This is a genomic window from Haemophilus sputorum HK 2154 (assembly GCF_000287615.1).
GTDB classification, from domain to species: Bacteria; Pseudomonadota; Gammaproteobacteria; order Enterobacterales; family Pasteurellaceae; genus Haemophilus_A; species Haemophilus_A sputorum.
Genome location: NZ_ALJP01000012.1, coordinates 1 through 54,943, shown reverse-complemented (window position 1 = coordinate 54,943; position 54,943 = coordinate 1). Strand labels below are relative to the sequence as shown.

Sequence of the window (54,943 nt, the reverse complement as noted above, 5' to 3'; positions counted from 1 at the left end):
TGCATTAGCAGAAGGCGAAGTGCAGCAGTTGATGAATGTGAACGATCCGAACACAACCGAAGAAAATTACATGAAGGTTATCTACAACAAAACAGCGCGTCTGTTTGAAGCAGCAACCCAATGTGTGGCGATTGTGGCAGAGCAGAGTGAAGAAGTTGAAGCTGCATTAAAAGCTTACGGTTGTTATTTAGGCACAGCGTTCCAATTAGTCGATGATATTTTAGATTATTCCGCGAATGCACAAACGATGGGTAAAAATGTCGGCGATGATTTTGTGGAAGGCAAACCAACCTTACCATTGTTACATGCCATGCAACATGGCACAGCAGAACAAGCAGAGATGATTCGCCATGCGATTGAAAACGGTGGTGATATTGCCAAGATTGATGATGTGCTTGCGATTATGGCAGAGCATAAGTCGCTTGATTTTGTTATGGCAAAAGCAAAAGCTGAAGCGCAAAAAGCGGTAGATGCACTTTCTGTATTACCTGAAAGTGAATATAAACAAGCATTGATTTCTTTAGCGTATTTGTCGGTAGATCGCGCTTATTAAATTTATCAAGAACAGAATAATGACTAATCAACACCAACCTCTTGAACATCAAGAGAAACTCAAACAGAAAAAGTTAACGCGTAAAGGCAAAGATCCCAATGCGCCTTTTGTGCGTGAAAAATTAAGTCTGCCGGGTGGGCACAATAAATTATTGCTGCATTCTTGCTGTGCGCCTTGCTCTGGCGAAGTCATGGAAGCGATTTTGGCTTCCGGCATTGAATTTACGATTTACTTCTATAATCCGAATATTCATCCGCTAAAAGAGTACATGATTCGAAAAGAAGAGAATATTCGTTTTGCAGAAAAACATGGCATTCCGTTTATTGATGTGGATGATGATTACGAAAACGATCGTAAAACGTGGTTTAAAAAAGCAGAAGGTATGGAATGGGAACCAGAGCGTGGCATTCGTTGCACCATGTGCTTTGATATGCGCTTTGAAAAAGCTGCACAATATGCGCATGAACATGGTTTCCCCGTATTTACCAGCTGTTTAGGGATTTCTCGTTGGAAGGATATGAATCAAATCAATGATTGTGGCCACCGCGCAGCAGCCCCATATGATGATGTGGTTTATTGGGATTACAACTGGCGAAAAGGTGGCGGTTCACAGCGAATGATTGAAATTAGTAAGCGTGAACGTTTCTATCAACAAGAATATTGTGGCTGTATATATTCGTTGCGTGATTCCAATAAATGGCGCCTAGAAACAGGTCGTCAACGTATTGAAATTGGTAAACTTTATTATTCACCAGATTAGAAAAACGGGAGTTGAACTCCCGTTTTTTTATTGTTTCACATAATTTTTCACAAATTCCGCAATTTGCTCAATGTTGTTAATATCAAGCAGGTTTTCCCGCTCAAGTGGATAATCAGTTGCAGTGGCGATTGTCCATTCATCAAGTTCTGGTAAAGGTTTTTCAATCGCTTGGCGGTGGAGTTGCAATTTTGCCATTGCTTCATGTTTAAAGCCTTCCACCAACACTAAATCAACATGCTCAAATTTTGCAATAAATTGTTGAAAATTGACCGCTTGCTCGGCAGGCGTTTCACACATCAGTGCCCAACGTTGATCGCAAACAACCATAGTTGGATTAGCGCCCGCTTGGCGTAAGCGGTAGCTGTCTTTTCCTGGTTTATCGGTTTCAATATTGTGATGAGAGTGTTTAATGAGCCCTACTTTTAGCCCACAAGCGGTCAATTTTGGTAATAATTTTTCCAATAGCGTGGTTTTTCCTGTGCCGCTATACCCCGTAATGCCTAAAATTTTGGGCGCTGATTTTGGTTGAGCTGCAAAGGCAAGATCGTCTAGCGTATTAAAATTTTGAAAGGCTTCAGGCTGCTCAGAAAAATCTACTGCAACACTGCGCTGTGTTTGGAAAAAATAAAATAAGCGCCGTTCCCCCGAATTTAAGTAGGCTTGTAGTGCTGGCGCAACATCACGATGCAATAACGCAAAAGTCGGGTGCGGGCGTTCGCCATCATGCGCATAGGCGATCTGTGCACTGTTAATACGTAATGCGGTGGAAAGTTTATGCAGTAAATTCTCTGGTAAATAAGGGCTATCGCACGGCACAAATAATAGATAGTCTGCTGAAATTTTTGTAAAAGCGCTTAACATTCCGCTTAATGAACCTTGGAAATCGGGCAATTCATCTTGAAAGCGAGGATAGGTTGGGAAAAGGCGCTGATATTCGCTTTCTGAGCGGTTGATATTAAGCCAAATATCGTTAATTTGTGGCGATAGGCGAGAAAGAATATGCGAAATAAGCGGTTTGCCATGCAAAAGTTGTAACCCTTTTTCGACTCCGTGCATGCGACGAGCTTTGCCGCCAGCTAAAATCACCGCGCTGATGTGATGCATCATTGTCTCCTCTGCTTAAAAACATAAGCGATTGTTTTGCAAAAATAGAGCTAAAAGTATATGATCCGCCCTGATTTTCAACAAGAATTTTTAAGGATTTTTCATGAAATGCAAACGTTTAGAAGAGTTGCTGGAATTATTAGGTGAACATTGGCGTAAACAGCCTGATTTACATTTAATTGATATTTTGCAACAGCTTTCAGAAGAAGTCGGTGAACCGAATAATTATCCGGCGTTGCGCGATGAAGTGTTAATTTATCAATTAAAAATGCGCAATTCAGATAAACACGAGCCGATTCCGGGCATTAAAAAAGATTACGAAGACGATTTTAAAAGTGCAATTTTACGTGCGCGGGGAATTTTAAAAGATTAACAGACTCTAATGGAAGTCTATTTTATTTTGATGCTAGTCTGAAGAACGCCTATAAAAATAAAACTGATCTGACCCCAAAAAGTTAGACTGTTATTTAAAGGACTGCTTTCGATATTGTATCGGACTCAGTCCTTTTAATTTTAATTGGATTCGTTCTTCATTATAGTACCGTACATAATCATTGATAGCCTTTTCAAGTTCATCAATGCTAGTAAACGATTTTCCGTGAAAACACTCCGTTTTACTTTGCCTTTATTGCTCGTGGCAAGTACAATTTTTTGCTTCATGATTCTGTCCCTCATATCAAAGATTTTCTTATTTTAGCCTTCACTAAAAATTTTCGAAATAATATTGACCTTAACCTTAGGTCAAGGTTTATGATTTACGCTCATTCAGTTATAACATAGGAGCAAAACATGAAAAAACTTATGACTTTTATCACACTTAGTGCTGCTGCAGTTTCAATTTGTGCCCAAGCTAATGAACAACCGCATCAAGCACACATGAATATGCCAATGTCAGCAGATTCTGCAATGCAACAAGAATTAATGCAAGGTATGAATCAAATGCATCAAGACATGATGGCAGCCATGCAATATAAAGATCCTGATGTTGCTTTTGCAGCAGGTATGTTGCCACATCATATTGGCGCAGTAAAAATGGCGGAAGTTGAATTAAAATACGGAAAAGATCCTGAGATGCGTAAGCTTGCTGAGAATATTATTAACGCACAACAAGCGGAAATTGAACAAATGCAAAAGTGGCTTAAAGTGCACAATAAAAAATAAGGGGCGGTACTAGATAACGACTAAAAATCCCATTTAGGTTAGAATAAACCAATGAGAAAAAGTCGCTTAAGTCAGCATAAATAAAATAAACTCATTGAACTGTTTGTTGCAGGTGTCACAGCAAGAACAGTCAGTGAATTGGTTAATGTAAATAAAATACAGCCGCTTATTACTTTCATCAATTACGCTTACTCATCTATCAAACAAGCCCACATTTGGAAATGTTTGAGGGCGAGATTGAAGCCGATGAAAGCTATTTCGACAGTACTCGAAAAGGCAAACGTGGTCGCGGTGTCGTGGGAAAAGTCGCGGTATTCGGGCTTCTCAAACGAAATGGCAAGGTTTATACTGTCGTTGTCCCTAATGCGCAATCAGCAACATTATTGTCAATTATCCGAGAGAAAGTTAAGCCTGATAGCACAGTGTACACGGATACCTTTCGTAGTTATGATGTGCTTGATGTCAGTGAATTTAGCCATTTTCGCATCAATCACAGCACGCATTTTGCTGAAAATCATAACCACATAAACGGAATTGAGAATTTTTGGAATCAAGGCAAAACGCTATTTACGCAAGTTTAATGGCATTCCAAAAGAGCATTTTGAGCTATATTTAAAGGAATGTGAATGGTGTTTTAACAACAGTGAAATAAAATCTCAAATTTCCATTTTAAAACAATTAGTTAAGGGGAGTTTGGTCTAGTTATCTAGTACAGCCCCCTTTATTTTTAAGGATCAACAATGAAAAAAATGATGTTAAAAACCACTTTTGTCGCACTTTCTGCTTTATTTGCATTCAGTGCTAATAGTCTTGCAGCTGAACCTGTTGAAGGTAAAGAGTATAAAGTGGTTAGCCAAGCGCCAAGTAGCCAAAAAGAAGTGGTTGAGCTTTTCTCTTTCTATTGCCCACACTGCTATGCTTTTGAGTTGCAATATAAAATTCCAAGCCAAATTAAAGAGAAATTACCGGCAGATGTGAAATTTACTCAATACCATGTGGATTTTTTAGGTCGCCAATCTGAAAACTTAACCCGTGCATGGGCGTTTGCGATGGCAAAAGGTGTGGAAGATAACGTAAAAACAGCATTATTTGAAGGCGCACAAAAAGATGCATTTAAATCTATGGATGACATCAAAGCAGTCTTCTTAGCAAATGGTGTGAGCGAAGCGGATTTTGACAGTGGTATCAATAGCTTTGCTGTTAATGGCTTAGTTAGCAAACAAACACAATATGCAGAGCGTTTTAAAGTGCGTGGTGTACCTGCATTCTTTATCAATGATAAATATGAAATTAATCTAGAAGGATTTAGCGATTCAACTTCTACCGGTGCATTTATTCAGCGTTATGTTGATGCCGTGACCTTCTTAACTAATAAATAATTGAAATCGTAATTTATGTTTAGCCCCTTAATGATGTCATTAAGGGGCTAATTTTTTTCAAGCGGTCGGATTTTTCTTAAGATTTGCAAATTCTTTTCTATATCCGCCCGCTTATCCTGCTATTTTTTGAAGTAGATCACAAAATCATAGATTCCTAATTGCATGATTAAACCTGGGGCTTATGATCTCTTTAAATAAAATAAGAGGAGTTTATTATGGTGAATTACGGTATTGTTGGCGTGGGCTATTTTGGCGCTGAGCTTGCCCGCTTTATGAATGAAGAGCCAGATGCGCATGTTTCTATGGTCTTTGATCCGGAAAATGGCCAAGCCATTGCTGAAGAATTACAATGTGATTGTGCGCAATCTTTGGAAGAATTAGTTAGCTCGCCGAAAGTGGATTGTGTCATTGTTGCAACACCTAATTATTTGCATAAAGAACCAGTGCTTTTGGCTGCAAAAAATAAGAAACATGTTTTCTGTGAAAAACCTATTGCACTGAGCTACCAAGACTGCGATGAAATGGTTCGCGCTTGTGATGAAAATGGCGTGATTTTTATGGCAGGACATGTGATGAATTTCTTTAATGGTGTGCGCCATGCTAAAGCGCTGATTAACGATGGCGTGATTGGGCGAGTGCTTTATTGTCATGCAGCTCGAACAGGATGGGAAGAGGTTCAACCGAGCATTTCATGGAAAAAAATTAGAGAAAAATCTGGCGGGCATTTATACCATCATATTCATGAGTTAGATTGCGTGCAGTTCTTAATGGGGGGGATGCCAAAAACGGTCACGATGACGGCGGCGAATGTTGCTCACCAAAGTAAAGAATTCGGTGATGAAGACGATATGCTCTTTGTTACGATGGAATATGAGGATAACCGATTTGCGCTATTAGAATGGGGATCTGCATTCCGTTGGGGCGAGCATTATGTGTTAATTCAGGGGGAGAAAGGTGCTATTAAATTGGATATGTACAACACCAAAGGAACATTGCGCGTAGATGGCAAAGAAAGTTATTTTTTTGTGCATGAAAATCAAGAAGAAGATGACGATCGCACGCGTATTTATCACAGTAAAATGATGGATGGCGCAATCCAATATGGTAAACCAGGAAATCGCACGCCAATGTGGCTGAATTCGATTATGAAGAAAGAAATGAAATATCTAAATGATATTTTACATGGTATGAAACCAGATGCTGAATTTGCCCCACTCTTAACAGGTGAAGCGGCACGCGCTGCCATTGCTACAGCAGATGCTTGTACCCGCTCTCGTTATGAAAACCGAAAAGTGGAACTCGCAGAGATTTTACAAGCGAAATAAACGAATAAAAAACCCGATACTACGTATCGGGCTTTTTTATCAAGATTCAATTATTTGAATTCGTAACGACGAATTGTTTTTAAATCTTCATCTTGTTGGTGATTTTCATCAGCTACAACAACACGCGCACCTACTGTTGCGTGAGCATCGTATTCGCGAGTTAGTTTCATTTTTTCGCCATTATCTTTTTGCACAGTCAATTCAACTTTGTTGTCGCCTAAGTCTTTGCTGTCTAAGATAGTTGCGTTGCCTTTATCTGCATAGAAATCCGCAGTACAAGCACTTAAAACGATTGCTGAGAATACAGCTGCTAAAGAGAGTTTTTTCATCATGCATCCTTACACATAACATAATTTAAAATGAATTTTAATCTGCAAAGCGATTAAAGTAGAGAAACGTTAAGATCCGCGTTTGAACCGACAATTCTTACTCGTTTACCAGCAACAAAACCGTCTTCTTTCTTCTGAACGACTACGATTTCTTTACCGTCATCTTTGCGAATCACCATCTCTAAAGATGATACTTGATTCGCTTTTTCTTCGATTGTGCTACCAGCCATTGCGCCCGCAATTGCGCCCACTGCGCTTGCAATCGCACGACCGGTACCACCACCAACTGTAGAACCAGCGATACCACCTAACACACCACCGCCAACGCTTCCAATGACGCCTGGGCTTTCTGCTTGGATTTTTACATCACGTACAGAAACGATGGTGCCGTAGCTAATAGAACGAGCTTCTTTTGCCTGTTGGCCTGAATAAACACTACCGCTATAAATGTCAGTTTGTGCACAACCTGCCATGACTAAGCTTGATAAAAGCGCTGTTGCTAATCCTAATTTTTTCATAATGTACTCCAAATAAAAGATTATGCTAGAAATGTGTCTCTGAAGAAATCACACTTTTTATATCATAAGGGTGGAGCTTCAGACAGACATTATAGCATAAAGTTTCTGCTTTCATACTAATCGCAACCGTAGGATTTGGCAAGATTTCGCCTGTAACTTCGGGTTGACTAATCTTTACATTCAATGACGGATGATTGTCTAGTTGATAGGTGGTCATCATCCTTGCTATCCAAGCCTCAACGGGTTCTTTTTCTAAAAATGGCACCACAACTTCAATATGTTCCCAACCTTCAACAGGATAAGTTTTACTTTTAGGAAAAGGTAACTCGACAATTTTTACAAATTGTCCGCCAAATTTAACCGCTTGTTGTAGCTCAAATAGCCCTATTGGGCGACCATTTACTTCGCTCTCTTTTAAAAGCGTGGCATTTTCTAATAACAAATCTCGCCACTCTAGCGCCGTTTCAACGGTGTTCATTCTCACGGCGAGATGATCAATTTGAAATTGTGATAAATCTAATCCTATGGTTTGGGTTATTTGCAAGATTTTCTGTTCGAATTGAGATAAATCGCCAAAACAAGCGGTCATTTTCTCGAAAAAATTTACATTTTGAGGTATAATTTTGTCCATTTTTTGAATGTAAAATTGAATAGGTTAAAAAGTGAATATACAACAAATTTTATCAGATAAAATCAAGCAAGCAATGATTGCAGCAGGTGCCGATGAAAATGCAGAAGCTTTAGTTCGTCAATCCGGTAAGCCTGAATTTGGCGATTATCAAGCAAATGGTGCAATGGGCGCAGCAAAAAAATTAGGCATCAACCCACGTGAGTTTGCGCAGAAAATCTTAGATAACTTAAATTTAGATGGGATTGCAGAAAAATTAGAAATTGCAGGCCCAGGCTTTATCAACATTTTCTTATCGAAAGATTGGTTAGCTAATGGTGCCAATAGCGCATTACAAGCGGTCAATTTTGGAATTAAAACTGAAAATCCGCAAACTATCGTGGTGGATTATTCTTCTCCAAATGTGGCAAAAGAGATGCACGTTGGCCACTTGCGTTCAACCATTATTGGTGATGCGGTCGTGCGTACTTTAGAATTCTTAGGCAATAACGTGATTCGTGCTAACCACGTTGGTGACTGGGGTACGCAGTTTGGTATGCTAATTGCTTACCTTGAAAAAATGGAAAATGAAAATGCCTCACAGCTTGAATTAAGCGATTTAGAAGCATTCTACCGTGCAGCCAAAGCGCATTACGATGAAGATGCGGCTTTTGCTGAAAAGGCGCGTGGTTATGTGGTGAAACTCCAAAGTGGTGATGAATATTGTCGTACCATGTGGAAAAAGTTGGTGGATATCACGATGCACCACAACCAAGAAAACTACGACCGTTTAAATGTAACCTTAACTGAAAAAGATGTGATGGGCGAAAGCCTTTACAATCCAATGTTGCCAGAAATTGTGGCGGATTTAAAAGCAAAAGGATTGGCAGTAGAAGATGATGGCGCTTTAGTCGTTTTCCTTTCTGAGTTCAAAAATAAAGATGGCGATCCAATGGGCGTTATTGTGCAGAAAAAAGATGGCGGTTTCTTATATACGACTACTGATGTGGCTGCAGCAAAATATCGTTATGAAACTTTAAAAGCAGATCGTGCTTTAGTATTTTCAGATAGCCGTCAAGCACAACACATGCAACAAGCTTGGTTAATTACCCGCAAAGCTGGTTATGTGCCCGATTCATTCAGTCTTGAACATCCATTTTTTGGCATGATGTTAGGCAAAGATGGTAAACCATTTAAAACACGTTCAGGTGATACCGTAAAACTAAAAGATTTGCTAGACGAAGCGATTGAGCGTGCAGATGCGTTAATTTCACAACGCAGCACTAACTTAACGGAAGAAGAGAAAGCGGCAGTAGTTGAAGCGGTTGCAATCGGGTCAGTGAAATATGCAGATTTGTCGAAAAACCGTACCACAGACTATGTGTTTGACTGGGATAATATGTTGAGCTTTGAGGGCAATACCGCGCCATATATGCAATATGCTTACACGCGTATTCGTTCTGTATTTGCAAAAGCGGGGATTGATCCAAGTACTTTAAGTGGTGAGATTATCTTAACAGAAGATAAAGAACGCGCATTAGCCATCAAATTATTACAATTTGAAGAAGCATTAAATAGCGTCGCAAAAGAAGGTATGCCACATATACTTTGCCAATATTTATATGAGTTAGCGGGTGCATTCTCAAGTTTCTATGAAGCTTGCCCAATGCTTAATGCAGAAGAAAAAGTGAAAAACAGCCGTTTACGTTTAAGTGATTTAACAGCAAGAACGCTCAAACAAGGTTTAGATCTACTGGGAATTAAAACCGTAGAAAAAATGTAACAAAAAGTTCCCCTCTTTTCTAAAGAGGGGGTAGGGGAGATTTCAGCGATCTCAATTTGCAAAAAATAGGTCAAAAAAGACCGCTTATCAAATCTCCCCCAGCCCCTCTTTTCTAAAGAGGGGAGCTAAAATAAGGAACAAAAATGAAATTTATTGATGAAGCCCTGATTCGTGTTGAAGCAGGTGATGGCGGTAATGGCTGTGTAAGCTTCCGCCGTGAAAAATATATCCCGAAAGGGGGCCCAGATGGTGGTGATGGTGGTGATGGTGGCGATGTTTATTTGATCGCAGATGAGAACCTAAATACCCTTATCGACTACCGTTTCGAAAAGCGCTATGCAGCAGGGCGTGGTGAGAATGGGCGTAGTGCAGGTTGTACGGGGCATCGTGGTAATGATATTACTTTACGCGTGCCAGTAGGAACTCGTGCGATTGATAACGACACCCAAGAGGTCATTGGCGATTTAACCAAGCATGGTATGAAAATGTTGGTGGCGAAAGGGGGATACCATGGTTTGGGGAATACCCGTTTTAAATCTTCTGTAAACCGTGCTCCTCGCCAAAAAACAAATGGCACACCAGGCGAAAAACGTGATTTATTACTTGAGTTAATGCTTTTGGCGGATGTTGGGATGCTAGGTTTACCGAATGCAGGGAAATCTACTTTTATTCGTAGCGTTTCTGCAGCTAAACCAAAAGTGGCAGATTATCCATTTACTACATTGGTGCCAAGTTTAGGTGTGGCACGTGTAGGCGCTGATCGCAGCTTTGTGGTGGCGGATATTCCGGGGTTAATTGAAGGGGCAGCAGAAGGTGCAGGTTTGGGGATTCGTTTCCTTAAACACTTAGAGCGTTGCCGTGTGTTAATTCACTTGGTTGATATTATGCCAATTGATGAAAGTGACCCAGCGCATAACATTAGCGTGATTGAGTCTGAGCTTTATCAATATAGCGAAAAACTTTCTGAAAAGCCGACTTGGTTAGTTTTCAATAAAATTGATACCATCGGCGAAGAAGAGGCTCAAGCTCGTGCAAAAGAGATTGCAGAGCAAATTGGTTGGGAAGACGATTACTATCTGATTTCTGCGGCCACTGGGCAAAATGTACAACAGCTCACCCGAGATATTATGGACTTTATCGAAGCTAACCCACGTGAAGTGGAAGAAGAAAATAAAGAATCTGATGAAGTTAAATTCAAATGGGATGATTATCATCAAGAAGCAATGCAAAATCCAATTGAAGAAGATGATTGGGACGATTTCGATGATGATTGGTCGGAAGAAGACGAAGAAGGCGTTGAGTTTGTTTATACTCGATAATTGCAAATCGTAAAAAGAATGAGACCGCTTGTTGTAAGAGACAAGCGGTCTTTTATATATAATATAATCACTCTGGATCATTATATGAAATTGACAAAAACACTATTTACTACCTTTTTAGGGGCTTCTATTTTTGCTTTTCCTTCGGCTACATGGGCAAATACGGTAGAGGAGCAATTTCAACAAGGTTTGGCTGCTGCTGAAAAAGGAAATCATCAAACCGCTTTCCAATTTTGGAAACCTTTAGCAGAGCAAGGATATGCCAGCGCCCAGTTTAATTTGGGCGTAATCTATGATCATGAGCAAGGTGTAGAACAGGATTATATTGAGGCGGCAAAATGGTACCGAAAAGCAGCAGAGCAAGGACATAGAGATGCTCAGTTTTATTTAGGTGTGATGTATTCAAGAGGAGAGGGCGTAAAACAGGACTATCTTGAGGAGATAAAATGGTATCGAAAAGCAGCAGAGCAAGGGCATATAGACGCCCAGTTTAATTTGGGTGTGATGTATTCAAAGGGAGAGGGGGTAAAACAGGATGATATTGAGGCGGTAAAATGGTACCGAAAAGCAGCAGAGCAGGGGCATAAGAATGCCCAGTATAATTTGGGTGTGATGTATTATGATGGACGAGGTGTAAAACAGGATTATCTTGAGGCGGCAAAATGGTATCGAAAAGCAGCTGATCAAGGGCATATAAATGCTCTGTTTAATTTGGGCGTGATATATTATGATGGACGAGGTGTAAAACAGGATTATCTTGAGACGGCAAAATGGTACCGAAAAGCAGCAGAGCAAGGACATAGAGATGCCCAATTTAATTTGGGTGTGATGTATTCAAAGGGAGAGGGTGTAAAACAGGATTATTTTGAGGCAGCAAAATGGTACCGAAAAGCAGCAGAGCAAGGATATGCAAGCGCCCAGTATAATTTGGGTGTGATGTATGCAAATGGATATGGTGTTCCTCAGGATAAAAATTTAGCTAAAGAATGGATTCTTAAGGCTTGCGTGAATCATTATCAAAAAGCCTGTGAAGTGATTACAATTAAATAAGAAAATTGTAAAAAATTGCATGAAAAAGACCGCTTGTATTTTTTGACAAGCGATCTTTTTTCATCTTTAAAATACTAATAACAAATATTTTTAGGCTTAAATAAAAACGGTTCAAACTAAGTAGTTTGAACCGTTTGTTTAGAGATTATTTTGCATCTTTGTTTTCAGCAGGTTTTTCATTTGCTTTTAACATATCCGCTGGAATAAAGCTTTGTTGTACTTTTTCCATGTGTGGAAGGTTATGCGCAATACCTTTGTGACAATCGATACAGGTTTTGTTTTGTTCCTGTGCAAGTGCGTGCATTTGTTGTGCCACAGTTTTTTGTTGGGTAAAGTCCATATCATTGAAGTTATGGCAGTTACGGCACTCTTGTGAGTTATTCGCTTTCATACGCGCCCATTCGCGTTCTGCCATTTCTAAACGATGTTTTTCAAATTTCTCTTTAGTATCTACTTTACCTGTAAAGTGAGCATAAACTTCAGTCGATGCCTGCATTTTACGAATCATTTTTGGTACGAATTCGTGTGGAACGTGGCAGTCTGAACAAATTGCTTTTACACCTGAACGGTTGCTAAAGTGGATTGAGGCTTGGTACTCAGGTACAACATCGTTAGTATGACAGTCTGAACAGAATTGCTCAGTATTAGTTGTGGCCATTCCTACATTAAATAGGTTGGTTCCAACGATAGTCCCAATGATAGTTAATAAAATAACCCCACCAATTGCCATTTTGCTCGGAGAGCGTAACCAACGGCAAACTTTTTGAATGCTTGATTTAATCATGGTTTTGCTCCTTATTTACCTTGCGTTTGACGAATTGTATCGAATTTATTTTGAATAATTGGGTTCACATCTGCTTGTTGAACGTGGCATTGTAAGCAGAAATAACGACGAGGTGAGGTACCATCAGTTTTTTGTCCATCACGAGTTAAGAAATGGCTCTCTGGAACACGTGGTGCACCCGTTGTTGGTGCAACATCCGGAGAGTGGCAACCTAAACATTGGTTCACATTTTTAGTCACTTGTAAACCACGAATACTGTGTGGAACTAGTGGGGGTTGGTTAGGGAAAGTCACAGGAATATTACCGACATCTTTATAAGGATTCGTAAATGCTGGTGCAACACTTTCCGCTGTTTTATCAATACTGTTCGCAACTTGCGGTGCATCGGCAAATGCCAATCCACTGCATAAAGCTAGCATGAAAATAAATGATTTTTTCATGAAATCCACTCCATTAAATAATTAAATATTTTTAATTTTAATCTGTTTCTCAAAACGAGAACCAAAGGTAAATACATTTTCAGCGCAGACGTCAATACAACGCCCACAGGTAATGCAATCTTTCGCTAGTACAATTTGGCTATCTTCCGGACCACCATGCAATGGAATACGCAACACTTGCGGTTCAGGGCAAACGTTATAGCAGTCCATACAGCGGTCACATCGGTTACGATCGACAACATTAATTTTAACTAGGCTTTTAGCACCAATAACGCCATACATTGCACCAATTGGGCAAAGATGACCACACCAGCCGTGTTCGGCAACAAGCAAGTCAAATAAGAAGATAACAGCAACCAACCAGAGTGTTGCGCCTAGGCCATAGACAAAAACACGTCCAAGTGCTGCAACAGGGTTTATCCACTCCCATAAGAGAGTGCCAGTCATTGCACTACCGACTAAAATCACCGCTAAAATCACATAGCGAAGTTGGCGTGAAATTTTTAATGATTGTCTAATACCTAATTTTCTACGTAACCAAGCTGCAGCATCCGTTACCATATTCATTGGACAAACCCAACTACAGAAGGCTTTACTTGCAACGACTGCGTAGAATATCGCAATAATTAAGGCACCAATAATCGTTGAGATTTCTGGTAAGTAACCTGTCGCTAAACTTTCTGCGGTAATCAATGGATCCGTTAATGGCACGACATCCAAAAGCATACTGGCGCTGTAATTGCCTTTTAGAATCCAAACTTGCCAAATCGGGCCACTTAAGAACATTAAAATAATACTTAATTGACTGATTCGACGTAGAATTAAAAAGCGATAAGCATGCCACCAACCGAGTTTTTGGCGAGCTTCTAAGCCTGCATCTTTTGGCTTATTCGGGGTATATTTTTCAGCCATTATTTAACCCCCTTAATATTTAAGTCCAGATTTGGGAATTGCTCTGCTTCCGGAACTGTTGTTGGATTTGGTACATAATCCATTGTTGCACGATTCGGTGTTGCCACTTTTTGGTTCGGTTGAACCTGCATTGGTTGATAAACCGGCTCATGTAAGCCTTCCGGCATACGGGCATCCATTGCTGGACGTAAGCCATCCGGATGTTGTTCCTCAATTAAGGATTTTCCGGCATTTTGTTTTTCTTTCCAACCTAAGCGGTAGTGACGACCGAGTAAGCCTTTGGCGATATCCATCGGTAAGACTTTAATTGCCGCTTCTTCTAATACGCAAGCTTGTTCGCATTTACCGCATCCGGTGCAAGCATCGGAGTGAACAGTTGGAATAAGCTTCGCATGAATACCTGTACGATCATTATGAATACGTTCAAGTGTAATCGCTTTATCTACTAATGGACAAACGCGGTAACACACATCACAACGCAACCCCTGCCAGTTAAGGCAAGTTTCATGGTCTAGCAATACGGCTAATCCCATTCTTGCATCATTGATATCTTTAAGTTCTTCACTTAATGCGCCACTTGGACAAGCATTCATACAAGGAATATCAGGACACATTTCGCAAGGTTTATCCCGTGCGATAAAATAAGGTGTACCTGCTTCCATTGGAGAAATTAGCGAGGCTAGATACAACATATCATATGGACACGCTTGGACACACTGTCCGCAGCGGGTACAAGCTGCCAAGAAATCCTTTTCTGGTAAAGCACCAGGTGGACGTAAAGCAATCCCCTCTTTGGCTTTAGCTTGTTGTTGCTGTAGGCCAAGAATTACACCAGCTCCACATACTCCGACGGCTGTTCTTGTCACATTTTTTAAAAACTGACGACGGTTAGGATCAAGTTTCATCTGCGTTTCCTTCTATAAGCGGTCTAGTTTTGTCAAAACTTTGCAAAATTTGACCGCTTTTGTTTTAAATTCCTCTCTTTGTTTAAAGAGAGGAGTGACTAGAAACGAAAGGGAAAATTTACGCTTTCACCACTTTAACCGCACATTTTTTGAAGTCGGTTTCGCCAGAGATTGGGTCGGTTGCATCCAATGTTAATTTGTTAGCAAGCTGACCTGCATCAAAGAAGGTGGTGTAAATTAAGCCTTGAGGGCATTTGTTACGACCACGGGTATCTAAGTAAGTGATCATTTCACCACGACGAGTGATTAATTTCACTTTATCCCCATGACGTAAGCCATATTTTTTCGCATCAGCTGGGTGCATCCAAACTAAGTTGTTCGGGAACGCACGGTGTAACTCAGGTACACGACGCGTCATGGTACCGGTATGCCAGTGTTCAAGAACACGACCAGTACATAACCATAATGGATATTCCTCATCTGGTGATTCTGCTGGTGCTTCATAAGGTACACCTAGAATAATCGCTTTTTTATCTGGATAGCCGTAGAACGCAACATCTTCGCCTGCTTTAACATACGGGTCAAAGCCTTCACGGTAACGCCATAAGGTTTCTTTACCGTCAACAACCGGCCAGCGTAAGCCACGTACTTGGTGGTAAGTATCGAATGGTGCTAAGTCATGGCCATGACCACGTCCGAAGTCAGCGTATTCTTCGAATAAACCTTTTTGTAAGTAGTAACCAAAGTGATCAGCTTCATCATTGATGTATCCCGGAACATCGGTTGGTACTTTATATTTGTTTACTTCACCATTTTCGTAAAGCACTTCATATAAAGTTTTGCCACGATATTCAGGCATTTGAGCTAATAATTCTTCACCCCATACTTCATCAGTTTTGAAGTATTTAGAGAATTCAACAATTTGCCATAAGTCCGAACGAGACTCACCTGGGCCTTTCACTTGTTGACGCCATAATTGGGTACGACGTTCTGCGTTACCATAGCCTCCTTCTTTTTCTACCCACATACAAGTTGGAAGAATTAAGTCAGCAGCTACTGCAGAAACAGATGGGTAAGGGTCTGAAACAACGATGAAGTTTTCAGGGTTACGCCAGCCAGGGAAAATTTCTTCGTTAATATTCGGACCACCTTGCATATTGTTCGTACAAAGTTGCCATAAGAAGTTTAATTTACCGTCTTTTAAGGCACGGCTTTGTTGTACCGCTGGATAGCCAGGTACAGTTGGAATCGTACCTTTTGGTAATTTCCATTTTTTCTCTGTAATTTCAACGTGTTTAGGATTGGTTACCACCATGTCCGCTGGTAAACGGTGAACGAAAGTACCTACTTCACGCGCTGTACCACAAGCTGAAGGTTGACCAGTTAATGAGAACGGACCACAACCTGGTTTAGAAATTTTACCGGTTAATAAGTGTACGTTATAGATCATGTGGTTAACCCATACACCACGAGTGTGTTGGTTAAAGCCCATTGTCCAGTAAGACACTAAGTTCTGTTCTGGATCTGCATACATTTTAGCGAGGGTTTCAAGCTGATCTTTTGGTACACCAGAAATACGGTGTGCTTCATCTAATGTATAAGGTGCAACGATTTTCTTGAATTCTTCGAAGTCAGAATCGTGCATTTTACCTGCGGTTTTACGGTTTTTCGCTGCAACTTCAAGTGGGTGTTCTGGGCGTAAACCATAACCAATATCGGTTTCACCACGTTTGAATTTAGTGTGTTTATTAACGAAGTCCCAGTTTACTTTATCGTTTTGGATAATATAGTTTGCAATGTAGTTAAGAATTGCAAGGTCTGAATGTGGATTAAACACAATAGGCACATCAGCTAATTCAAACGAACGGTGTTCGAATGTTGACATAACTACCACTTTCACATTATCAGAAGAAAGACGACGGTCAGAAATACGAGACCATAAAATTGGGTGCATCTCCGCCATGTTTGAACCCCAAAGCACAAACGCATCGGTTTTCTCGATATCGTTATAGCAACCCATTGGTTCATCCATACCGAATGTACGCATAAACGCCACCGCTGCAGATGCCATACAGTGACGAGCATTTGGGTCGATAGTATTGGAACGGAAACCAGCTTTCCAAAGTTTTACTTTTGCATAGCCTTCATAGATAGTGGTTTGACCGGAAGAGAACATCCCTACAGCATTTGGTTCTTTTTTCTTTAGGATATCTTTGATTTTTTCCGCCATGATAGTGAAAGCTTGATCCCAAGAAACCGGTGTAAAGTCACCCTCTTTATGGAATTTACCATCTTTCATACGTAATAACGGAGTTTGTACACGGTCTGCACCGTACATAATTTTAGAAAGGAAGTAACCTTTGATACAGTTTAAACCGCGGTTTACCTCTGCATCCGGGTCACCTTGGGTGGCAACAACACGACCGTCTTTGGTACCTACCAATACGCTACATCCTGTACCACAGAAACGGCATGGGGCTTTATCCCATTTAATGCCCATATCTTCTGCTGCATGAACCTCTTTAACAGGGATAGTCATGCCAGCCGCCGCAGCTGCTGCAAGCGCAGCATTGGCTTTCATAAAATCTCTACGATTAAGTTCCATAGTTTTTCCCACACAGTTGTTAAATTTTAATAGTGCTTGTTAATTTCATCCAAAAGACACAAGCGGTCAATTTTGCAATCAATCTTATTATAGTGCCTAAGTGTTTAAAATTCACTCACACTACGATTTATTTTTCATCTAAATAATTTGAAATTAAAGACACGACAATTACGCCTGGGATATCTTTAATCTCATCCATCAAATCAGCTAAAGCTAACTGACGATTACTTTCAAGGGTAACCACCAATTTGCCTTCATCAGACTTTTCGCCATGAATTTCAGCCGATGGAATGGCTAAAATAGCTGCTTTGACTTGGCTGAGTTTTTCTGGTCTGGCTTGCACGATAATGCTACAAACATACCAGTTTTCTTTTTCGTTAAATTGACTCATTGTTATTGACTTCAAAATTAATAATTCTAATCGCTTTAGTTGGGCAGATGTTTAAACATGCCCCGCAACCATTACAAGCGGTTAAATCCAGTTGTAGGGTTGCAATCCCGCCTAATGTCGGTCGAAAACGAATAGCCCGTTCAGGGCAGTAATCTCCACAAGAACGACATTCAATCCGCTGTTTCAGTAAGCATTGATCTAAGATTTCAATTTTATGTAACCAAGCTGGTTCATCGAGTGAGAGAAAAACGTCTTCAGGACAAGCCTTAACGCATTCGGTACAAAAGGTACACTCTCCGCGAGTAAAATCGATTTCAGGGTAGCCCCCAATACCTTGCTTGATAATCTTGGTCTCACAAACTTCAACACAACGTCCACAAGCGGTACATTTTTCAAGAAAATTTGCTAAATTTGCCCAAGGTGGACGAATAGCTTGGTGACCTTGTAAAGTTACTTGTTCGCTTTTTAGCGTGTTAAGAAATTGTCCACGTAAAAAACCGCGACGAGAAAGCGACGGACCAGTGTTTTCAGACAAGTTTCGCCTCTTTCAACAGCAAGTAAAAATGGTATGGAATTATCTCTGTTTTTGTTGTTTACTTAATCACTCAAACGGGGTATTTGTGACAATATTTGCACTTTAATTGATAGGTATCAAGGTATTGTGGCAAAATGGTGATAGACTCTTACTCTTTTTTAATATGATCGTAACAAACATTTAACATTATTATAATAAGGCAATAACATGAACCATTTAATTATTTATGCACATCCTAATGCGCAGAGTTTTAACCACGCGATTTTAGAAAGCATTATCGCAGCAAGTAAAGGGCATGAAGTTCATGTGCGTAACTTATTTGAACTCAATTTTAACCCAATTTTAGATTGGCAAGAAGCATTGGAGACTTTCAGTGGAAAGTTAGCAGCAGATGTGGCTATTGAACAAAGTTTTTGGAAACAAGCTGATCTCATTACGTTGATTTATCCCCTTTGGTGGATGGGTTTTCCAGCGATTTTAAAAGGCTATTTAGACCGTGTTTTAACGTATGGATTTGCCTATGAAAATGGAGAAAATGAAACAATAGGTCTGCTTAAAGGAAAGAGAATTCAACAATTTGTGACTATGGGCAATAGCAATCAAAAATATGCCGAAAAAGGTTTTTTACAATCGCTTGATCACACGTTAGGTAATGGATTATTTAATTTTTGTGGTATGGAAGCCGATATGCATTTTTTAGGCGCAGTTGGCTTAAAAACGACAGACTATGAAGCGTTGTTGAATCAAGTGAAACAGGCTTGTCTGACAAACTTAAAGTAGTTGCAAAAGATTGATTAAATTTGACCGCTTGTCGGTATGAAAATAGCCCCAATGTTGGGGCTATTTTTATTTTAGATTATTTTAAAAGATAAGCACGTAATTGCGCGAAGTCGTTATCCATTTCATCAGATAACAATGGCAATTTATTGTGTTTATCTAATGCTTCAGGCAGTGGTAAATCTAACGCTAAAATGCGTTCAACCGACTCTTTGAATTTTGCCGGATGTGCTGTGCAAAGGAAAATACCTGTTTCACCTGCTTGAAGTTGGTCTTTTAACACTTGATAAGCGATCGCACCATGCGGTTCGCATAAATAGTTTTCAGCATACATTGCTTTTAAGGTTGCTTCAGTTTCTGCATCGCTGAGCGCATCTGAACCTAACTCACTTAATGCCCAACCGTTATGTTTAAATAATTCTTCTACACGTGGCCAGTTGTTTGGACGGCTTACATCCATCGCATTTGAAAGCGTCGCAACAGTCGCATTTGGTGACCATTCGCCTGATTTTAAATAACGTGGTACGGTGTCATTTGCGTTGGTTGAAGCGATAAAACGTTTAATTGGTAAACCTAATGTTTTCGCAATTAACCCCGCAGTTAAGTTACCGAAGTTACCACTTGGAACTGACACAACAACCTCTGAACGTTTTTCTTTTGGTAACTGTGCAAAAGCTTCGAAGTAGTAACAGATTTGCGCTAATAAACGGCTGATGTTGATGGAGTTAGCTGAGTTCAAACCAATTGCTTGGCGTAATTGTGCATCATCGAAAGCTTGTTTCACTAAAGCTTGGCATGCATCAAAATCACCATTGATTGCCACAGTGCGAATGTTGCCACCTAATGTGCAGAATAATTTTTCTTGAAGCGGGCTGATTTTACCTTTCGGATACAAAATCACGACGTTGATATTTTCTAAACCATAGAAGGCATGCGCAACTGCTGCGCCGGTATCGCCAGAGGTAGCAGTTAAAATGGTAATTTTACCATCGCCACGCACAGCACTTAACGCTTGTGCCATAAAACGGCCACCGAAATCTTTAAATGCTAATGTTGGGCCGTGGAATAATTCTAATGCATAAATACTATCAGAGACTTGCGCAAGTGGTGCTGGGAAAGTGAACGCATTTTTTACCATGCTATTTAAAGTGGCTTCTGGAATTTCTTCACCGATAATTGCAGAAAGAATTTTTTGGCTGCGTTCAACTAATGGCAGCGCAAGTAGTTCATCAATGTTATCTAATTTAGGTAAAACTTCAGGAAAGAATAAGCCTTGATCTTTCCCTAAACCTTGACGCACGGCTTGGGCAAAGTTTACTTGCTCTTCAGGATGTTTGATGTTGTATAAGTTCATGAAAATGGAATCCTTTATCTTAGAGTAAAATCTGCTTGATTGTAGCTATTCCCTTTAATTAGTCAATGCAACATCTGCAAATAAGCGGTATGATTTGCTTAAAATTTTGCAAAAGGAGGCTATATGCAAACGACAATTCGGGTCATTCCAAATCAAAAACAAATCGCGCTTGTGGCTCACGACCACTGTAAACAAACTTTATTGGATTGGGTGAAAAAACACCAAGATGCGCTTTCTCAACATCAGCTTTATGCAACGGGTACAACAGGGCATTTGCTTGCACGCGAAACGGGTTTAGCAATTACGCCATTATTAAGCGGCCCAATGGGCGGAGACCAACAGCTTGGTGGGTTAATTGCGGAAAAGAAAATTGATGTGCTCATTTTCTTTTGGGATCCGATGAATGCGGCACCGCACGATCCAGATGTAAAAGCGTTAATGAGAATTGCAACAGTCTGGAATATTCCCGTTGCAATTACGCCAAGTACAGCAGATTGCCTATTGGCTTCATCGCTTTTTGATCAGCCAATTGAGGTAGAAATTCCAGATTATGAAGGTTATTTAGCTTCACGCTTATAATTTGTTAAATAAATGTGAAATTTAATTGCTTTTGTGATCTGCTTCACGGCATTTCTGAAAGAAAATCGCTAAACTAGTGGCATTTTTAAACGACATTGAGGCGTGAATATGCAAACATTTAATACAAAAAAAGTAGGTTGGGTCGGTTTAGGACAAATGGGCTCACCAATGGTAGGTCATTTGCTCCACGCTGGTTTTGAGGTGGAAGTTTATAACCGCAGCCCTGAAAAGGCACAAGCGGTAGTAGAAAAAGGTGCGCTATTAGCACCGAACGTAGAAACAGTTGCGCAAAATAACGATGTTCTTTTTCTGATGGTCTCTGATTATCCAGCGATTGAAAGCTTATTAACACTGGCAGTACTTGCGGCATTAAAAGGCAAAGTGGTTGTGAATATGTCTACCGTTTCGCCAACGCAGAATCAATTGATTGAAACACAGCTAAAATCACACCAAGTACATTTTATTGAAGCGCCAGTTTCTGGCTCAAGTAAAGTTGCAGAAGCTGGTAAATTATTAGTACTCGGTGCAGGTGATAAAGCCATTTTTGACCAACTTGTGCCCCTTTTTAACGCATTTAGTAGCAAAGTTTATCATTACGGAGAAGTGGGCAAAGCGGGCGGTGTGAAATTAGCCGTAAATGCATTATTGGGTATCTTTAATGAAGCCTATGCAGAAGCGCTGGTTTTTGCTGAGCAATTTGGTATCAATCAAGCTGATATTATTGACACCATTGCCAATGGCGCCATGAATTCACCAATGTTCCAAAGCAAAATTGCGATGTATGAAAGTGGAGAATTCCCGCCAGTCTTTATGCTAAAACACATTACTAAGGACTTAAACTTGGCTGTGGATGAATTAGAAAAAGCTAACAAACGTTCGCCACTGATTGAAAAAGCTGCGAAAACGTTTAGTGAAGCGAACCAAACAGCGTTAAGTCAGCAAGATTTAGCGAGCATCTATACTTACTTAAAAAAATAAAATCAATAATTTGTTGGGAGACAAATATAAAAAAAGCGTTGCCGTTTAACACGACAACGCTTTTTTTATATTTGTATTTGCAAATTCTGCATTAAATTAGACCGCTTGCGCAGTAGGTTTTGTTACCGCTTTTAGCAAGACATAACCAATTACAGCCGAACCTAACGTACCAAGTAAAATCCCTAAGCGAGACATTGGTAGTAAGGCATGGTTTGCATTTTCTCCACCGAAGGCGAGACCTGCGATAAACATCGACATAGTAAAACCGATACCGCATAGGATGGAGATAGCAAAAATATGTTTAAAGTTAACGCCTTCCGGTAATTTCGCAATGCGGAATAACACCGAAACATAACTAAATAGGAATACGCCAATTGGTTTACCCAGTAATAAACCTAACGCAACGCCTAATGGTAATGGTGAGGTAAGGTCACTGAAACTCATGCCTTCTAATGAAACGCCGGCATTCGAGAATGCGAATAATGGCAGAATTAAGAAGGTACACCATGGAGCAAGAATATGTTCAAGGTGATAAAGCGGAGTTTCACCGTTTTTCCCTTTTAATGGGATCGCAAAACCGATAATGACCCCGGCTAATGTTGCGTGCACGCCTGATTTTAACACTGACACCCAAAGAATTGAACCGACGATGGCATAGTTAAGTAAGCCAATCACTTTAAAGCGGTTCATCACAAACAGCGCAATGATCGCTAGACTTGCGATGGTAAGGGCTGAAACACTCATTTCATGCGAGAAGAAAATCGCAATCACTACGATAGCGCCTAGGTCATCAATAATTGCTAAGGCAAGTAAGAACATTTTTAATGCAGGTGGCACTTGTTTACTTAATAGTGCAACAATACCTACAGCAAATGCAATGTCAGTTGCCATTGGAATTGCCCAACCATCTTTAAATTCTGGATGCTGATGGTTAATAAATAGATAAACTAGGGCTGGCACAATCATCCCGCCGATAGCCGCTAACGCTGGGAAAATGGATTTTTGTATGCTAGAAAGTGAGCCTTCGAACATTTCTCGTTTTACTTCAAGCCCAACTAAAATGAAAAACACCGCCATTAAGCCATCGTTAATCCACATTAAAATAGGCTTATCAATCCCAAAATCGCCAAATTTAATCGTGAAGTGGGTTTGTAAAAAATTAAAATGGTTCTCTGCAAGCGGTGAGTTTGCTACTAACATTGCAAGAATGGCAGCGGCTAATAATAGGATTCCCCCAGCAGATTCTAGTTGCACAAAATGTTTAATTTGCCTTTGTAATTTATTCATTGTTTGTTGCATTTTTTTACTCCTTATTTCTAATCCCTATGCTATAACATTTCTGCCCTAAAATAAAAAGTATTTTGCGATTCAATTTTGGTAAACTAGTGTAAGTCAAATGGCAAAAAGAGAGAAGAAAAATGGCAAATGAGTGGCTTTATTGGGCAATAGCATCCGCATTTTTTGCAGCCTTAACTGCAATTTTTGCTAAGGTTGGCTTAAATGGAATAGATTCAGATTTCGCTACCTTTATTCGTACTTTAGTTATTATTGCAGCATTGGCTTTATTTTTAACCTATACCCACAAATGGCAGCCACTTGGTTCGCTAAATGGTAAAAATTGGCTATTTTTAATTTTATCTGGTTTAGCGACAGGGTTATCTTGGTTGGCCTATTTTAAAGCGTTACAGATGGGAAATGCTTCACAGGTTGCTCCAATTGATAAATTTAGCCTGGTTTTAGTGACGATTTTTGCCGTGATTTTTTTAGGCGAAAGACCGAGTGGGCAAGATTGGGTTGGTATTGGTTTAGTTGCTGCTGGCGTACTGACATTGGCGTTTAAGCGATGATTGAAGTCTGTTTTGCACATTGCGATGCGCCTTTACCGAAAGATTTTCACTTTAACTTACCACTTCCTTCTAAAGATGCGTTACCTCGTTTGTGGCAACGTTGGAAGAGTCGCCGAATGGCACATTTCTTATTAACAGAGCTAGGCAAGCAACAAGGTATTGAGGCGGTTAATTTCATGCAAATTCAGCGAGAAGCTAACGGTCGTCCATATATCATGCTTGATGGGGTTGATTTTAATATTAGCCATTCGGGCGAGTGGGTGGCGGTGATGCTATCTAAATCACAACCAAAGACGATAGTTGGGATTGATATTGAACATCCGCAAAGAGTCCGCCGATTTGAGGCGCTATTACGCCACTATGCCGATGAGGTAGAATGCTTGGCATTATTAGAGCCTGTAAAGCATCCATTACCAGATTTAGCTTCGCGTTTTTATTTAAGTTGGTGCTTGCGCGAGGCGGTTTTGAAAACCCAAGGTGTTGGCATTGTGGCTCTTAATGAAGTGCGCCATTTGCCTGAAAGTCAGCAACTGTTTTCTAGTCATTGCCCAAAAGGATGTTTACATTTTTATCATCAATTGCCGTTCTTTTTAGCTTATTTTTGGCAAACTTTTCCATTAGCGAAAACGAAACCTAATTTATGGCAGTGGACAGGCGATTGGCAAAAAATCGATCAAATTCAACCGCTTGTTTATCAAGTTAATCCGTTTTAGGAGCAAATCAAATGAGTCAAATTCTACAATTTTCACATCAAGATTTAACGATTTTAAAAGAAGAAACTGTTTATAAAGGGCATTTTGAACTGAAAAAAATTCACTTTAAACACAAGTTATTTAATGGCGGAGTAAGTGGAGAAGTCGTTCGTGAGTTGTTAGTAAAAGGCGCAGCAGCAGCCCTGATTGCATATGATCCTGTATTAGATAATGTTGTATTGATAGAGCAAGTACGCATTGGCGCATATGTTCCAGATTCAGATCGTTCTCCATGGTTGCTTGAATTAGTAGCAGGCATGATTGATAAAGGTGCAGAGTCTCCAGCAGAGGTTGCGATTCGGGAAGCGCAAGAAGAAGCCGGGCTGACTGTTTCAAATGTTGAACATGCTTTGAGTGTTTGGGATAGTCCAGGTGGTCAATTAGAACGCTTGCACCTTTTCTTAGGTTTAGTTGATAGCAGCCAAGTAGGCGGTATTTACGGTTTATTAGAAGAGGAAAATGAAGATATTTTGGTTCATGTTGTGAGTCGTGCACAGGCTTATCAATGGGTCGTCGAAGGCAAAATTGATAACGTGATTGCGGTAATTGGTTTGCAATGGCTTGAATTGAACTACCAAAAATATCGTAATAATAAATAGGTATAAAATCCTTTAATTTTCCATCTTTTCCAAGAAAAATGTGGCATAGTTCGCATTTTCAAACATTGCTTACTGATTTTGCCTGTTAAAACGCGTAAAGTAGGTGCGTTTTTTTGGGGGATGGAATGCAACAGGTTTATGAATTGAAAAAAGAGGCAACGGAAATTCGGTTGTTACAATTAACCGACATGCATTTATTTTCCGATCCTCAAGCGGAATTGTTAGGGATTAACACGCAAGCTAGTTTTCAAGCAGTGTTAGATGAGGTAATAGCTGAACCTCAGCCACATTTTGATGCGGTATTAGCTACGGGAGATTTGATTCAGGATTCTCAAGTTGAAGGCTATGATTATTTTGCCCAAATGGTACAGCCTTTAGCATCACCCGTTTTTTGGCTAGAAGGTAATCATGATGAACAGCCCCAAATGCGCACAAAATTGGCATCATACCCTTATATTTATGCTGAAAAACAAATTTTAGCGGGTAAACATTGGCAAATTTTATTATTAAATAGTCAAGTAAGTGGTTGCCCAAGAGGGTATCTTTCCAAAGAACAGTTGATTTGGCTAGAAGCTAAACTGGCAGAACACCCAGAACGATTTTGTTTAATTGCATTGCATCATAATCTTCTTCCGACGCATTGTGCATGGTTAGATCAACATTGCTTACAGAATACGGAATATTTTGCTGAAGTGTTGGCTCCTTTCAAACAAATTAAAGCTATTTTACATGGGCATATCCATCAAACCGTAGATAGTGCTTGGCATGGTATTCGGGTGTTAGCCACACCTTCGACCTGTATTCAATTTAAACCAAACTGTGATGAATTTACCTTAGATTTACTGGCGCCTGGTTGGCGGGAGTTAGTATTAAAGGCTGATGGACAGATAGAAACGATCGTCAAGCGGTTAAAAACGCAAACTTTTTTACCAAATCTTGAGGCTAAAGGTTACTAGTCGATTTTCATTCATTTTCGGTAGATAAAAAAAGAGCTAGGTGTTACCCTAGCTCTTTTGGATCTACATAATGAATAAAATTTTCCGATGACAGTTTCCTACCATCGTAATGTCTGACAGAGCGTTTTTTCGAAAGTTCAAAAAAATTTTAAATTTTTTTAAAAAAATGTCAAAAAAATAATTTTTCTCTAAAAACGTTGAAAATACAGGCTGTTTCTGGTGGTTTTTTGTTATCTATCTACTTTGTAAAACACCTAATAAATTTGACCGCTTGTAGGTAAAAAGAAAATAAAGATCAGATTATACAGAACTAATCGGATCCAGTATAATCTTACCTTTCGAATATTATCATGTAAGTAGTAAAAGAATGAATTTATTTGGGACGATTTACGATAAAATCATTGCGTGGTCAAAGCATAAATACGCTGCGTATTGGTTAAGTTTTGTCAGCTTTATTGAGGCAATTTTCTTTCCTATTCCGCCTGATGTGATGTTAATTCCAATGGCGATGAGCAAACCACATCATGCAACCAAATATGCCATTTATGCGGCAGTTGCTTCAGTTGTTGGTGGCGTAATCGGCTATGGCATTGGTTATTTTGCATTTGATTGGGTAAAAGATCTCATTAGTAGCTGGGGCATGCAAGCGTATTTTGAACAGGCGATGGAATGGTTTAAAACTTGGGGCGTATGGATTGTTTTTTTAGCAGGTTTCTCCCCAATTCCATATAAAGTATTTACGATTTGTGCAGGTGTGATGCAAATGGCATTTTTCCCATTTGTGATTACCGCTGCAATTTCTCGTTTCGCTCGCTTCTTTCTTGTGGCAAAATTGTCTGCTTGGGGCGGAGAAAAATATGCAGACAAAATTCGTCGCTCAATTGAATTGATTGGCTGGGGAACGGTTGCCGTTGCCGTGGTCGCTTACATTATCTATCAATTATTAAAATAAAAGGATACCTTATGAAAAAATCATCTTTTTTACTGCCGTTAGTTGCGGCTTTTGCATTGGTAGGCTGTACTAACAATAACACCTCTGAATCTGACACTGGTGCAGTGGTTGAGAATGCGGTAGGTTCAACCAATATGAATAATGGTGGATGGCAATCTGGCGATATTACGCCAACAGCAATGCCTTCTTCAATGAATCAACCAGTCAGTACACCAACTTATGGTGCAAGCGCGCCAGTTGCAACAACGCGTGCGCCAAGTACTGCACCAGTCGCAGCCCTAACCAGCTATGGTGCTAATACTGAAACTGTAGGTAATTGCCAAGTGGTTCGTAATGCAGATGGCACGCCTGTCTATGCACAAATGACGAAAGGTTGCTATACAGATAGTACTTACACCGTCGGCGCACAAGATACGCTATATTTAATTTCTTTCTTATCTGGTTCTTCAGCTAATCAAATTGCGCAATTAAATGGGATTAGCACTTCGACTAAACTCAAAGTTGGTCAATCTTTACGTGTGCGTTAATGGGGGCTAAATGAAAAAAACATCATTAAGCTTAGCTGTTGTAGCAATTGCATTAAGTGCTTGCCAGGCAGAAGCGCCAAAACAAGCTGATCCAAATGAATTAAGCCCAGGCTTAATGCAACCAGTTGATGGTTCTGGTGCACAAGCAGGTAGTTATGGTTGGGATGCAGGGATTCAGCCAGCATCAATGCCTTCATCAATGAAATAGTAGGGTTTCGCATGCAAAAAAGATTTATTTTATTACCGCTTGTTGCCAGTATTTTAACGGCATGTTCAGCAAACTCACCAGCACCGGTTGAAAATGCTAAAGATAGTAATGTCTTAAGCCCAAGTTTACCAACCCCTGTAGAGGGAACGAGTGGTACCACTTATGGTTGGCAGTCGGATATTCAACCGAGTAGTGCTCCAGTAACACCTATTACCCCGACAACAGCAACACAACCTAATGTGGTGAACCCTGTGATTACAGAACAACCCGCGCAACCGACCACAACAACTAAAACGGTAAAGCGTACGAAAACTGTACAGAAAAAAGTTGATCAAAATTTTGCTATCCCGCGTGATTCGAATAATGCACCAGTATATAGCCAAATCAAAAAAGGCTTCTATGACGGCTCAACTTATACTGTTCGTAAAGGCGATACCATGTTCTTAATCGCTTATATTATTGGTAAGGATGTAAAAGAATTAGCTGCACTTAATGGCATGAGCGAACCTTATCAATTAAGCGTTGGACAAAAATTAAAAACAGGTAAATCAGGTACTGAAACTATCACGGTTGAAGAAACTGTCACAGTACCAGTTAAACCACAAGTGACTTATCAACAAGGCGCAAATGGCACCATTTATTCTTCAGAAGGCGACATTACAGGTCCTGTGAAAGCAAGCGCAGGTTCAGCGGATACAGTGCCGGTTGCAAATGGCGGTATTCGTGCTTCTGTGGGGAATCCTGCACAAATTCAAACCACAAGTACCTCTAGTGCGGCAACGAATACAGGTATTGTGGCAACAGCAGGTACTGCTACATCAGGCAGCACATATAGTAAGCCAGCACCGAATGCGCCAGCTTCCTCTTTTGCATGGCAATGGCCGACTGCAGGTCGTGTAGTACAAGGCTTCTCTGCATCAGAAGGCGGTAATAAAGGTATTGATATTGCCGGTAATAAAGGCCAAGAGGTTAAAGCTGCTGCAAATGGTAAAGTTGTTTACGCTGGTAATGCATTAGAAGGCTACGGTAACTTAATTATCATTAAACATAGCGATGACTTCTTAAGTGCTTATGCTCACAACGATAGTATTAGTGTAGATGAGCAAGATACCGTAAAAGCTGGACAAACCATCGGTAAAATGGGTAGCACAGGAACTAACACCAACAAACTTCACTTTGAGATTCGTTACAAAGGGAAGTCAGTTGACCCAGCTCGCTACTTACCAAAACGTTAAAATCACTAACCGCTTGTTAACTGACAAGCGGTTATTTTTTGAAAGGAATTTGCAAATGGCAACACATTTAACCCGTTGTGGTTGGGTGGGCGAGAGTGATGTTTATATCCGCTATCATGATGAAGAATGGGGCAAACCTCAGTTTGATTCGCTTAAATTATTTGAAAAAATATGTTTAGAAGGCCAGCAAGCGGGACTTTCTTGGATTACCGTATTGAAAAAACGCGAAGCCTATCGTGCTGCATTTTTTCAATTTAACCCAGAAAAAATTGCTCAAATGACAGAGACTGATATCGATTTGTTGATGGAAAACGCTGGGCTGATTCGTCATCGAAAAAAGCTTGAGGCCATTGTTAAAAATGCGAGGGCTTATTTAGCTATGCGAGAGAACGGAGAAGATTTTAGCCAATTTATTTGGTCATTTGTCGGTGGCAAGCCACAGATCAACAATGTACCGAACCTTTCATGCGTACCTGCTAAAACAGAAACTTCTAAAGCACTTTCTAAGGCATTGAAAAAGCGGGGATTTGTCTTTGTTGGTGAAACGACTTGTTATGCTTTTATGCAATCAATGGGCTTGGTGGATGACCATCTTAATGACTGTTTTGCCAAAATGCAGGAAGGGAATTAAACATACTCTCTTTCTATATTTTTTCTTTTTTGAGGGGAATTAAATTATTTTTAGTGGCAATCGGTTGCTTAAATTTTCGCCCTTTTTCTCTAAAGAAAAATCCTTTATGATGTCTTTCTAAGAGGCATTACTTTTGAAGGAGAGAATATGAATAGTGTTCCATTTAGTATTGAATTGTTAGGTTATATTGCGACTTTTTTAGTGGCAGTATCATTTTTATGTAAATCAATGACCCGTTTACGCGCTATCAATGCGCTAGGTGCAACATTGTTTGTGATTTATTCATTGATTATCTCAGCTTATCCTGTGGCATTGCTTAATGCCTTCTTAGTTTGCGTGAATCTTTACCAACTTTGGCTTTTAAAACAAAAGGGCGAATTGGTTTGGTAAATCAGTCTTAAAATTTGACCGCTTGCAAAATTGGCGTAAAACTGTTGAAAGTTTTACGCCGATTTGTTTTTATGCTGCTTGATTTTGTGTGAATATCGCTCGCAAATCTGCTTCAATTAGATGCCCTAATTTCCCCATGCGGAAATTCGCTCGGATAGCTTCTCGCTGCTCGGGTTCCTTAGCCATTTTAGCTTGAATGCTAGCAGGAAATTCACTCAGTACCAAGGTGGTTTCCTCTCCATTTAGGCGGAAAATACTTGGGATTTTTTCCTCTGCCATGACAACTTGTTGCTGCGCTTCGCTATCGTAATGTTTGCGTTCTTTCTTCTCTTTACGCGAGACATAACTGACATGAATATTAGGATTAAGCTTTGCCATGCGTTGGAAATAGGCTACCACTTCTACACAATCTGGGCAGAAGGGTTCTGCCATCACAAGATAGTGGCTGGGTGATGAAATTGCTTTAATCGCGGCTTCCGTTTCAGCACTAAGTTGTACGCCAACATACACATCTAACTGATTTTCACGATCTTCTTCGCTATTAAATTCTAAATATTCATAAAAATGCGCAGCCATATTGCTCTCCTATTGGGCATAAGTAATGACTTTAATCACTTTTGTCACACCACTAACATTGCGGGCAACTTCTGCTGCGGCATTTGCTTGTTGGGCATCAAGTTTACCCATTAAGAACACTTCGCCATTTTCAGTAATGACTTTTACTTCAGTGGTTTTCACTTCTGAATTAACTAATAATTTTGATTTAATTACGCTAGTGATATAACTATCAACAGAAATTTGGCTAACATTGATTTTTTCACCAACACGGATTTCGTTATAAACATCATTCACGCCATTCACACCAGCTGCAAGGTTTTTAGCGCTTTCGATAGCTGATTGATTCGGTGCTTGACCAATTAACAAGATTTTACCGTTATAAGCCACGACGTTAATACGCGCTTCTTCTTTGAGTTGTGCGTCATTGTTAAGGTTATGAGCTACACGTTCTTCTAAAATTTCATCATCAATTTGTGTACCAGCTGAACGAGGATCCGTTGCGACTTTGGTTGCAACAGCTGCACTGGTGACAACGGCTGTAGCCAAACAGCCTTGTAAGCTAAGAAGGGATACACCAGTTAAAATAAGGGTTGAGAGTCGTTTTAACATAGACATAAATACTCCTGTTTATTTTTAGGAAAAAAGTAGGCTATCAATCAGCTCACCGAGTAAATTGACGCAAAATTGGTGGCTTTCTAAAATTCTTGCCTCATTGTGTGAAGGAATGATGATCTCTAAATCGTGATCATCAAGTAATCCTTTAGTATGATCGTTTCGGCTACTGCTAAATGCCAAAATATTCATGCCAATATTTTTTGCAGCATGGCTAGCATTTAAGACCGCTTGTTCATTGCCTGAAGGCGAGAAAGTAATGAAAAGATCGCCTTCTTTACCAATAGCTTGCAGCTGTTTGCTATAAAGATGTGCAAGTTCATTTTCTTCAACCATGACGCCAGCAAGCACGCCGTCAAAATGTAATAATTGCGCGGCAAAGCTTGGTCGAGCCAGTTGATAACGATGCAGAAGATAGCTTACTAATAGTTGTGCATTGATATAAGAACGCCCATGTCCGCAAACAATAATTTTGTTATCACTAAGTAGGCATTGCACAATGCGTTGCGCGCACTCATTCAAAATTGGTGGCATTTCATTTGCCATTTGAATTTGAGTTTGGATACTTTCGTTAAACTGCGCTTGAATTTTTTCTAACATATCAGCCTGCTCAACAAATAAATAATTAGCCAAGGAAATTAGGAATCCAAAGCGGTGGTTGGTTGCCTTCAAATGCAACAACATCAAAACGGCAGTTAGCGGTTTCTAGGCTTTGTTGATGGTGTTTCATTAGCCATAAATTTGCAGCTTGTTGCCATTTCTGTTGTTTACGGTAGTCAATGCTTTCTACGGCAGAACCGAATTTAGCACTTTTACGTTGGCGAACTTCGACAAAGACGAACGTTTCTTGCGCTTGCATGATTAAATCTAATTCGCCACATTTAAAGGTTGCATTGGCTTCAATAAATTTTAGCCCTTGCGATTCTAAATATTGACGGGCTTGTTGCTCATAGATTGAGCCTTGTGCCCGTCGATTAGTTTGATTAACGAGCTTGTTCCACAGCGCCATTATGATATTGCATCCATGACAGTGAGCGTTCAATTTGGCAGTTTCTGCCTGCACTTAAGTTCCCTGTTAAACCAGAAACTTGATAGCCTGGAATTTTGCTCACTTCATTAAATTTATTTGCAAGTAACCAAGCATCTGCTCCCATAGCATATAAGCGCATTCTTTGGAAATCGCTCGCTGTGAGTGTGGCAGCTTTTTGATATTCATCTGAACTTGGATCTGCTAATAATGGAATTTCGCTGAATTTTACACCTTCCATTGCTGTGTAATAGTCTGCGCCATTAGTTGGGGCATTACTGCGTGATGAAGTGTAAATTGCGAAAACGCCTTTCAGTGGCGTAGAATCTACACCTTGTTTAATTTCATACACTTGTTCTGCGGTACCGAGTAAATACAGACCACCTTGGCTTGCATTTGTGCTTTGGATACCTGCAGTCGCATCTTCGCTGCTGTTGTAGTAACGCACATCAGCATCGCTACCGGTTAATTGGCGCCAGCGAGTGGTAAAGGCATCTGCAGCTCGTTGACCGAAATCATCTTGTGGCGCAGAAACATATGCATTACGTTGTCCGTCTTGGAACATTTTCTCTGCGGCTGCTTTTGCTTCAGCTTCAGGCGATAGACTATAGTAACAAACTTGCGACAGTGCTTTAGCATTTGGTGTTGCATTTAACGCTAATACATTTACCCCATTGATTGCAGGGCTTGCTAATAGGCTATCGATTCGGTCTTTTAATAATGGACCGACAATTAAATTTGCACCGTTTTGTTTTGCTTGCTCAACTAAGGTGGCTGGATCGGCTGAATCGGTATCTAACACTTGAATGCGAATTGGGTTATCGCCTTTGGCTTCATCAAAACCACTTTTAATGATTTGACCTAAGGCTTGAGCCTCTCCGCTTAATGGCAATAACAGTGCAATATCATTAAGCTGAGTTTGTTGATAGCTATTCACGCTTTGTAACTCAGAAGGCAGTAAATTCGTCGCACTGTGTGTTGGATATTGAGCACGCCAGTTATTCATGGCTTGCTGCATTTGTGCAGGATTGTTAACGTTTTGGTTATAAGCCGTAATGAGTGCAATCCAACCCGCAAATTCAATTTCTCCAGCTTTAATGCTCGCCTGTTCAATTGTTGCACGGTTACCTTTTCTTAATGTTGACCAGATTGTATCGTTGTTTTCCTGACGCGCTTTATTATCAGTTAAATAGTTATTCATCATTGAACGTGCGCGGACAATTTCCACTGGGTCACGTTGGTTTTCAGCAATGTTAGCTTGTGTTTGATAAAAACGTAGCATTTGAACTTGGCTTAATTGTGCAAGCGGTAGATTTCTTAATAAAGTTTGTGCCTGCTCATTGTTGCCACGCGCAGCATATAATTGCGCAGAAACTAAAGCATATTCTGTTTTTTGCACTTCATTTTTTTGTAGTGCTTCCATCAATTTAGGCGCATTTGTTAATTCATCAAAAGTGTTTTGCGCTTCTTCTGCTTTATTTTCTTCAATCAATTTACGCACAGCTAAAAGATGATAAGTGATTTTATCTTCTTCATCTTTTACGCTATCAGCTTTGTTAATATAAAATTCAGAACTTGCATACGCTTCATTTTTAATCGATTGCGTAACTAGATTTTCTGAAGCGCAAGCAGAAATAAGTAGGGCAAGTGCAGTTGGCATAAAGACAGTTTTCATTTTCTGTTTTAAAATAGTTGCCATATATAACTCCAAGATTAGTGTCATTGAGCAATGTGCTCAGATAATGTCAAATCTTACTTATCAAACGATGTAAAATCAAATGAAAAACGAACAAAAAGGCATATTGTATATTGTTGCCACGCCCATTGGAAACTTAGGCGATATTACTCAGCGCGCATTAGAAACTTTCGAAATAGTCGATTTAATTGCGGCTGAAGACACTCGTCATAGCGGGCTATTATTAAGTCATTACGGCATTAAAAAGCCTTTCTTCGCTTTACACGATCATAATGAGCAGCAAAAAGCCACTGTTTTGGTTGAAAAGCTCCAACAAGGTATAAATATTGCTCTGATTTCAGATGCAGGTACGCCACTAATTAGTGACCCTGGTTTTCATTTAGTTCGTCATTGCCGTCAAGCGGGTATTCAGGTTGTGCCGATTCCTGGCGCTTGCGCAGCAATTACTGCGTTATGCGCTTCTGGTATTGCATCAGACCGTTTCTGCTTTGAAGGGTTCTTACCGGCAAAATCAAAATCTCGTTGTGATAAGCTTGAAGCTTTAGCCGAAGAGCCTCGCACCTTAATTTTTTATGAATCTACCCACCGAATTTTAGAGACGCTTGCAGATATGCAAACAATCTTTGGAGAGGAACGCTATATTGTGATGGCACGAGAGCTGACCAAAACTTGGGAAACGATTCATGGCGATAGCTTAGGAAAGTTAATCTCATGGCTAAAAGAGGATAGTAACCGCATCAAAGGAGAAATTGTATTAGTGGTGGAAGGAAAGCCGGAAACTGAGAGCGCAGAATTTTCTTCACAAGCGGTCAAATTATTGGCCTTACTTTGCAAAGAGCTGCCATTGAAAAAAGCAGCCGGTATTGTTGCAGAAACTTTTGGTTACAAGAAAAATGCGCTTTATCAATATGGGCTGGAAAATTTAGGCGAGAAATAGCTTTTTTGCTTTGTCTTTTGGTATGAAAAAAAGAATCCCCTCTTTGGCTGAGAGGGGAGGGATGATTGGGTAAACTTAGCGAGAAGTGCTAAGCCCATTGTGCAAATTCTAGATATTCTGTTAATTCGGGGTATTGTTTAAGCCACTTTTGCCATTGGATTTCATCGACTTCGATTGTCAGAAGTCTGTCTCCAAATTCATTAAAACGTTCTTGCTTAATACAATGATGTTGGTAAAACTGCGCGTAAATTTGACCGCTTGTTGGCGGCAATAAGAGCTGTTTAGTGACTAACGTATTACGAAGACGTTCGCAAATTGCTTGGTGAAGTAAATCTACGCCAAGCCCTGATTGCGCACTGAGATAAACTGCAATTGGTTTTCCATTTTCATCGCGCTCAATAAAGGGTGAAACCGCAGGGAGTGCATCAATTTTGTTATAGACTTGCAAAATGGGGACTTCATTCGCGCGAATTTCATCAAGTACTTGATTCACTGCACTGATATTTTCTAGCTTACGGGCATCTGCGGCATCAATAACGTGAAGGAGTAGCGTAGCTTCACACGTTTCTTGTAACGTGGATTTAAAGGCCGAAACTAAATCATGTGGCAGGTTACGAATAAAGCCAACCGTATCTGCAAAAATCGTGGTACCAACTTCAGGCAGTTGTAAACGGCGTAAAGTCGGATCGAGTGTTGCAAACAGTTGATCGGCAGCATAAACATCTGCTTGTGTAAGCGTGTTAAATAAGGTGGATTTTCCCGCATTTGTATAGCCCACCAATGAAACAGTTGGAATATCTGCTTTTTGGCGAGTTTTACGGTTTTGATGACGCTGCTGGTTAACCTTTTCTAAACGGCGTTGCAGTTGCTGAATGCGAACTTTGATTAAACGACGGTCAGTTTCTAATTGTGTTTCCCCAGGCCCGCGTAAACCTACCGCTCCTCCTTTTTGTTGGTCTTGCTTACCTAAACGGCGGACTAATCGGGTTGAGAGGTGCTTTAACTGCGCCAATTCAACTTGTAATTTCCCTTCATAGCTTCTTGCCCGTTGTGCAAAAATATCCAAAATAAGCCCTGTGCGATCAACCACGCGACAGCCGCATAATGCAGATAAGTTACGGGTTTGTGAAGGGCTGAGTTCATGATTTACTAAGACTAAATTGGCAGATAACGCTTCAACCGCTTGTTGAATTTCTTCGGCTTTCCCTGTGCCAACAAAATACTTGGCATGCGGTGTACTGCGGCTTGTCGTAAGCGTGGCCAAGACTTCAACGCCAGCGGAATGCGCAAGAGTTTGAAACTCAGTTAGGTTTTCGATATCTTTTTCAGGCGAGAGAAAAAGGTGCACTAAAATGGCGCGATCTTTTTCTTCAAGTTGTGTTGGGTGTGTTTTTTCACTGTTTTCAGGAAACAGAAAACCAAGCGATGAATTTTCGTCCTCGCTTGGTAACGTTGTTTGAGTTGAGATTGAAGAAATAATCAAATTATTCCGTAACAGGTTTTTCTTGCGCTAAATCAACGTGTTGATACTGGGTTTGTGTGTGACCGTTATTATTGTGAGAAACCGCACGTGCCGGAACGACAGTTGAGATTGCGTGTTTATAAACCATTTGGCTTACCGTATTTTTTAATAAAATTACGAATTGGTCGAATGATTCAATTTGACCTTGTAATTTAATGCCATTTACTAAGTAAATAGAAACAGGAATGCGCTCACGGCGAAGTGCATTTAAATATGGGTCTTGTAAAGATTGACCTTTTGCCATTAGATTTTCCTTTTTTATAATTGTAGACAACCTAACTAACAGTTAGGCATAGAAATCTTATCATACTTTAGATAGTAACAAGTCGGATCAGTGGAAAGTTAACGTAAACTTTTCTCTATTTTGTCAATTATTGTCAATTTTGCTTGTTCTGGGTTTAAGCTATCAAGCCAGGTGATTTCATCTTTCCAACCACGCAGCCAAGTAATTTGGCGTTTTGCTAATTGACGAGTGGCGCAGATGCCTTTATAAATGGCTTCATCTAAAGAAATGTCGCCTTGTAAATATTCCCACATCTGGCGGTAGCCAACACAGCGGATAGAAGGTAAGTCAATATGTAAATCTTCCCGCAAAAATAACCGCTTGACCTCTTCTTCAAAACCCAAATCCATCATTTTTTGAAAGCGTAGCGCAATCCGCTCATGCAAGATGGCACGATCTTGTGGGGCGATGGCAAATTGCAGCAGGCGGTAAGGCAAAGTTTCCCCTTTTTCCGTGGTCAGCTCGGTCATGGTTTTACCAGTAATATAAAACACTTCCAACGCGCGGTTAATTCGCTGGCTGTCGTTAGGGTTGATTCTGGCTCCAGCCACAGGATCGATTGATAACAGTTCTTGATGCATACCCGCCCATCCTATTTTAGCGGCTTTTTCTTCAATTTCTGCGCGAATAATCGGGTCGGCAGAAGGAAGTGGCGAAAGCCCTTCAAGTAATGCTTTGTAATAAAGCATTGTACCGCCAACCAATAAAGGAATACGACCGCTAGCACTGATTTCCGCCATTTCTTTTAAAGCATCTTCACGGAAATTCATCGCTGAATAACTTTCTTTCGGATCAAGAATATCAATTAAACGATGCGGCGCTAAGGCTAATTCTGCCGGAGTTGGCTTTGCGGTGCCGATATCCATGCCTTTATAGATCAAAGCAGAATCCACGCTAATTACTTCAACTGGCAGTTGTTGGCGCAAAGCAATCGCTAAATCGGTTTTTCCCGAAGCAGTTGGGCCCATTAAGAACAGGGCTAAAGGTTGTTGGGTCATTATTCCTCTAAATTGGGTAAACAAGCGGTCGTATTTTACGAAGAAAATGCAAAAAGCCCAAACAGCGTTTGAGCTTTCTTTTTAAGTGGCGAAATTATTCAAGGTTTTGAATTTGTTCACGCATTTGCTCAATCAATACTTTTAATTCTACGGCAGAGTTAGTTACATCTGCATTGATAGATTTTGAGGCAAGCGTGTTGGATTCACGGTTGAGTTCTTGCATCATGAAATCTAATTTACGGCCAATTGCGCCACCTTTTTTCAAGATTGATGTGGTTTCTTTTACATGCAGTTGTAAGCGATCAAGTTCTTCAGCAACATCAAGGCGTTGAGCAGTCAACACCATTTCTTGTTCAAGGCGTTGTGGGTCAAGCTGTAAATTTAATTCATCAAACCGTTGTTGGAGGCGTTCTTTTTGCCATTGCAAAATGCTTGGCATTTGGGCTTGTACTCGGGTGGCGATTTCGCTGATGGTATCTAAACGTTGCTGAATCAAGGTTTGAAGATTTGCCCCTTCACGCCCACGCATTGCGATAAATTCAGCTAAAATTTGCTCGAAACCGGCTAATAAATCTTCTGCGATTTGGTCGAGATCTTGGTTCTGGCTATCAACCACACCAGGATATCTTAATACATCAACTAAATTGATTTCGCCTGCTCCAGCAATGGTTTGTAAACTTTTTAGCGCACTGACAACTTTTTCTGCATAAGCATGATTAAGTGCCAATTCGTTGCTTTCATTATTAGTCAGTTCAATACGCAAGCTACATTCCACTTTTCCGCGTGTAAGCGTTGCTCTTAAGCGCTCGCGTAATCCCATTTCTAAATGGCGAAACGCTTCAGGTAAACGGAAATAGGTTTCTAAAAAACGTTGGTTAACGGAACGAATTTCCCAAACCGCATTGCCCCAATTTTTTTTCAGTTCAAGATGCGCAAAGGCAGTCATACTATAAATCATGATAATTCCTTACATTAGGCAAAAGCCGCTAATAAAATTCGCACCATTGTACTGTTTATTTGTTAGAATGGGCAAAATTTTATTTAGAAGGAATAGAAGAATGCGCCCAAATAATCGTGAAGCTCAACAAGTTCGCCCAGTGACAATCACTCGCCATTACACCCGCTATGCGGAAGGTTCAGTATTAGTTGAGTTTGGTGAAACAAAAGTGTTGTGTAATGCCACTGTTGAAGAAACTGTACCGCGTTTCTTAAAAGGGCAGCAGCAAGGCTGGGTAACGGCTGAATACGGTATGTTACCACGCTCAACGCATAGCCGAATGGCGCGCGAAGCTGCAAAAGGTAAACAAGGCGGGCGTACAATGGAAATTCAACGTTTGATCGCGCGTTCTTTACGTGCAGTAGTAGATTTAAAAGCATTAGGTGAGCGGACTGTTACCGTTGATTGTGATGTTATTCAAGCCGACGGTGGCACACGTACCGCATCTATTACTGGCGCTTGCATTGCATTACATGATGCGCTAAGCAAATTAGTGGCAGATGGCACATTAAAAACCAATCCAATGAAAGGATTAGTTGCCGCCATTTCTGTTGGTATCGTCGATGGTGAAGCTGTGTGTGATTTAGAATATGTTGAAGATTCTAATGCAGAAACAGATATGAATGTGGTGATGGTTGATGATGGTCGATTAGTCGAAGTACAAGGTACAGCAGAAGGCGAACCATTCTCTCATATGGAATTATTACAACTTATTGATTTAGCGCACCGCGGTTGCGAACAGTTATTCGAAGTGCAGCGCCAAGCGTTAGCTGCTAAAACTGAAGAATAATTTTGTAAAAAAAATGAGAAAATTAGACCGCTTGCGCCCTGGCTTTTGCTAGGGCGCAAATTTTATTTATGCCGACTATTTATTTGAACCCTCTGGGTGCAGACCAATTCCCTGATGGCGTTCTTGCAATTTTGCAATTACATCCTCCCATGCCAGTTCTTGATGGTGCAACAACACAGTTAAGTGATAAACCAAATCCGCCGCTTCGCTGAGGGTTTCTGGTTTATCTTGTGAAACGGCAGCTAGCGCAGTTTCTACCGCTTCTTCTCCCACTTTTTGGGCGATTTTCTTAATGCCTTTGCTGTGTAGTGTTGCTGTGTAAGAGCTGGCCGTATCGGCGTTTTTCTTTTCTGCTAAATGCTGCTCCAGTAGGGCAAACCATGTCCAATGGCTAGTAGCTTGTTGGGTAAATTGATGAAAGCAGCTGTCTTCTCCGGTATGGCAGGTCGCGCCGATAGGGTTGGCTAAAATTAACAAGGTGTCATTGTCACAGTCCAAGCTCATATCCACCACATTCAAAAAATGCCCTGAGGTTTCCCCCTTGGTCCAGAGGCGTTGCTTGGTACGGGAATAGAAGCTCACTTTGCCTTCATTAATGGTTTTGGCTAAGGCTTCGTCATTCATATATCCCAACATCAACACCTGACCGGTTTGTGCGTGTTGGACAATGACAGGCAGTAACCCATCGACTTTTTGCCAGTTGATAAGGCTAGTATTAAGCATCATTTTCCTTACTCTCTGATTTCAATATTGTGTTGACGTAAATAGCGTTTGAGTTCTCCAATCTGAATAATCTGCTTATGGAACACGCTTGCGGCTAATGCGCCGTCGACATTGGCTTCGATAAAGGCATCGCGAAAATGCACCATTTCTCCTGCACCGCCTGAGGCAATAAGCGGCACGTGGCATACTTGGCGCACCATTTTTAGCTGTGTGAGATCATAGCCTTGGCGTACGCCATCTTGGTTCATCATATTGAGTACGATTTCACCCGCACCACGGCTTTGTACTTCTTGCACCCAATCAAGTAACTGCCAATGGGTTTGGCGGGTACGGCTTTCATCACCGGTATATTGGTTGACCCAATATTTTCCAGTTGATTGCTCAAACCAGCTATCGATGCCAACAACGATCGCCTGCACGCCAAAGCGTTCGGAAAGTTGGTTAATCAAATCGGGATTAGCTAGCGCAGGAGAGTTGATCGAGATTTTATCCGCGCCAAAAGCAAATAACTGCTCGGCATCGGTGACAGTTTTAATTCCGCCGGCTACGCAGAAAGGGATGTCAATTACCTGCGCTACGCGTTGCACCCAGCTTTTATCCACGGTGCGGCCATCCGATGAAGCGGTAATATCATAAAATACCAGTTCATCGGCACCTTCGGCAGCATAGCGTTGTGCCAATGGGACTATATTGCCAATAATTTCGTGATTACGGAATTGCACGCCCTTAACGACTTGCCCATCACGTACGTCTAAACAAGGAATTATCCGTTTTGCCAACATTCGATTGCCTCCGCTACATTAAATTTGCCTTCTAACAAGGCGCGCCCGACAATAACACCTGTCACACCAGTATTTTTAAGCGCCTCAATATCCGCTAGGCTACCAATACCGCCCGATGATTGGAATTGAATATCGGGATATTGCGCGCAGATTTCACGATATAAATCGACGTTTGAACCTGCCAAGGTGCCATCACGCGAAATGTCGGTGCATAACACATGGCGTAAGCCGACACTTTGATAGTCTTCGATTACTTCTTCTAATAATACGCCACTAGCTTCTTGCCAGCCGCTGATTGCCACAATTTTTTGACCGCTTGCATTGATGTTGATGTCCAATGCCAACACGAATTTCTCCGCGCCATATTGAGCAAACCATTGTTTTACGGTGGCGCGTTCTTTAATCGCTGTTGAACCGATCACCACGCGGTTTGCGCCTGCCGCCAATAAATCGGCAACATCTTGTTCGCGACGAATCCCACCACCGACTTGCACAGGGCAGGGCGTTGCAGCAATGATTTGGCGAATTAACGCGGTTTGGCGGGCGTGTGGATTTTTCGCCCCAGTTAAATCCACCAGGTGTAATTGCTGTGCGCCTTGACGAACGTAGTCAGCAAATTGCGCGATAGGATCGTCGCAATAAGTAGTTTGTTTGGCGTAGTCGCCTTGGTGTAGCCGCACAACTTGGCCATCAATTAAGTCAAGGGCGGGAATAATTTGTGATGTTTGCATAGTTTTTCCTGTGTAATGTAATTAGTTCCCCTCTTTAGCAAAGAGGGGTTAGGGGAGATTTGGCAGAAGTCTTTTTCAACCTTGTGAGAGATTAGACATCGTAATCAAATCTCCCCCTGCCCCTCTTTTCTAAAGAGGGGGGCGTGCGTTATTTTAGCTCTGTAGTCTATTTCACTTTCTCTACAAAATTTTTCAACAGTAACGCACCATTTTCGCCTGAGCGTTCAGGATGGAATTGCACTCCGTAGAAGTTGTTTTTGGCTATTGCGGCGGAGAAATCCACGCCGTAATGGCTGGTCGCAATGGTATTTTCATTAGGCAATATCGCATAGCTATGCACAAAATAGAAATGGCTGTCCTGCGCAATGCCATCAAATAGCGGGCAATTTTCATCAAAATGCACGCGATTCCAGCCCATATGAGGCAAGGGCAAACCGGTATCCGGAATCAGTTCGGTTTGCCCACTCATTAAACCAAGGGTGGAGACATTGCCTTCGGTAGAGAATTCCGTCATTAGTTGCATGCCTAAGCAAATGCCTAGCACAGGCTGTGTGAGATTTTGGATTACTTCAATCAACCCTAAGCGTTGCAAATTCAGCATTGCTGCCTTGGCAGTTCCTACACCGGGTAAAATTAATTTATCGGCAGATTTAATTTTATTGAGATCATTGGTGATCTCCGCACTATATCCTAATCGCTCAAAAGCAAATTTGACGGAGGAGAGGTTGGCGCAGTTTGTGTTGATGATTAAAATATTTTTCATTACATTAATTTCTTTTAATAAAAATGCTATATAATTTCTTTAAGTTATCAAATTTTTCTTTTTGATTCTCAGAAAAGGCTTCAGATGAAAATGTAGTCAGAATATGAATAAATAATGTATCCTTATTATCCTCCATATTTTCCACTCTATGAAATTTACGGTAAACTATATATCCGTATTCATCCTCAAACTCGCCAATCGATCTAAATTCTTTATCAAATTCGAAATCTGAATCTTTTAATGGGCTGTTTCTCTTTTTTTTAAAAAGTATGTTAAGTATAGTATTAATAGATATCCATTTTCTAATTCTATTCTCGTCTGTGTTACAACCATCTTCAGACAAAATACTATCCCTAAAATCAGAATATGGAGGAGGCATATATTCTATTGTTCCATCTTCATTTTTATATTCTTGCTCAGAATACATTTCTTCGATATTATCCTTATGTTTTTTAATTAAAGATAATGCATCTTTATAATCTAATCCAGAAGCAAAAGAGATGAACCTGTATTCTAATTCATCTAAATTCAAATGCTCAAAGAAAGATAATTTATTTATACATTCTATATATCTTTCATATTGCTTCTCTCTGTTACAGATGTTAAAGGCTAAAATAACCAACATCTTTCTTGATAAAAAACTTCTTAAAAAACCTGAGTATTCTTTATCTTTATTTAAGTCCATATTTTTATATATGAATTTTAAAAGTCTATATAGAGTTAGTAAGTAAGAATCTATCTCTGAAAAAAATTTATCATTATTAGATGAAAACTCTCTTAATTTAGAAAAAGATTCCTTTGATAATATCTGATTATAATAATTATCAATTAACCTTTCTCCAGATTTATCTAGCATTAACGACTCCAAATTTTCTAATTTAGCATTATGATGTTCTAACATCATAGAAAAAGTTTTTTCAAAATCTTGTTTTTGTTGCTCTTTATCTCTTTGGTAATTTTGATAAATAACAACTAAAAATGCTAATGCAGCAAATATTCCTCCAGCATAGCTACCAAAATCAGCCCAATCACTTCCATTATTCGAAATTCCTAATCGACCAGCAAAATACCAATATGCCCCAAAAGCAAGAATAGTAAGAAAAATTGCAAATCCAGTTAATAATTTATTAAACATATAAATCCTTAAGTTATAGCGTTTACATAGGTATTTACCATGAACTAACTCAGCAACCGTTCACGGCAACTGCTATTATAATACACCCTTACTACTCGGCAACTCCTCCCCCTCAATTCGAATTGCTTGTCTTAAGGTTCTGCCGAATACCTTAAACAGGCTTTCAATTTTGTGGTGGTCGTTATCGCCGGTGGCCTTGAGGTGGAGCGTGGCGAGCAGCGAGAATGCTAGGGATTGGAAAAAATGCTCGGTGAGTTCGGTGCTGAAATCGCCGACTTTATCGCGTTTGAAGCGGGCAGCGAATTTGATCCAAGGTCTGCCGGATAAATCTAAGGCACATTCGGCGCGGCATTCATCCATCGGGAGCACAAAGCCGAAGCGGGCGATGCCGCGTTTGTCGCCAAGGGCTTGTTTCAATGCTTGACCGAGGGCGAGGGCAGTATCTTCCACGCTGTGATGTTCATCGATCCACAAATCACCATTGCATTGTACATTCATGCGGAATCCACCGTGAGTGGCGATTTGGTCAAGCATATGGTCGAAGAAACCAACGCCGGTTTTGATATCGTTAACCCCAGTTTCATCCAGCCATACTTGCACTTTAATATCGGTTTCTTTGGTTTTACGCACCACTTCAGCAAAACGTGGTGGGCGGTTGCCGATGTTGCTTACCGCTTCACCCAATAATTTTTCGGCAATCAATTCCCAAGGCATTTGTTGCGGGTGGTATTGAATAGCGCGAATACCTAAATTTTCCGCTAATTGCACATCGGTTGCTCGATCACCAATCACAAAAGAATGCGCAGGATCGAATAATTTCTTTTCAATATATTTTTTAAGTAACTTGGTTTGTGGTTTGCGGCATTGGCAATGATCTTCCGGTTTGTGCGGACAAATCAAAACATCATCAAATTCAATCCCCTGTGATTTGAATAACGCCATCATTGCATTATGCGGTTTATCAAAATCCGCTTGTGGGAAAGAGTCCGTTCCCAAGCCATCTTGGTTTGATACCATCACAAAACGGTATTTTTCTTTCAATTTCAGCATCGCTGGAATGACGTTCGGCTCGAATTTAAGTTTTTCAAGGCTATCAATTTGAAAATCAGTTTTCGGCTCATCAATCAAGGTACCATCGCGGTCAATGAAAAGAATAGGTTGCATGGGCTGTTCTCCTGTGTATTAGTTTATTTGTTTGATGGCTTCAACCACACGTTCACATTCTTCTTTTGTGCCAACGGTGATACGAATGCAGTCTTGTAAATTTAACGCTTTATTTTGGTCGCGCAGAATAATTCCCAAATCCCACAAGGCTTTAAATACTTTTTCGCCATCTTGGCATTTAAATAGCAAATAATTCGCTTCACTTGGAAAGACTTGTTCTACTTGCGGTAATGTAGCTAGTTTGTCGGCAAGCCATTGACGATTATCCAGAGTGGTTTGCACGCGTTCCTTAACCACGGTTAGATTCGCATCGGCAACCGCTTGGGCGGCAATATCTGCGCTTGGAATCGGGATCGGATAAGGCGCAATCACCTTGCTCAGAATTTGAATCAATTCTGCATTAGCCAAAACAAAACCACAACGTAATCCGGCTAAGGCAAAGGCCTTAGAAAGAGTGCGGATGATGGCTAAATTCGGGTAGTTTTGCAGTTCGTTGGCAAAGCTCGCTTCAGGACAAAATTCAATATAGGCCTCATCAACCACCACAATCGCCTTGCCGGCGGTCATTTGCAATAATTTGATTAAATCAGACCGCTTGAGCAGATTGCCGGTCGGATTGTTTGGGCTACAAACAAATACCGCTTTCACGCCGTCCAATTGCGCTTCGATGGCTTCCAAATTGAGCTGAAAATCGGCATCGAGCGGCACAGTTTTGCAGGTAACATTGGCGGTTTCAGCGCTGACTGCATACATGCCGTAGGTGGGTGGGCAGAATAAAATGGCGTCCTGTGCAGGTTCACAAAAGGCGCGAATAATCAGTTCAATGCCTTCATCGCCACCACGGGTGACTAAAACGTTCTCGGCGTTGACTCCGGCATAGGCGGCATAGCCTTCAACCACTGCCTGTGGCTGAGGCTCTGGATAGCGGTTTAAGTCTTTACCGGAAAGTTGAAAATTCGGTGAAAGCGGTGATTCGTTTGCATTGAGCCAAATCGTACCGTTGCCGCCCAGTTTTCGGGCGGATTGGTAAGGAGTCAATGCTTGGACGTTGGGGCGGGAAAGCTGTGTTGTGTTCATATGTTGTCCTTTTTTAGATTTTTTCTTCAACTCTAATAAAATCAATGGGTTAGGTGTTGTTTTTGCAAAAACTCGAAAATCCGAGGGGGCGTTTAATTTAACTTACTGCGCATTTAGTTTTGCCAAACGAATGCTGACAGCTTGTTTGTGGGCATCTAATTGCTCAGCTTCCGCCATCGCTTCTACAGTTTTTGCCAGATTTTTAAAACCTTCAGGGCTGAGTTCTTGGACGGTCATCCGTTTGCTGAAATCCGCTAAACCAAGACTGGAGTAAGTTTTGGTATAGCCATAGGTCGGCAACACGTGGTTGGTACCGCTGGCGTAATCGCCCATGCTTTCCGGGCTGTACGCCCCTAAGAAAATCGAACCGGCATTGTCCAATTCGGGCAAGAGTGCGCGGGCATTTTGGGTTTGTACGATTAAGTGTTCCGGTGCGTATTCGTTGCTGATTGCTACGGCTTGCGCCAAGCTTTCGGCAATAAAAATACGGCTGTGGCTAAGGGCTTTGCTGGCGGTTTCAGCACGTGGTAAACGCGCTAGTTGGCGGGCAATAGCCTGTTCGGTTTGTGCGGCTAATTGCCCATTGGTGGTGACTAAAATCACTTGGCTGTCAGCGCCATGTTCTGCTTGGGAAAGCAGATCGCTGGCGACAAATTCTGGATCTGCCGTTTCATCCGCAATAACCAATACTTCCGATGGCCCAGCCGGCATATCGATGGCAGTACCGCTTTGCACCACTTGGCGTTTGGCCTCAGTCACAAAGGCATTACCCGGGCCAAAAATTTTATCGACCTTAGCCACTGTCTCGGTGCCTTGTGCCATAGCAAAAATGGCTTGTGCACCGCCCACCGCATAAATGGTTTCCACGCCACATAGTTGTGCAGTGTAAAGAATTTCATCGGCAATTGGTGGTGGGGAACACAGCACAATTTTTTTACAGCCGGCAATTTTTGCCGGAATTGCTAACATCAAAACAGTCGAGAATAATGGTGCTGAACCGCCCGGAATGTATAGTCCCACGCGGGAAATCGGACGGGTAACAACTTGGCAGCGCACACCGGCTTGGGTTTCGATGTCGATTTCTTGATTTTGTTGTGCCTTGTGGAAGGCTTCAATATTGGCTTTTGCCTGTTGAATCGCTTGCGCGAGCGCTGGGGAAACTCGAGCGCTAGCTGCGGCGATTTCCTCAGGAGAGACAACAAGGCTTGTCAGTTTTACTTTGTCGAATTTTTCGCACAATTCAAATAATGCGTTATCACCGTTTTGCATAACGTTTTCACGAATGGCATCCACCGCCTGTTTAATGCTTTCACCAACTTTTTGTGCCGGACGGGCAAGCGCTTGGCGTTTTTCTTCTTGAGTTAAGTTATTCCAGATTAAAGTTTGCATTGCCTATTTCCTCTTATTTAATTTTCTTTTCCCGTAAATGGAAGCAAGGTTGGGTTATTCCATCATCTTCTCTATTGGTAATACCAAAATCGAGCTGGCTCCGATGGCTTTTAATTGCTCCATGGTTTCCCAGAACAGATTTTCTTGGCTGACAACGTGCATCGCGACTTTCGTGCTATCACTGGCTAATGGCAAAATGGTTGGATTTTCAACCCCAGGGAGTAGCGCTGTAATTTGTGTCAGTTTATCCTTTGGCGCATGCAGCATAATGTATTTGGATTCAGAGGCTTGTTGCACACCTTGAATGCGGGTTAGTAAGCGGTCAACCAGTGCTTGTTTTTCTGCATCAAGCGGTTCGGCACGTTGAATTAAGCAGGCTTTAGAACGGTAAATCACTTCAACTTCTTTTAAACCGTTAGCTTCTAGGGTCGCGCCGGAAGAAACTAAATCGCAAATTGCAGCGGCTAGTCCGGCACTTGGGGCAACTTCTACCGAGCCATTGAGTAAACAATTTTTAAAAGGAACGCCTTGTTGTTGCATATAGCGGCGTAAAAGATGTGGATAGGAAGTGGCGATGCGTTGATTAGCAAGGGTTTGCACGCCGTTGTAAGTTTGGTCACGGTCAATGGCGAGAGAAAGGCGACAGCCACCAAAGTCTAATTGGCGTAGTTTTTTGTAGGCGATGGTTTCGCCAGCTGCCAAGCGACCAAGCTCTTCCTCTTCCAAGACATTTTCGCCGATGATACCTAAGTCTACGACACCGTCAAAAATCAACCCAGGGATATCATCATCACGCACACGCAGGATTTCAATCGGTAGGTTTTCCGAATAGGCGATAAGTCGTTGTTCATTCCAATTGATTTTTACCCCGCATTGTTTGAGTAGGGCTGCGCAATCTTGGCTTAAACGGCCTTTTTTCTGTAAGGCGATTTTGAGTCGGTTTTGTGTTTGCATATTAGTTATTCCTTATTATTTTTCTAAAAAGAAAACCCCTCGAAAGTTGCCTTCCGAGGGGTGCATTTTATGTAAACTGCTATTGTTGTTTATTTATGCGTGCTCGGAAGATTTTAATATCTTCCGTCCACACCAAATGCCCGAAAGATATCAGGTTAAATGGTGATGATACGCACGATAAAATTTCATAATAAGATTCCTTAAAAGTTGGATTGGTTCGAGTCTATTACAAATAAAAAATTTTGATAGCTCCGAGTTGCTATAAATTTGATTTTTATCAAAAAAATGCATCACGATTTTTATCGTAACGATGCATTTTTTCAATCTCTTTTTTTGGCTTAATGGCTTTCTTCCGTTTTAACCACTAGTTTGCCGCTCATGGCAAGATCAAGTTTCTCTTTATCTAAAGCGTTTTCCCAACGAGCGACAACAATCGTCGCACAAGCGTTACCGATGATATTAGTTAATGCACGACATTCAGACATAAAACGGTCGATACCTAAAATAAGCGCCATCCCTTCAACAGGCAAACTAGGTACAACAGATAACGTTGCAGCAAGTGTAATAAAGCCTGCCCCCGTTACGCCAGCTGCACCTTTTGAACTTAACATGGCTACTAATAATAGGGTAATTTGCTGACCGATCGTTAAATCTGTGTTGGTTGCCTGAGCGATGAAAAGGGCTGCCATGGTCATGTAGATGTTGGTGCCATCTAAGTTAAATGAATAACCGGTTGGAACAACTAAGCCTACGACAGATTTTTCACAGCCGGCTGCTTGCATTTTTTGCATTAAGTTTGGTAGGGCGGCTTCTGAAGAGGAAGTGCCTAAGACTAACCATAGTTCATCTTTAATATAGCGAATCATCTTCACAATAGAGAAGCCATTGTAGCGTGCTACGGCGCCTAAAATGATTAAGATAAATAATAATGAAGTGATGTAGAAGGTTAAAATCAACATCATTAAGTTGCTAATAGAGCTTAATCCATATTTACCAATGGTAAATGCCATTGCACCTAATGCGCCAAGCGGAGCTACTTTCATCAGAATAGAGACAACTTTAAACATTGGCGCGGCAGCAACTTGCAATAAATCGGTAATAGGCTTGCCACGTTCGCCCACAGAAGCAAGAGCAACCCCGAATAAGACCGAAACAAATAATACTTGGAGAATATTACCTTCAGTTAATGGGCTTAATATAGTCGTTGGAATAATGTTCATAAAGAAGCCAATTAACGAGCTATCTTTAGCTTTTGAAACATATTCACTCACTTTTTCAGATTTTAGCGTAGCAGGGTCAATATTTAAGCCTGCACCGGGTTCGATAATATTCGCCACCACTAAGCCAATAATAAGCGCAAGTGTGGAGAAGGTAATGAAATAAAGCATCGCTTTACCAGCTACACGACCGACTGATTTCATGTCATTCATGCCGGCAATCCCTGTCACTACGGTTAAGAAAATAACTGGGGCAATAATCATCTTCACTAATTTAATGAAGGCTTCACCTAGTGGTTTTAGGCTTGCACCAAAATCAGGAAAAAAATAGCCAAGTAAAATACCAATGATAATAGCTAAAATAACTTGTACATAAAGGCTTTGATAAAACTTCTGTTTTTTGGGAGGAGATGGCGGTGTGTTGGCATCAATTGTCAGCATTGTCAGACCTCTTAAATCGTAGAATAAACAAGAAAATTGAATGACTCCTAGAGTCGAAGCAGTTTGATAATAACGTAATTTTTTATTAAGAAAAACTTTTTTCTTAATAAAAATTATCTATAGATTAGTTTTTCTTATGATTTAAAAAGGCACAAGCGGTGGAATTTTGCAAAATTTTTACGAAATTCCACCGCTTGTAAAAGAGCGTGACCTACCAATCTTTTTTCAATTCAAGATTCCAAGGTAGGTTGTAAGGGCTGTTATCATAATTTTTGATAAGTTGATACGTTTTGCGTCGTAGTTCGCTACTTTTTTCTGACCATTGTTCATACCCTTTGAAATAGCCTTCAAAGAATTCGTCCCAAGAGTGGTAAAGTGGTTGTACTTTTTTAGCGAGTTCTAGCGACATATTCAATGCTTGTTCGCGAGTAAGGTATTCAGCAAGATAGCCTGAAGAAAGTAAATTAAATGCACGGCTGTAATCCCATGCAGCCACGTCTTTCGGGCTATTTGTTTCAGCAAGCGTAATAATGGTTTCAACAAGTTGTTCTTTATTGGTGATATCCCACCACTCTTTGAGCATATTACGATAGGTTTGTTTAGCCCCTGCTGATGGTTTTTCACCACCGTAAATTTCAACATCACCCTGATTCGTTGCAGTTAAAATAGCATGGGTAGCGTTAAACCAACGGACGGTATCTGATTTTTCTTGAGAACAAGCTGCAATAAAGAAGGTCAAAATCAGGCTAAATGCCATTGGCATGAATTTTGAAAGTTTCATAAAGCTCCTTATTTTTACGTATAAAAAATGCAGCACAAACTTTAGTTTGTGCTGCATTGGGGATTATTTGGCAATACGTTTATATTTAATACGATGTGGCTGTGTTGCGGCTTCACCTAAGGTTTTCTTTTTCCACTCTTCGTAGTCTGAGAAGTTACCTTCGTAGAATGTCACTTTACCTTCATCACCGTAATCTAAAATATGAGTCGCAATACGGTCTAAGAACCAACGGTCATGGGAAATTACCATTGCACAACCAGGGAATTCTAAGATCGCATTTTCTAACGCACGTAAGGTTTCAACGTCTAAATCATTGGTCGGTTCGTCCAATAACAGTACGTTACCACCACGTTGTAGAAGTTTAGCTAAGTGTAAACGACCACGTTCACCACCTGATAATTCGCCCACACGTTTTTGTTGATCTACGCCTTTGAAGTTGAAGCGTCCAACATACGCACGGCTTGGAATTTCAAAGTTACCAATAGTGAGAACATCTTGTCCGTTAGACACTTCTTCCCATACAGTTTTCTTATCATCCATTGAGTCACGGAATTGATCCACAGAAGCAAGCACAACGGTTTCACCCATCGTAATTGAGCCGCTATCTGGTTGTTCTTGACCTGAAAGCATCCGGAATAGGGTAGATTTACCCGCACCATTAGCCCCGATAATACCTACGATAGCCCCTTTTGGAATGCTAAATGATAAATCATCAATTAAAGTGCGATCACCGTAAGATTTAGTGAGATGTTCTACCTCAATCACTTTATCACCTAAACGTGGACCAGGTGGAATAAAGAGTTCGTTGGTCTCGTTACGTTTTTGGTATTCACCAGAGTTCAATTCATCGAAGCGTGCCATACGTGCTTTACTTTTCGCTTGACGACCTTTTGGATTTTGACGAACCCACTCTAACTCTTTCGCAATGGATTTTTGGCGCGCATTTTCAGCTGCTTGTTCTTGCTCTAAACGTTTCTCTTTTTGCTCTAACCAAGAAGAGTAGTTGCCTTCCCAAGGAATACCTTCACCACGGTCAAGTTCCAAGATCCAACCTGCAACGTTATCTAAGAAGTAACGGTCGTGGGTAATCGCCACAACAGTACCTTCGTAGTCATGTAAGAAACGCTCTAACCATGCTACAGATTCCGCATCTAAATGGTTGGTTGGCTCGTCTAATAAGAGCATGTCTGGTTTTTCGAGCAATAAACGACAAAGCGCCACACGACGACGTTCACCACCAGATAAATGTTCGATTTTTGCACCCCAATCCGGTAAACGTAATGCATCTGCAGCACGTTCTAATTGGTTATCTAAATTGTGACCATCGTGTGCTTGAATAATAGCTTCAAGATTTGCTTGCTCTGCGGCTAGTTTATCGAAATCCGCATCAGGATCCGCATAAAGTGCATAAACTTCATCTAAACGAGTCAGTGCATTTTTCACTTCAGAAACGGCTTCTTCTACCGCTTCACGCACAGTTTGTTGCGGATCAAGTTTTGGTTCCTGTGGAAGATAACCGATCTTAATACCCGGTTGTGGACGCGCTTCCCCTTCGAACTCTTTATCCACGCCAGCCATAATGCGTAAAAGGGTAGATTTACCCGCACCATTTAAGCCGAGCACCCCGATTTTAGCCCCAGGGAAGAAGCTTAAAGAAATATCTTTCAAAATATGACGCTTCGGCGGCACGACTTTGCCGACTCGATGCATCGTATATACAAATTGCGTTGACATTGATTATTCCTCATCAAAAAAATCGCCCTATTCTACTGGAAAATAGGGCGAAAATATAGGCTACAAGCGGTCTGAATTTGCAAAAGTTTTGCGGAATCTGACCGCTTGCCAGTCAAATTACTTAAAAGAGGTAATCAAGCTCACAAGAATGCTCTTTTGCTGATCGTTAAGATCTTTTATTAAACGGATTAAAACTTCATCTAATGCGGAGTAATTCTGCTCCTCTTCACCGCCGTATCTTAACCAATTTGGTTCTACATTTAACCATTTCGAGAGTGTCTCTATCTTGTCAAATGAGGGAATCGCTAAACCATTTAACCATTTATAAACTGCCTGAGGTGTGACGGCATCTGTTGGGTGTAATAACCCAAATTTAATAGCAATTTGGCTTGTTGTAAGGCCTTTAGGGTATTCAGCCTTAATTGCGGTTGCCAGCCTTTCGCTAAATTTATCTTTTTCGTTTTTTATCTTCATAGATAAAAATTATCGAAAATTTTTAAAGCCACAATTGAACTAATTTAGTTTTTATTTTAAACTATTTTGGTTTTAATGTTAGGCCTAAAAGGTAACTATGCCCATCGATCTTAATTCTAAAAACAAATCTGTAAATACCACATCTAACAAGCCTCAAATCCAGTTTGAGCTCACTGAGCCTCGCTATACATTGGATGATCTTATTTTGTCTGAGAAAACGTATAGTGAACTCAATAAAGCAATTGGGTTGCGACAATTTCAACACGAAGTGTTTAATGATTGGGGCTTTTCGCATACGCATAAATTTGATAGCAAAATGATCATTAATCTTTATGGCGCACCTGGTACAGGCAAAACTATGGCGGCTCACGCTATTGCTACATCATTAGGTAAAAAGTTAATTCTGGTTAATTATGGTGATATTGAATCAAAATATGTTGGAGAGACACCGAAAAATATCCAAGCCGCTTTCAATTTTGCTAAAGAAAATGATGCCATTCTTTTCTTTGATGAAGCTGATGCTATTTTGAGTCGCCGTGTCACCAATATGACTAGTGCGACAGATACAAGCGTAAACCAAACGCGTTCAGTAATGTTAAATTTGCTTAATGATTATAATGATATTGTGTTATTTGCCACTAACTTCATTACAAATTATGACCCTGCATTTATGCGAAGAATTTTAATTCATATTGAATTTTCTTTACCTGATGAAGAAGTACGTAAAAAGTTATTTATGCACTATATTCCTTCTCAACTACCAAATGATATTGATATTAATCTGGTTGCTCAAAATTCGGAGAATTTAAGCGGTTCAGATATTTCTAATGCTATTTTATTATCTGCTTTTTCGGCTAAAGCAGATGGAAAAAAAATGGTAACCAATCAAGATATACTTTCAAAAATTGAATCAATTAAAAAGAGTAAACTTGCTAATCTTGGAATTATGAATGTAGGTTCTAAAATTATTTCAGAACAATACATTAAAGATAATTATGGAGTAAAAATATGATTACATTTATTGTTGGCGCAACATTGATTTTTGGCATTGTTTTATTTATAGCTTTTTTTTGGAAAGAAATTAAAGCATTTTTGGAAAAAGCTTTTAAACTCTTTATGGAAAAAGCCATTCCTTCAGCATATGCTGGATTAATTACTTATCTCGAAAAAGGTAGTGTAGTAAGTGGTATATATATTGCGGTTCAAAAATTCCTTGAAAAGGAGCCTGATGGAAACTGGAAAGAAACTGTATATGAGCGAGAAATTTCTGCTGAAGAATTACCTGAAAATATCAGAAAAAAAATGGAATGTGCTTATGTGGGTGAAGAAGTAGACATTACTTCTGAAATGAAAGAAGCACTGCGTTTGGAGTTGAAGTAATGGGATTAAAAGAGCTTTTCTGTTTAGATAAAGAAGGGGTGGATAAAAAACTTCAATTTATTTTAAATGAATTAGATTCTGTTAATGAATTATATAAATTTTCATTGGAAGATTTATGTAGATTATATTCTTATGGAATTGATGAAAAGATAGCGTCATATCAAAAAGATAACAGTGCTGAGTATATTGGAGGAGAATTTATAATAAAGTTAAACCTAGATGATAAATTTTATTTAATTACTGAGCTTTACTTTAAAGCTAGAGAGGGAACTATTTTAAAGAATGTTTTTAGAACAGATTTTTTTAGCATTGATAAATTAAATGATGAAGGTAAAAGAGAACTTATTAACTCAAAAGAGTTAAAGTTTGATATTAATTTTTAGAGGTCTGGCTAATGGAGATTATTAGATTAATAAGCGTAAAAATTGAAAGGTATTCTGCTATATTTGATTTTAGTAGATATTATTGTACTAAAGATTTAAGGTTTGTTGTTATGGACTTTCCTTATGATCTTTTGCGTGTGTTAATTATAT

General features: G+C 40.4%; 62 protein-coding genes, 2 pseudogenes and 1 other annotated feature (1 of these 65 cut by a window edge). Of the genes and pseudogenes, 28 read left to right on the top strand and 36 right to left on the bottom strand.

All coding sequences use genetic code 11. The features are described 5' to 3' along the window. Nucleotides 1-553 carry the 3' portion of an octaprenyl diphosphate synthase gene (ispB, locus tag HMPREF1128_RS07295; protein ID WP_007525867.1) on the top strand. Its footprint begins 431 nt before the window's first position, so 553 of the gene's 984 nt are visible here — the last part of the coding sequence; the start codon falls outside the window, past its left edge; its stop codon occupies nucleotides 551-553. A 19-nt stretch (nucleotides 554-572) separates the two neighbouring features. Continuing rightward, entirely contained in the window at nucleotides 573-1,313 is a 741-nt protein-coding gene (locus HMPREF1128_RS07290) for an epoxyqueuosine reductase QueH (RefSeq protein WP_007525811.1), read from the top strand. Between the two features lie 27 nt (nucleotides 1,314-1,340). Here HMPREF1128_RS07290 and mobA read toward each other — a convergent pair whose 3' ends face one another. Further along, nucleotides 1,341-2,417 (bottom strand): molybdenum cofactor guanylyltransferase MobA, encoded by a 1,077-nt coding sequence (gene mobA / locus HMPREF1128_RS07285; protein ID WP_007525817.1) that lies wholly within the window; start codon nucleotides 2,415-2,417, stop codon nucleotides 1,341-1,343. A 103-nt stretch (nucleotides 2,418-2,520) separates the two neighbouring features. Between mobA and HMPREF1128_RS07280 the strand changes: the two genes are divergently transcribed. Continuing rightward, nucleotides 2,521-2,790 (top strand): YihD family protein, encoded by a 270-nt coding sequence (locus HMPREF1128_RS07280; protein ID WP_007525888.1) that lies wholly within the window; start codon nucleotides 2,521-2,523, stop codon nucleotides 2,788-2,790. 90 nt (nucleotides 2,791-2,880) lie between these two features. Here the strand turns inward: HMPREF1128_RS07280 and HMPREF1128_RS10255 are convergent. Beyond that, a pseudogene (locus HMPREF1128_RS10255) lies at nucleotides 2,881-3,033 on the bottom strand (IS3 family transposase); the annotation flags it as partial. Between the two features lie 173 nt (nucleotides 3,034-3,206). On the opposite strand from HMPREF1128_RS10255, the gene copM reads away from it, so the two are divergent. From copM to HMPREF1128_RS07260, 4 genes and pseudogenes are all read left to right on the top strand, one after another. Beyond that, entirely contained in the window at nucleotides 3,207-3,578 is a 372-nt protein-coding gene (gene copM, locus HMPREF1128_RS07275; protein ID WP_007525823.1) for a CopM family metallochaperone, read from the top strand. Between the two features lie 93 nt (nucleotides 3,579-3,671). Next, nucleotides 3,672-4,280: pseudogene (locus tag HMPREF1128_RS07270) on the top strand (IS1595 family transposase). Between the two features lie 38 nt (nucleotides 4,281-4,318). Then, nucleotides 4,319-4,957, top strand: coding sequence for a thiol:disulfide interchange protein DsbA (gene dsbA / locus HMPREF1128_RS07265; protein WP_007525832.1), 639 nt, complete (start codon nucleotides 4,319-4,321; stop codon nucleotides 4,955-4,957). Nucleotides 4,958-5,172: 215 nt separating this feature from the next. After that, nucleotides 5,173-6,282 (top strand): Gfo/Idh/MocA family protein, encoded by a 1,110-nt coding sequence (locus HMPREF1128_RS07260; protein ID WP_007525806.1) that lies wholly within the window; start codon nucleotides 5,173-5,175, stop codon nucleotides 6,280-6,282. A 50-nt stretch (nucleotides 6,283-6,332) separates the two neighbouring features. On the opposite strand, the gene HMPREF1128_RS07255 is transcribed toward HMPREF1128_RS07260, so the two are convergent. From HMPREF1128_RS07255 to HMPREF1128_RS07245, 3 genes are read right to left on the bottom strand one after another with little or no spacing between them, the layout of a single operon-like run. Beyond that, complete coding sequence (locus HMPREF1128_RS07255) at nucleotides 6,333-6,611, bottom strand: hypothetical protein (protein ID WP_007525863.1); 279 nt, start codon at nucleotides 6,609-6,611, stop codon at nucleotides 6,333-6,335. A gap of 53 nt (nucleotides 6,612-6,664) precedes the next feature. After that, nucleotides 6,665-7,129: an outer membrane lipoprotein gene (locus tag HMPREF1128_RS07250; RefSeq protein ID WP_007525791.1), complete on the bottom strand. Its 465-nt coding sequence runs from the start codon at nucleotides 7,127-7,129 to the stop codon at nucleotides 6,665-6,667. A 25-nt stretch (nucleotides 7,130-7,154) separates the two neighbouring features. Beyond that, nucleotides 7,155-7,760, bottom strand: coding sequence for a VOC family protein (locus HMPREF1128_RS07245; RefSeq protein ID WP_007525837.1), 606 nt, complete (start codon nucleotides 7,758-7,760; stop codon nucleotides 7,155-7,157). A 31-nt stretch (nucleotides 7,761-7,791) separates the two neighbouring features. Here HMPREF1128_RS07245 and argS point away from each other — a divergent pair, with 31 nt between their 5' ends. From argS to HMPREF1128_RS07230, 3 genes are all read left to right on the top strand, one after another. Then, nucleotides 7,792-9,519, top strand: a complete 1,728-nt coding sequence (gene argS, locus HMPREF1128_RS07240; RefSeq protein ID WP_007525820.1) for an arginine--tRNA ligase — start codon at nucleotides 7,792-7,794, stop codon at nucleotides 9,517-9,519. Between the two features lie 143 nt (nucleotides 9,520-9,662). After that, nucleotides 9,663-10,838, top strand: a complete 1,176-nt coding sequence (gene cgtA, locus HMPREF1128_RS07235) for an Obg family GTPase CgtA (protein ID WP_007525795.1) — start codon at nucleotides 9,663-9,665, stop codon at nucleotides 10,836-10,838. Between the two features lie 18 nt (nucleotides 10,839-10,856). Beyond that, nucleotides 10,857-11,888, top strand: coding sequence for an SEL1-like repeat protein (locus HMPREF1128_RS07230; RefSeq protein WP_407919974.1), 1,032 nt, complete (start codon nucleotides 10,857-10,859; stop codon nucleotides 11,886-11,888). 145 nt (nucleotides 11,889-12,033) lie between these two features. Here the strand turns inward: HMPREF1128_RS07230 and HMPREF1128_RS07225 are convergent, their stop codons facing one another. The 7 genes from HMPREF1128_RS07225 to napF form a co-directional block, all read right to left on the bottom strand. Further along, on the bottom strand, nucleotides 12,034-12,672 hold the full coding sequence (locus tag HMPREF1128_RS07225; RefSeq protein ID WP_007525868.1) for a NapC/NirT family cytochrome c: 639 nt from the start codon (nucleotides 12,670-12,672) through the stop codon (nucleotides 12,034-12,036). Between the two features lie 11 nt (nucleotides 12,673-12,683). Continuing rightward, entirely contained in the window at nucleotides 12,684-13,112 is a 429-nt protein-coding gene (locus HMPREF1128_RS07220; RefSeq protein WP_007525873.1) for a nitrate reductase cytochrome c-type subunit, read from the bottom strand. A gap of 21 nt (nucleotides 13,113-13,133) precedes the next feature. Beyond that, nucleotides 13,134-14,024: a quinol dehydrogenase ferredoxin subunit NapH gene (gene napH / locus HMPREF1128_RS07215; protein WP_007525815.1), complete on the bottom strand. Its 891-nt coding sequence runs from the start codon at nucleotides 14,022-14,024 to the stop codon at nucleotides 13,134-13,136. Continuing rightward, the gene (napG, locus tag HMPREF1128_RS07210; protein ID WP_007525812.1) at nucleotides 14,024-14,929 is read right to left on the bottom strand and encodes a ferredoxin-type protein NapG; all 906 of its coding nucleotides are present in this window, start codon (nucleotides 14,927-14,929) and stop codon (nucleotides 14,024-14,026) included. Before napG ends, napH begins: the two co-directional genes overlap by 1 nt. Nucleotides 14,930-15,047: 118 nt before the next feature. Beyond that, complete coding sequence (gene napA / locus HMPREF1128_RS07205) at nucleotides 15,048-17,534, bottom strand: nitrate reductase catalytic subunit NapA (RefSeq protein WP_007525802.1); 2,487 nt, start codon at nucleotides 17,532-17,534, stop codon at nucleotides 15,048-15,050. Between the two features lie 127 nt (nucleotides 17,535-17,661). Further along, nucleotides 17,662-17,925 (bottom strand): chaperone NapD, encoded by a 264-nt coding sequence (locus HMPREF1128_RS07200; protein ID WP_007525793.1) that lies wholly within the window; start codon nucleotides 17,923-17,925, stop codon nucleotides 17,662-17,664. Continuing rightward, nucleotides 17,912-18,460, bottom strand: a complete 549-nt coding sequence (gene napF / locus HMPREF1128_RS07195; RefSeq protein WP_007525882.1) for a ferredoxin-type protein NapF — start codon at nucleotides 18,458-18,460, stop codon at nucleotides 17,912-17,914. The genes HMPREF1128_RS07200 and napF overlap by 14 nt, the downstream gene beginning before the upstream one ends. A gap of 207 nt (nucleotides 18,461-18,667) precedes the next feature. Between napF and HMPREF1128_RS07190 the strand changes: the two genes are divergently transcribed. Then, nucleotides 18,668-19,240 (top strand): NAD(P)H-dependent oxidoreductase, encoded by a 573-nt coding sequence (locus HMPREF1128_RS07190; protein WP_007525859.1) that lies wholly within the window; start codon nucleotides 18,668-18,670, stop codon nucleotides 19,238-19,240. A 76-nt stretch (nucleotides 19,241-19,316) separates the two neighbouring features. Here HMPREF1128_RS07190 and thrC read toward each other — a convergent pair whose 3' ends face one another. Then, on the bottom strand, nucleotides 19,317-20,591 hold the full coding sequence (gene thrC, locus HMPREF1128_RS07185; RefSeq protein ID WP_007525835.1) for a threonine synthase: 1,275 nt from the start codon (nucleotides 20,589-20,591) through the stop codon (nucleotides 19,317-19,319). 123 nt (nucleotides 20,592-20,714) lie between these two features. Here thrC and mgsA point away from each other — a divergent pair, with 123 nt between their 5' ends. Both mgsA and HMPREF1128_RS07175 read left to right on the top strand, forming a co-directional pair. After that, the gene (gene mgsA, locus HMPREF1128_RS07180) at nucleotides 20,715-21,170 is read left to right on the top strand and encodes a methylglyoxal synthase (RefSeq protein WP_007525890.1); all 456 of its coding nucleotides are present in this window, start codon (nucleotides 20,715-20,717) and stop codon (nucleotides 21,168-21,170) included. Between the two features lie 108 nt (nucleotides 21,171-21,278). Beyond that, nucleotides 21,279-22,148, top strand: a complete 870-nt coding sequence (locus tag HMPREF1128_RS07175) for an NAD(P)-dependent oxidoreductase (RefSeq protein ID WP_007525901.1) — start codon at nucleotides 21,279-21,281, stop codon at nucleotides 22,146-22,148. A gap of 96 nt (nucleotides 22,149-22,244) precedes the next feature. Here HMPREF1128_RS07175 and nhaA read toward each other — a convergent pair whose 3' ends face one another. Next, nucleotides 22,245-23,447, bottom strand: a complete 1,203-nt coding sequence (nhaA, locus tag HMPREF1128_RS07170; RefSeq protein ID WP_007525895.1) for a Na+/H+ antiporter NhaA — start codon at nucleotides 23,445-23,447, stop codon at nucleotides 22,245-22,247. Between the two features lie 119 nt (nucleotides 23,448-23,566). Here nhaA and HMPREF1128_RS07165 point away from each other — a divergent pair, with 119 nt between their 5' ends. The 10 genes from HMPREF1128_RS07165 (at nucleotide 23,567) to HMPREF1128_RS07120 (ending at nucleotide 30,245) form a co-directional block, all read left to right on the top strand. Further along, nucleotides 23,567-23,995, top strand: coding sequence for an EamA family transporter (locus tag HMPREF1128_RS07165; protein ID WP_007525892.1), 429 nt, complete (start codon nucleotides 23,567-23,569; stop codon nucleotides 23,993-23,995). Next, complete coding sequence (locus HMPREF1128_RS07160) at nucleotides 23,992-24,708, top strand: 4'-phosphopantetheinyl transferase family protein (protein WP_007525849.1); 717 nt, start codon at nucleotides 23,992-23,994, stop codon at nucleotides 24,706-24,708. The genes HMPREF1128_RS07165 and HMPREF1128_RS07160 overlap by 4 nt, the downstream gene beginning before the upstream one ends. Nucleotides 24,709-24,719: 11 nt before the next feature. Beyond that, entirely contained in the window at nucleotides 24,720-25,346 is a 627-nt protein-coding gene (gene nudF / locus HMPREF1128_RS07155) for an ADP-ribose diphosphatase (protein WP_007525785.1), read from the top strand. Between the two features lie 125 nt (nucleotides 25,347-25,471). Further along, nucleotides 25,472-26,302, top strand: coding sequence for a 3',5'-cyclic-AMP phosphodiesterase (gene cpdA, locus HMPREF1128_RS07150; RefSeq protein ID WP_007525827.1), 831 nt, complete (start codon nucleotides 25,472-25,474; stop codon nucleotides 26,300-26,302). Nucleotides 26,303-26,669: 367 nt separating this feature from the next. After that, a complete protein-coding gene (locus HMPREF1128_RS07145; protein ID WP_007525816.1) occupies nucleotides 26,670-27,254 on the top strand; it encodes a YqaA family protein in 585 nt (194 codons plus the stop codon). Between the two features lie 11 nt (nucleotides 27,255-27,265). After that, nucleotides 27,266-27,781 carry a LysM peptidoglycan-binding domain-containing protein gene (locus HMPREF1128_RS07140; RefSeq protein WP_007525804.1) on the top strand — a complete coding sequence of 172 codons (516 nt, stop codon included), beginning with the start codon at nucleotides 27,266-27,268 and terminating at the stop codon, nucleotides 27,779-27,781. A gap of 10 nt (nucleotides 27,782-27,791) precedes the next feature. Then, a complete protein-coding gene (locus tag HMPREF1128_RS07135; protein ID WP_007525821.1) occupies nucleotides 27,792-27,989 on the top strand; it encodes a hypothetical protein in 198 nt (65 codons plus the stop codon). Between the two features lie 11 nt (nucleotides 27,990-28,000). Then, nucleotides 28,001-29,224: a peptidoglycan DD-metalloendopeptidase family protein gene (locus HMPREF1128_RS07130; protein WP_007525855.1), complete on the top strand. Its 1,224-nt coding sequence runs from the start codon at nucleotides 28,001-28,003 to the stop codon at nucleotides 29,222-29,224. 55 nt (nucleotides 29,225-29,279) lie between these two features. Further along, complete coding sequence (locus HMPREF1128_RS07125; protein WP_007525829.1) at nucleotides 29,280-29,855, top strand: DNA-3-methyladenine glycosylase I; 576 nt, start codon at nucleotides 29,280-29,282, stop codon at nucleotides 29,853-29,855. Between the two features lie 147 nt (nucleotides 29,856-30,002). Next, a complete protein-coding gene (locus HMPREF1128_RS07120) occupies nucleotides 30,003-30,245 on the top strand; it encodes a YgjV family protein (RefSeq protein WP_007525853.1) in 243 nt (80 codons plus the stop codon). Nucleotides 30,246-30,314: 69 nt separating this feature from the next. Here the strand turns inward: HMPREF1128_RS07120 and HMPREF1128_RS07115 are convergent, their stop codons facing one another. The 5 genes from HMPREF1128_RS07115 to HMPREF1128_RS07095 are packed head-to-tail and all read right to left on the bottom strand — an operon-like array spanning nucleotide 30,315 to nucleotide 34,141. Continuing rightward, on the bottom strand, nucleotides 30,315-30,821 hold the full coding sequence (locus tag HMPREF1128_RS07115) for a thioredoxin family protein (protein ID WP_007525877.1): 507 nt from the start codon (nucleotides 30,819-30,821) through the stop codon (nucleotides 30,315-30,317). 9 nt (nucleotides 30,822-30,830) lie between these two features. Then, nucleotides 30,831-31,418 (bottom strand): division/outer membrane stress-associated lipid-binding lipoprotein, encoded by a 588-nt coding sequence (gene dolP / locus HMPREF1128_RS07110; protein ID WP_007525798.1) that lies wholly within the window; start codon nucleotides 31,416-31,418, stop codon nucleotides 30,831-30,833. An 18-nt stretch (nucleotides 31,419-31,436) separates the two neighbouring features. After that, on the bottom strand, nucleotides 31,437-32,015 hold the full coding sequence (locus HMPREF1128_RS07105; protein ID WP_007525903.1) for a D-sedoheptulose-7-phosphate isomerase: 579 nt from the start codon (nucleotides 32,013-32,015) through the stop codon (nucleotides 31,437-31,439). Nucleotides 32,016-32,040: 25 nt separating this feature from the next. After that, nucleotides 32,041-32,424, bottom strand: coding sequence for a YraN family protein (locus HMPREF1128_RS07100; protein WP_007525876.1), 384 nt, complete (start codon nucleotides 32,422-32,424; stop codon nucleotides 32,041-32,043). After that, nucleotides 32,399-34,141 (bottom strand): penicillin-binding protein activator, encoded by a 1,743-nt coding sequence (locus tag HMPREF1128_RS07095; RefSeq protein ID WP_007525871.1) that lies wholly within the window; start codon nucleotides 34,139-34,141, stop codon nucleotides 32,399-32,401. The genes HMPREF1128_RS07100 and HMPREF1128_RS07095 overlap by 26 nt, the downstream gene beginning before the upstream one ends. Before the next feature lie 79 nt (nucleotides 34,142-34,220). Between HMPREF1128_RS07095 and rsmI the strand changes: the two genes are divergently transcribed. Next, a complete protein-coding gene (gene rsmI, locus HMPREF1128_RS07090; RefSeq protein WP_007525908.1) occupies nucleotides 34,221-35,075 on the top strand; it encodes a 16S rRNA (cytidine(1402)-2'-O)-methyltransferase in 855 nt (284 codons plus the stop codon). A gap of 88 nt (nucleotides 35,076-35,163) precedes the next feature. On the opposite strand, the gene hflX is transcribed toward rsmI, so the two are convergent. The 4 genes from hflX to HMPREF1128_RS07070 form a co-directional block, all read right to left on the bottom strand. Continuing rightward, entirely contained in the window at nucleotides 35,164-36,558 is a 1,395-nt protein-coding gene (hflX, locus tag HMPREF1128_RS07085; RefSeq protein ID WP_007525834.1) for a ribosome rescue GTPase HflX, read from the bottom strand. Between the two features lies 1 nt (nucleotide 36,559). After that, nucleotides 36,560-36,841 carry an RNA chaperone Hfq gene (gene hfq / locus HMPREF1128_RS07080; RefSeq protein ID WP_007525789.1) on the bottom strand — a complete coding sequence of 94 codons (282 nt, stop codon included), beginning with the start codon at nucleotides 36,839-36,841 and terminating at the stop codon, nucleotides 36,560-36,562. 98 nt (nucleotides 36,842-36,939) lie between these two features. Continuing rightward, nucleotides 36,940-37,878, bottom strand: coding sequence for a tRNA (adenosine(37)-N6)-dimethylallyltransferase MiaA (gene miaA, locus HMPREF1128_RS07075; protein WP_007525899.1), 939 nt, complete (start codon nucleotides 37,876-37,878; stop codon nucleotides 36,940-36,942). 94 nt (nucleotides 37,879-37,972) lie between these two features. Continuing rightward, nucleotides 37,973-38,836, bottom strand: coding sequence for a YicC/YloC family endoribonuclease (locus HMPREF1128_RS07070; RefSeq protein WP_007525880.1), 864 nt, complete (start codon nucleotides 38,834-38,836; stop codon nucleotides 37,973-37,975). Nucleotides 38,837-38,936: 100 nt separating this feature from the next. Here HMPREF1128_RS07070 and rph point away from each other — a divergent pair, with 100 nt between their 5' ends. Next, nucleotides 38,937-39,665, top strand: a complete 729-nt coding sequence (rph, locus tag HMPREF1128_RS07065) for a ribonuclease PH (RefSeq protein ID WP_007525910.1) — start codon at nucleotides 38,937-38,939, stop codon at nucleotides 39,663-39,665. A 75-nt stretch (nucleotides 39,666-39,740) separates the two neighbouring features. Here rph and hisIE read toward each other — a convergent pair whose 3' ends face one another. From hisIE to HMPREF1128_RS07000, 13 genes are all read right to left on the bottom strand, one after another. After that, a complete protein-coding gene (gene hisIE / locus HMPREF1128_RS07060; RefSeq protein WP_007525786.1) occupies nucleotides 39,741-40,388 on the bottom strand; it encodes a bifunctional phosphoribosyl-AMP cyclohydrolase/phosphoribosyl-ATP diphosphatase HisIE in 648 nt (215 codons plus the stop codon). Between the two features lie 8 nt (nucleotides 40,389-40,396). Then, entirely contained in the window at nucleotides 40,397-41,170 is a 774-nt protein-coding gene (gene hisF, locus HMPREF1128_RS07055; protein ID WP_007525840.1) for an imidazole glycerol phosphate synthase subunit HisF, read from the bottom strand. Further along, on the bottom strand, nucleotides 41,152-41,901 hold the full coding sequence (gene hisA / locus HMPREF1128_RS07050) for a 1-(5-phosphoribosyl)-5-[(5-phosphoribosylamino)methylideneamino]imidazole-4-carboxamide isomerase (protein WP_007525894.1): 750 nt from the start codon (nucleotides 41,899-41,901) through the stop codon (nucleotides 41,152-41,154). The genes hisF and hisA overlap by 19 nt, the downstream gene beginning before the upstream one ends. Before the next feature lie 166 nt (nucleotides 41,902-42,067). Further along, the gene (gene hisH, locus HMPREF1128_RS07045; RefSeq protein WP_007525787.1) at nucleotides 42,068-42,664 is read right to left on the bottom strand and encodes an imidazole glycerol phosphate synthase subunit HisH; all 597 of its coding nucleotides are present in this window, start codon (nucleotides 42,662-42,664) and stop codon (nucleotides 42,068-42,070) included. Nucleotides 42,665-42,668: 4 nt separating this feature from the next. Further along, nucleotides 42,669-43,799 (bottom strand): putative phage abortive infection protein, encoded by a 1,131-nt coding sequence (locus HMPREF1128_RS07040; RefSeq protein WP_007525814.1) that lies wholly within the window; start codon nucleotides 43,797-43,799, stop codon nucleotides 42,669-42,671. Nucleotides 43,800-43,874: 75 nt separating this feature from the next. After that, a complete protein-coding gene (hisB, locus tag HMPREF1128_RS07035; protein WP_007525818.1) occupies nucleotides 43,875-44,963 on the bottom strand; it encodes a bifunctional histidinol-phosphatase/imidazoleglycerol-phosphate dehydratase HisB in 1,089 nt (362 codons plus the stop codon). A gap of 18 nt (nucleotides 44,964-44,981) precedes the next feature. Further along, the gene (hisC, locus tag HMPREF1128_RS07030; protein WP_007525886.1) at nucleotides 44,982-46,040 is read right to left on the bottom strand and encodes a histidinol-phosphate transaminase; all 1,059 of its coding nucleotides are present in this window, start codon (nucleotides 46,038-46,040) and stop codon (nucleotides 44,982-44,984) included. A gap of 102 nt (nucleotides 46,041-46,142) precedes the next feature. Beyond that, nucleotides 46,143-47,429: a histidinol dehydrogenase gene (gene hisD / locus HMPREF1128_RS07025; protein ID WP_007525813.1), complete on the bottom strand. Its 1,287-nt coding sequence runs from the start codon at nucleotides 47,427-47,429 to the stop codon at nucleotides 46,143-46,145. Nucleotides 47,430-47,483: 54 nt separating this feature from the next. Then, nucleotides 47,484-48,383 carry an ATP phosphoribosyltransferase gene (gene hisG / locus HMPREF1128_RS07020; RefSeq protein WP_007525808.1) on the bottom strand — a complete coding sequence of 300 codons (900 nt, stop codon included), beginning with the start codon at nucleotides 48,381-48,383 and terminating at the stop codon, nucleotides 47,484-47,486. Nucleotides 48,384-48,410: 27 nt separating this feature from the next. Next, nucleotides 48,411-48,555 (bottom strand) — a sequence feature (His leader region). Between the two features lie 166 nt (nucleotides 48,556-48,721). Further along, nucleotides 48,722-50,041, bottom strand: a complete 1,320-nt coding sequence (locus tag HMPREF1128_RS07015; protein ID WP_007525788.1) for a dicarboxylate/amino acid:cation symporter — start codon at nucleotides 50,039-50,041, stop codon at nucleotides 48,722-48,724. Between the two features lie 211 nt (nucleotides 50,042-50,252). Beyond that, nucleotides 50,253-50,822, bottom strand: coding sequence for a DUF1266 domain-containing protein (locus tag HMPREF1128_RS07010; RefSeq protein WP_007525825.1), 570 nt, complete (start codon nucleotides 50,820-50,822; stop codon nucleotides 50,253-50,255). A 63-nt stretch (nucleotides 50,823-50,885) separates the two neighbouring features. Further along, complete coding sequence (gene ettA / locus HMPREF1128_RS07005) at nucleotides 50,886-52,556, bottom strand: energy-dependent translational throttle protein EttA (RefSeq protein ID WP_007525864.1); 1,671 nt, start codon at nucleotides 52,554-52,556, stop codon at nucleotides 50,886-50,888. 117 nt (nucleotides 52,557-52,673) lie between these two features. Beyond that, nucleotides 52,674-53,030, bottom strand: a complete 357-nt coding sequence (locus tag HMPREF1128_RS07000; protein ID WP_007525843.1) for a helix-turn-helix domain-containing protein — start codon at nucleotides 53,028-53,030, stop codon at nucleotides 52,674-52,676. A gap of 97 nt (nucleotides 53,031-53,127) precedes the next feature. On the opposite strand from HMPREF1128_RS07000, the gene HMPREF1128_RS06995 reads away from it, so the two are divergent. From HMPREF1128_RS06995 to HMPREF1128_RS06985, 3 genes are read left to right on the top strand one after another with little or no spacing between them, the layout of a single operon-like run. Continuing rightward, nucleotides 53,128-54,042 carry an ATP-binding protein gene (locus HMPREF1128_RS06995; protein ID WP_007525800.1) on the top strand — a complete coding sequence of 305 codons (915 nt, stop codon included), beginning with the start codon at nucleotides 53,128-53,130 and terminating at the stop codon, nucleotides 54,040-54,042. Continuing rightward, nucleotides 54,039-54,410, top strand: a complete 372-nt coding sequence (locus HMPREF1128_RS06990) for a hypothetical protein (RefSeq protein WP_007525884.1) — start codon at nucleotides 54,039-54,041, stop codon at nucleotides 54,408-54,410. Before HMPREF1128_RS06995 ends, HMPREF1128_RS06990 begins: the two co-directional genes overlap by 4 nt. Further along, nucleotides 54,410-54,793, top strand: coding sequence for a hypothetical protein (locus tag HMPREF1128_RS06985; protein ID WP_007525831.1), 384 nt, complete (start codon nucleotides 54,410-54,412; stop codon nucleotides 54,791-54,793). The genes HMPREF1128_RS06990 and HMPREF1128_RS06985 overlap by 1 nt, the downstream gene beginning before the upstream one ends. Nucleotides 54,794-54,943 lie beyond the last annotated feature (150 nt).

Excerpts from the sequence above, each read along its gene's own strand:
- HMPREF1128_RS07010 (WP_007525825.1), bottom strand. The coding sequence starts at position 50,822 with ATGAAACTTTCAAAATTCATGCCAATGGCATTTAGCCTGATTTTGACC.
- copM (WP_007525823.1), top strand. The coding sequence starts at position 3,207 with ATGAAAAAACTTATGACTTTTATCACACTTAGTGCTGCTGCAGTTTCA.
- HMPREF1128_RS07125 (WP_007525829.1), top strand. The coding sequence starts at position 29,280 with ATGGCAACACATTTAACCCGTTGTGGTTGGGTGGGCGAGAGTGATGTT.
- HMPREF1128_RS07200 (WP_007525793.1), bottom strand. The coding sequence starts at position 17,925 with ATGAGTCAATTTAACGAAAAAGAAAACTGGTATGTTTGTAGCATTATC.
- HMPREF1128_RS07000 (WP_007525843.1), bottom strand. The coding sequence starts at position 53,030 with ATGAAGATAAAAAACGAAAAAGATAAATTTAGCGAAAGGCTGGCAACC.
- cpdA (WP_007525827.1), top strand. The coding sequence starts at position 25,472 with ATGCAACAGGTTTATGAATTGAAAAAAGAGGCAACGGAAATTCGGTTG.
- miaA (WP_007525899.1), bottom strand. The coding sequence starts at position 37,878 with ATGACCCAACAACCTTTAGCCCTGTTCTTAATGGGCCCAACTGCTTCG.
- HMPREF1128_RS07250 (WP_007525791.1), bottom strand. The coding sequence starts at position 7,129 with ATGAAAAAATTAGGATTAGCAACAGCGCTTTTATCAAGCTTAGTCATG.
- HMPREF1128_RS07160 (WP_007525849.1), top strand. The coding sequence starts at position 23,992 with ATGATTGAAGTCTGTTTTGCACATTGCGATGCGCCTTTACCGAAAGAT.
- rsmI (WP_007525908.1), top strand. The coding sequence starts at position 34,221 with ATGAAAAACGAACAAAAAGGCATATTGTATATTGTTGCCACGCCCATT.
- ettA (WP_007525864.1), bottom strand. The coding sequence starts at position 52,556 with ATGTCAACGCAATTTGTATATACGATGCATCGAGTCGGCAAAGTCGTG.
- HMPREF1128_RS07190 (WP_007525859.1), top strand. The coding sequence starts at position 18,668 with ATGAACCATTTAATTATTTATGCACATCCTAATGCGCAGAGTTTTAAC.
- HMPREF1128_RS07015 (WP_007525788.1), bottom strand. The coding sequence starts at position 50,041 with ATGCTGACAATTGATGCCAACACACCGCCATCTCCTCCCAAAAAACAG.
- HMPREF1128_RS07225 (WP_007525868.1), bottom strand. The coding sequence starts at position 12,672 with ATGATTAAATCAAGCATTCAAAAAGTTTGCCGTTGGTTACGCTCTCCG.
- rph (WP_007525910.1), top strand. The coding sequence starts at position 38,937 with ATGCGCCCAAATAATCGTGAAGCTCAACAAGTTCGCCCAGTGACAATC.
- HMPREF1128_RS07120 (WP_007525853.1), top strand. The coding sequence starts at position 30,003 with ATGAATAGTGTTCCATTTAGTATTGAATTGTTAGGTTATATTGCGACT.
- hfq (WP_007525789.1), bottom strand. The coding sequence starts at position 36,841 with ATGGCAAAAGGTCAATCTTTACAAGACCCATATTTAAATGCACTTCGC.
- HMPREF1128_RS07140 (WP_007525804.1), top strand. The coding sequence starts at position 27,266 with ATGAAAAAATCATCTTTTTTACTGCCGTTAGTTGCGGCTTTTGCATTG.
- napH (WP_007525815.1), bottom strand. The coding sequence starts at position 14,024 with ATGGCTGAAAAATATACCCCGAATAAGCCAAAAGATGCAGGCTTAGAA.
- HMPREF1128_RS07130 (WP_007525855.1), top strand. The coding sequence starts at position 28,001 with ATGCAAAAAAGATTTATTTTATTACCGCTTGTTGCCAGTATTTTAACG.
- HMPREF1128_RS07220 (WP_007525873.1), bottom strand. The coding sequence starts at position 13,112 with ATGAAAAAATCATTTATTTTCATGCTAGCTTTATGCAGTGGATTGGCA.
- hisC (WP_007525886.1), bottom strand. The coding sequence starts at position 46,040 with ATGAACACAACACAGCTTTCCCGCCCCAACGTCCAAGCATTGACTCCT.
- HMPREF1128_RS07115 (WP_007525877.1), bottom strand. The coding sequence starts at position 30,821 with ATGGCTGCGCATTTTTATGAATATTTAGAATTTAATAGCGAAGAAGAT.
- nhaA (WP_007525895.1), bottom strand. The coding sequence starts at position 23,447 with ATGCAACAAACAATGAATAAATTACAAAGGCAAATTAAACATTTTGTG.
- napA (WP_007525802.1), bottom strand. The coding sequence starts at position 17,534 with ATGGAACTTAATCGTAGAGATTTTATGAAAGCCAATGCTGCGCTTGCA.
- hisF (WP_007525840.1), bottom strand. The coding sequence starts at position 41,170 with ATGTTGGCAAAACGGATAATTCCTTGTTTAGACGTACGTGATGGGCAA.
- HMPREF1128_RS07095 (WP_007525871.1), bottom strand. The coding sequence starts at position 34,141 with ATGGCAACTATTTTAAAACAGAAAATGAAAACTGTCTTTATGCCAACT.
- HMPREF1128_RS07280 (WP_007525888.1), top strand. The coding sequence starts at position 2,521 with ATGAAATGCAAACGTTTAGAAGAGTTGCTGGAATTATTAGGTGAACAT.
- napG (WP_007525812.1), bottom strand. The coding sequence starts at position 14,929 with ATGAAACTTGATCCTAACCGTCGTCAGTTTTTAAAAAATGTGACAAGA.
- HMPREF1128_RS07070 (WP_007525880.1), bottom strand. The coding sequence starts at position 38,836 with ATGATTTATAGTATGACTGCCTTTGCGCATCTTGAACTGAAAAAAAAT.
- nudF (WP_007525785.1), top strand. The coding sequence starts at position 24,720 with ATGAGTCAAATTCTACAATTTTCACATCAAGATTTAACGATTTTAAAA.
- hisA (WP_007525894.1), bottom strand. The coding sequence starts at position 41,901 with ATGCAAACATCACAAATTATTCCCGCCCTTGACTTAATTGATGGCCAA.
- dolP (WP_007525798.1), bottom strand. The coding sequence starts at position 31,418 with ATGTCTATGTTAAAACGACTCTCAACCCTTATTTTAACTGGTGTATCC.
- HMPREF1128_RS07245 (WP_007525837.1), bottom strand. The coding sequence starts at position 7,760 with ATGGACAAAATTATACCTCAAAATGTAAATTTTTTCGAGAAAATGACC.
- hisD (WP_007525813.1), bottom strand. The coding sequence starts at position 47,429 with ATGCAAACTTTAATCTGGAATAACTTAACTCAAGAAGAAAAACGCCAA.
- HMPREF1128_RS07145 (WP_007525816.1), top strand. The coding sequence starts at position 26,670 with ATGAATTTATTTGGGACGATTTACGATAAAATCATTGCGTGGTCAAAG.
- mobA (WP_007525817.1), bottom strand. The coding sequence starts at position 2,417 with ATGCATCACATCAGCGCGGTGATTTTAGCTGGCGGCAAAGCTCGTCGC.
- hisIE (WP_007525786.1), bottom strand. The coding sequence starts at position 40,388 with ATGCTTAATACTAGCCTTATCAACTGGCAAAAAGTCGATGGGTTACTG.
- HMPREF1128_RS07100 (WP_007525876.1), bottom strand. The coding sequence starts at position 32,424 with ATGGCGCTGTGGAACAAGCTCGTTAATCAAACTAATCGACGGGCACAA.
- cgtA (WP_007525795.1), top strand. The coding sequence starts at position 9,663 with ATGAAATTTATTGATGAAGCCCTGATTCGTGTTGAAGCAGGTGATGGC.
- HMPREF1128_RS06985 (WP_007525831.1), top strand. The coding sequence starts at position 54,410 with ATGGGATTAAAAGAGCTTTTCTGTTTAGATAAAGAAGGGGTGGATAAA.
- HMPREF1128_RS07135 (WP_007525821.1), top strand. The coding sequence starts at position 27,792 with ATGAAAAAAACATCATTAAGCTTAGCTGTTGTAGCAATTGCATTAAGT.
- HMPREF1128_RS06995 (WP_007525800.1), top strand. The coding sequence starts at position 53,128 with ATGCCCATCGATCTTAATTCTAAAAACAAATCTGTAAATACCACATCT.
- HMPREF1128_RS07175 (WP_007525901.1), top strand. The coding sequence starts at position 21,279 with ATGCAAACATTTAATACAAAAAAAGTAGGTTGGGTCGGTTTAGGACAA.
- HMPREF1128_RS06990 (WP_007525884.1), top strand. The coding sequence starts at position 54,039 with ATGATTACATTTATTGTTGGCGCAACATTGATTTTTGGCATTGTTTTA.
- HMPREF1128_RS07165 (WP_007525892.1), top strand. The coding sequence starts at position 23,567 with ATGGCAAATGAGTGGCTTTATTGGGCAATAGCATCCGCATTTTTTGCA.
- thrC (WP_007525835.1), bottom strand. The coding sequence starts at position 20,591 with ATGAACTTATACAACATCAAACATCCTGAAGAGCAAGTAAACTTTGCC.
- hisG (WP_007525808.1), bottom strand. The coding sequence starts at position 48,383 with ATGCAAACACAAAACCGACTCAAAATCGCCTTACAGAAAAAAGGCCGT.
- HMPREF1128_RS07255 (WP_007525863.1), bottom strand. The coding sequence starts at position 6,611 with ATGAAAAAACTCTCTTTAGCAGCTGTATTCTCAGCAATCGTTTTAAGT.
- hisB (WP_007525818.1), bottom strand. The coding sequence starts at position 44,963 with ATGCAACCTATTCTTTTCATTGACCGCGATGGTACCTTGATTGATGAG.
- HMPREF1128_RS07230 (WP_407919974.1), top strand. The coding sequence starts at position 10,857 with ATGAGACCGCTTGTTGTAAGAGACAAGCGGTCTTTTATATATAATATA.
- HMPREF1128_RS07040 (WP_007525814.1), bottom strand. The coding sequence starts at position 43,799 with ATGTTTAATAAATTATTAACTGGATTTGCAATTTTTCTTACTATTCTT.
- HMPREF1128_RS07260 (WP_007525806.1), top strand. The coding sequence starts at position 5,173 with ATGGTGAATTACGGTATTGTTGGCGTGGGCTATTTTGGCGCTGAGCTT.
- HMPREF1128_RS07105 (WP_007525903.1), bottom strand. The coding sequence starts at position 32,015 with ATGTTAGAAAAAATTCAAGCGCAGTTTAACGAAAGTATCCAAACTCAA.
- mgsA (WP_007525890.1), top strand. The coding sequence starts at position 20,715 with ATGCAAACGACAATTCGGGTCATTCCAAATCAAAAACAAATCGCGCTT.
- dsbA (WP_007525832.1), top strand. The coding sequence starts at position 4,319 with ATGAAAAAAATGATGTTAAAAACCACTTTTGTCGCACTTTCTGCTTTA.
- hisH (WP_007525787.1), bottom strand. The coding sequence starts at position 42,664 with ATGAAAAATATTTTAATCATCAACACAAACTGCGCCAACCTCTCCTCC.
- HMPREF1128_RS07290 (WP_007525811.1), top strand. The coding sequence starts at position 573 with ATGACTAATCAACACCAACCTCTTGAACATCAAGAGAAACTCAAACAG.